Genomic DNA, 57,671 nt, shown 5'->3' on the forward strand with positions numbered 1-57,671 from the left:
TTGCGGTAGGCATTCAGCGCCATGCCTGGAATACCCAGGGCGCCAGGGGAGTTCACCACGACCGCCGGCGGGGGAGCAGATGCTGTCATCGCGGCGATGTGAAACTTCGACGGTGGCTTGGCGGCTGCGACCACGGCAGGACCGGTCCGGTCGGGTGCGGGTTCGACGGCGGCCAGGGGCGTCACTGCGGTGTCGGTGGCACCGATGTGCGGCGACGGGGGAGAGGCCCCGACTGCCCCGGCGAGGATGACGGGGGAGAGCACCGCCACCCCGAACACGGCGCGCAGTGGCGGAGCGGACAAGCCAGGGGACAGCGTTCGGCGGACGTGCGGCTCCGGCAGGAAACCGCGGAAGTCGGGAGTGCCGACAGGGGAGGCGCCCGTCAGCGGCCCCACCCGGCGTCGAGCGGCCAGGAAAGCCGCCCCTCCCCCTATGCGCACCTGACCGTCCTTACCTACTTGTGTGGCCTACTAAATAGCGTGCTGTGAACCAAGTCACCATACCTAGTCGGTGTTCTCCTGTTTCGACAATGGTCGACTGGAGCTTCAACCACCGCGTTTCGGGCGACGCTCGACCGGGTCGGGGCTGCCGGGGCCGTCCTCATCGCCGTCTGTCACGGGTTGCTGCAATCCGCTGATCATGTCGCGGATCTCCTCCAGCTCGCGGCGCAGATAGTCGCGGGTGGCTACCTCGCCCACGGCCAGGCGCAGCGCTGCGAGCTCGCGGGCGAGATACTCGGTATCGGCCTTGGTCTGCTCGGCCCGGCGCCGATCCTCTTCGAGCGACACCCGGTCCCGGTTCTCCTGGCGGTTCTGCGCCAGCAGGATCAGGGGCGCGGCGTACGCGGCCTGGGTGGAAAAGGCCAGGTTGAGCAGGATGAACGGGTACGGGTCCCACTGGAAGGCGAAGACGCCGATGTTCAGGGCGATCCAGACGATCACCACGAACGTCTGGATGGCCAGGTAGCGCCCGGTACCGAGGAACCGTGCGATGCGCTCGCTGAACGCGCCCACCGCCTCAACGTCGAAGTGCAGCCCGAGGCCACGCGTCGAGCGGGGGGTGTCGAGCCGCTGACGTGCCGACAAATCGCTCATGAGCCCGCCACCGGCAGCTCAGGCTCGTCGTGTTCCCGCCAGTCCTCCGGCAACAGATGGTCGAGCACGTCGTCGACCGACACCGCGCCCAGCAGGTGGCTCTCCTCGTCGACCACCGGACCGCACACCAGGTTGTAGGCGGCGAAATAGCGCGTCACCGCCGCCAGTGAGTCCGCGGGGCTCAGGGAGGGCAGGTCGCTGTCGACGATGCCGCTGACCAGCGTCGCCGGTGGTTCACGCAGCAGCCGCTGCAAGTGCACGCAGCCCAGGTAATGCCCGGTCGGGGTGGCGGTGGGCGCCCGTGCGACAAACGCCATCGACGCCAGTGCGGGGGTGAGGTCGGGGTCGCGGACGCGGGCCAGCGCCTCGGCGACAGTCGTGTCGGGCGCCAGCACCACGGGCTCCGACGTCATCAGACCGCCCGCGGTGTCGGGCGAGTGGGACAGCAGCCGGCGCACGTCCTCGGAGTCTTCGGGATCCATCCGCCCCAGCAGCACCTCGGCTTCGGCCGGTGTCAGCGTGCCGAGCAGGTCGGCCGCATCATCGGGATCCATGGCCTCGAGCACGTCCGCGGCGCGTTCGGTGTTGAGCTGCTGCAGCACCTCGGCCTGCTCGTCCTCGGGCAGTTCCTGGAGCACATCGGCAAGCCGCTCGTCGTCGAGCGCGCGGAACAGTTCGTAGCGACGTTTGGCAGGCAGCTCGCGCAGTGCCTCGGCCACCTCGACGGCGCGTTGCCCCTCGAACTGGTCCAGCAGTGAGGCCACGCCCTGATCGGGCATCGCCAGCCCCGACGGCGTGAGGCCGTGCACGTTCTGCCAGTCGACGGCATAGATGTTGCTGCGCCTACCCAGCCGTCGCTGCGGGCGTACCGCAACACGGGTGACCATCCAGTCCCTGGTCCGGGTCTGTTCGATACCCAGATCGACCACCACGACGTCGATTCCGGCGAGCTGGGGCAGGTCCGTATCGTCGACGCGGACGCGGGTTTCCAGCACCTGGCCCAGGGCCAGCACCTCTCCGGGGCGTTGGGCGAACCGGCGCAACGACACACTGCCGGTAGCCAGCGTCACCGAGCCGGGTTCGATTGCCGTCACCCGCAGGATCGGTACGAAAATCCTTCGCCGGGTGAGCAATTCGACGACAAGGCCCAGTACCCGCGGTTGTTGGCGGACGATACTGATGCTGATCACCACATCACGGACGCGACCGATGGACTCCCCGTCCGGACCTAGCACCACCATCCCCGCAAGACGGGCTGCATAGACCCTGTTCACCGCCGCCATGGTTCAAAGGGTAGAGACTATCTTCGTGGACAACGCGTATCGACCCCGTAGAACGTGTCTCTCGGTTCCGGGGAGCAGTGTCAAAATGATCCAGAAGGCCAAAAACCTGGCCGCAGACGAGGTGTTCCTCGACCTCGAGGATGCGGTTGCCCCGGACGCCAAGGAACAGGCACGCACCCAGGTGGCTGTCGCGCTGGCAGAGGACGGATGGTCGGGTCAGCTGCGCGGGGTGCGGGTCAACGACTGGACCACGCCGTGGACCTATGCCGACGTGATCGAGGTGGTGTCCACCGCGGGAGCCGCGGTCGAGGTGATCGTGCTGCCGAAGGTGACGGACGTCTCGCACATTCATGCGCTGGATCTGCTGCTGAGCCAGTTGGAGACCACGCACGGACTGCCCGTCGGCCGGATCGGCATCGAGGCCCAGATCGAAAATGCCCAGGGCCTCAGCAATGTCGACGCCATCGCCGCCTGCCCGCGCGTGCAGGCCCTGGTGCTGGGTCCCGCCGACATGATGGCAAGCCTGAACATGCGCACCCTGGTGGTCGGGGAACAGCCCGAGGGTTACGACGTCGGGGACGCCCACCACCACGTGCTGATGCGGATTCTGATCGCGGCGCGTACGCACGGCATCAACGCGATCGACGGGCCCTATCTGAAGGTGCGGGACACCGACGCATTCCGCCGGGTGGCCGGCCGGTCGGCGGCGCTGGGTTATGACGGCAAATGGGTGTTGCATCCGGACCAGATCACGGCGGGCAATGAGATCTTCAGCCCCCGCCAAGCCGATTACGACCATGCCGAACTCATTCTGGACGCCTACGACTGGCACACCTCGAGGGCCGGTGGCGCTCGTGGCGCGGTGATGCTCGGCGACGAGATGATCGACGAGGCCAGCCGCAAGATGGCGCTGGTGATCGCCGGGAAAGGCCGCGCCGCCGGGATGGCGCGATTGGCGGAGCCGTTCCGTCCGCCGCGGTAGCGGGGCAACCGGCAGCCGGATAGACCAGCGGGACAATCGGATCCACGCCCGGTCGGTTGGCCTTGGCGCTAGACCGACGCGATGAACGCGAGGAAGAAGACGACGGTGATCAGGCTGACCACCGCACCGAGGGCGATGCCCGCGATCGCCAGGCCGCGGCCCGCCTGCCCGGTGTTGCCGATCTGGTTGAGCGCGACGATGCCGAGCGCGATGCCGACGAGTGCAGGCACGATTCCGGTGAAACAGAAAAAGAAGAACGGAATGCCTGCGGCCGACGCGACCAGTGAACCGATCGCCATGCCGTTGTTGGCGGCGGGCTGGCCCGGGTAACCCGGCGGGTATCCGGGCGCCGGATAACCGGGCGGCGGCGGGTACGCCTGCGGCGGATACCCCGGCGCGGCCGGGTACTGCAGCGGTGTCGACGGGTCGTAGGCCTGTGGTCCGGTGGGATAGGGCACCGGGTATCCCGGTGGCGGTGGGGGATAGTCCGACGGATAGTTCGGCGGCGGAAACGACGGGTAAGGGGCGTACGACGGGTATGGCGGTTGCGCTTCGGCCGCAGGCGGTTGATCCTGGGATTGCTCGATCGGAGGTGCTTCGTAGCCGCTCCACGACGGTTCCGACGGCCCGGCGCCGGGCCCGGATGGTGGCGTTTCGCCCGCGTTCCCGTCCGGATTTGTCATGCTGATCAACCTAGCGCACGCACCGGAAACAGGAGGTCACGACAGGGCGCGGCACCAAAACCGGTGGCCGGACGTTGGTGTTATGACAGTAGCCGCGAATATGCGGTGCACAGAGGAGAGTGAAGTTCGATGACGAGCCCATTCCAGCCCGGTCAGGCACCGGGCGCCACGCCCGCAGCGCCGACACGTGGCGCGCTGCCCACCCCGCCGCGGGGTTGGCCGATCGGCTCCTATCCCACCTATGCCGAGGCCCAGCGTGCGGTCGACTATCTGTCGGATCAACAGTTCCCGGTGCAGCAGGTGACTCTCGTCGGCGTGGATCTGATGCAGGTCGAGAGGGTCACGGGACGGTTGAGCTGGCCCAAGGTGCTTGGTGGCGGTGTGCTCACCGGTGCCTGGCTGGGCCTGTTCATCGGCCTGATTCTGGGCTTTTTCAGCCCCAATCCGTGGAGCGCGTTGCTGACCGGTCTGATCGCTGGCGTGTTCTTCGGTCTGATCACCTCGGCGATCCCGTACGCGATGGCACGCGGCACAAGAGATTTCAGTTCGACCATGCAACTGGTCGCCGGCCGCTATGACGTGCTATGTGATCCGCAGAGCGCCGAACAGGGCCGGGATCTGCTGGCGCGCTTGAAGATCTGACCTTCTCCTGGCCGCGTTTCGGGCCTGTTGGCAAACAGCCGCAGGTCACGATTGTGACGCGCGCGTGCCCAAAGTGTTGCACATCACGCGTATCTGGCTCTACGGTTTGCGCGCGGGAGGTTCCCGCCGGAGCTGCTCCGGCGGCGACGTTCGACGCGGACGGGAGGCAGAGCGGTGCGCGCTCGGCGGCTATGTGCTGCGGCAGTGGCCGCACTGACGACAGCCTCGGTGGTGTCGGCTTGCGGTTCGGAGACCAGTGGGCTGGTCATCAACTACTACACGCCGGCTAATGAGATGGCGACGTTCACCGCTGTCGCCAAACGATGTAACGAGGAACTCGGCGGCCGGTTCACCATCAAGCAGATCAGTTTGCCCAAAGGCGCTGACGATCAACGGCTGCAGCTCGCCCGCCGGCTCACGGGTAACGACAAGACCCTCGACGTGATGGCGCTCGACGTGGTGTGGACCGCCGAGTTCGCCGAGGCAGGCTGGGCGCTGCCGCTGTCCGACGACCCGGCCGGTCTGGCCGAATCGGACGCTGTGGAGAACACCCTGCCTGGGCCGTTGGAGACCGCACGTTGGCAGGGCCAGCTGTACGCCTCGCCGATCACCACCAACACCCAATTGTTGTGGTATCGAGCAGATTTGATGGACGAGCCACCGAGTACCTGGGATGCGATGGTGTCCGAGGCGACGCGTCTGCATGCCGCCGGTGAGCCCAGCTGGATCGCCGTGCAGGCCAAGCAGTACGAGGGCCTGGTGGTGTGGTTCAACACGCTGCTGGCCAGCGCGGGCGGGCAGGTCCTCTCTGACGACGGCAAGTCCGTCACGCTGACCGACACCCCCGAACATCGAGCCGCCACCGTCAAGGCGCTGCAGATCATCAAATCCGTCGCCACCGCGCCCGGTGCCGATCCGTCGGTGACCCAGACCGATGAGGCGACCGCGCGGTTGGCGCTCGAACAGGGCAAAGCCGCCCTAGAGGTGAACTGGCCGTTCGTGCTGCCCTCGCTGCTGGAGAACGCCGTCAAGGGCGGGGTGAGCTTCCTGCCGCTCAACGAACGCGCCGATCTCGCCGACGCGATCAACGACCTCGGCACCTTCTCACCCACCGACGAACAGTTCCGGGCCGCGTACGACGCCAGCAAAGAAGTCTTCGGTTTCGCCAACTTTCCCGGCGTCGTCGAGGGCGAACCAGCGAAGGTGACGTTGGGCGGGCTGAATCTCGCGGTCGCGGCCACCAGCCAGCACAAGGCCGAAGCGTTCGAAGCCATCCGGTGCCTGCGCAACGTCGACAACCAGCGCTACACCTCCGTGGAGGGCGGCTTGCCCGCGGTGCGCGCCTCGCTGTACGACGATCCTGAATTCCAGGCCAAGTACCCGCAGTATGCGATCATTCGCGAGCAGCTCACCAATGCCGCGGTGCGGCCTGCGACCCCGGTGTACCAGGCGGTGTCGACGCGGATCTCGGCGACGCTGGCGCCGATCACCGAGATCGATCCCGAACGGATGGCCGACGAGTTGACCGAGCAGGTCCAGAAGGCCATCGACGGTAAGGGGCTGATCCCGTGACGGCCGACGAGCGCTTGCGCGAGGAGCCGACGAGCACTGCCACCGGAACCGACGACCGGAAATCCGAACGCAGGCTGGCGTTCGCGCTGATCGCCCCCGCGGTGGTCCTGATGCTCGCGGTCACCGCCTATCCGATCGGGTACGCGGTGTGGCTGAGCCTGCAGCGCTACAACCTGGCGGCCCCCGACGACACCGCGTTCGTCTGGTTCGCCAATTACCAGACCATCCTCACCGACCGGTACTGGTGGACGGCTTTCGTGGTGACGCTGGGTATCACGGTCGTCTCGGTGGCCATCGAGTTCGTGCTCGGCATGGCGCTCGCGCTGGTCATGCACCGCACGATCTTCGGCAAGGGCGTGGTGCGCACGGCGGTGTTGATCCCGTACGGCATCGTGACCGTGGCAGCCTCCTACAGCTGGTACTACGCCTGGACGCCGGGCACCGGATATCTGGCCAATCTGTTGCCCGACGGCAGCGCTCCGCTGACCGAACAGTTGCCCTCACTGGCGATCGTGGTCCTTGCCGAGGTCTGGAAGACGACGCCGTTCATGGCGCTGCTGTTGCTGGCCGGACTGGCGCTGGTGCCGCAGGATCTGCTCAACGCCGCCCAGGTCGACGGCGCGGGCGCGTGGCACCGGCTGATCAAAGTGATTCTGCCGCTGATCAAACCGGCGATCCTGGTTGCCCTGCTGTTCCGGACGCTGGACGCGTTCCGGATCTTCGACAACATCTATGTACTGACCGGCGGCGCGAACAACACCGGCTCGGTGTCGATCCTGGGCTATGACAACCTGTTCAAGGCGTTCAATCTCGGATTGGGTTCGGCGATCAGCGTGTTGATCTTCTTATCGGTCGCGATCATCGCGTTCATCTTCATCAAGATCTTCGGTGCGTCAGCACCTGGCGCGGACGTGGAGGGACACCGGTGAGCGAGCGGGTGGGTGCGCGGCGCGCGACGGGCTGGGGCCTGATCAACATCCTCGTGGTTCTGTATGCGTTGATCCCGGTGCTGTGGATTCTGTCGCTGTCGTTGAAGCCGACGTCAAGTGTCAAGGACGGCAAGCTGATCCCGGCGGAGATCACCTTCGAGAACTACAAGGGCATCTTCACCGGCAACATCTTCAGTTCGGCGCTGGTCAACTCGATCGGCATCGGTTTGATCACCACGGTCATCGCGGTCACCATCGGCGGCATGGCGGCCTACGCCGTGGCCAGGCTGACCTTCCCGGGTAAGCGTCTGCTGGTCGGGGTGGCACTGCTGATCGCCATGTTCCCGCAGATTTCACTGGTGACACCGCTTTTCAACATCGAACGCCGACTCGGGCTGTTCGATACCTGGCCAGGGCTGATCATTCCGTACATCACTTTCGCGCTGCCGCTGGCGATCTACACGTTGTCGGCGTTCTTCCGGGAGATCCCCTGGGATCTGGAGAAGGCCGCGAAGATGGACGGGGCCACGGCCGGCCAGGCGTTCCGCAAGGTCATCGCTCCGTTGGCCGCACCGGGCATCGTCACCGCGGCCATCCTGGTGTTCATCTTCGCGTGGAACGACCTGCTGTTGGCGCTGTCGCTGACCGCGACGCAGCGGGCGATCACCGCGCCGGTGGCGATTGCGAACTTCACCGGTAGTTCGCAATTCGAAGAGCCGACCGGCTCGATCGCGGCGGGCGCGATGGTCATCACGATCCCGATCATCATCTTTGTTCTCATTTTCCAGCGGCGGATCGTCGCTGGGCTGACGTCCGGTGCGGTAAAGGGGTAGTTGGATGGCCGAAATTGTGTTGGACCGGGTGACCAAGAGTTACCCCGACGGCGCAGGCGGTGTCAGGGAGGCCGTCAAGGAATTCTCCATGACCATCGCCGACGGCGAGTTCATCATCCTGGTGGGCCCATCGGGATGCGGTAAGTCCACCACGCTGAACATGATTGCCGGACTTGAGGACATCACCTCGGGTGAGTTGCGGATCGGCGGCGAGCGGGTCAACGAGAAGGCGCCCAAGGACCGTGACATCGCGATGGTGTTCCAGTCGTACGCGCTGTACCCGCATATGACCGTGCGGCAGAACATTGCCTTCCCGCTGACGTTGGCCAAGGTCAAGAAGGACGAGATCGCGGCCAAGGTGACCGAGACTGCGAAGACCCTCGATCTCACCGAGTTGCTCGACCGTAAGCCGGGTCAGCTGTCCGGTGGTCAGCGCCAGCGCGTCGCGATGGGGCGGGCGATTGTGCGTGACCCCAAGGCATTTCTGATGGATGAGCCGCTGTCCAACCTCGACGCCAAGCTCCGGGTGCAGATGCGCGCCGAGATCTCGCGGCTGCAGAATCGCCTGGGCACCACCACGGTCTACGTCACCCACGACCAGACCGAAGCGATGACGCTGGGGGACCGGGTGGTGGTGCTGCTGGCCGGTGCCGTCCAGCAGATCGGTACTCCCGAGGAGTTGTACAACGACCCCGCCAACCTGTTCGTGGCCGGGTTCATCGGGTCGCCCGCGATGAATTTCTTCCCGGCGACGTTCACCGATGTCGGGGTGCGCCTGCCATTCGGCGACGTCACCTTGACCCAGGGCGTGCATGACCTGCTGGCCGAACATCCCACGCCCGACAACATCATCGTCGGTATTCGCCCGGAGCACCTCGAGGATGCCTCGCTGCTCGACGGCTATGCGCGTATCCGGGCGCTGACCTTCGAGGTTCGGGCGGACATCGTCGAATCGCTTGGCGCCGACAAGTACGTGCATTTCACCACCGAGGGCGCTGGCGCCGAATCGGCGCAACTGGCCGAGCTGACGGCCGATTCGGGTGGGGGCGTAAACGAGTTCGTGGCAAGGGTTTCCGCCGAATCGAAGGTGACGGCGGGCCGGCAGGTGGAGTTGGCGTTCGACACCACCAAGCTGGTGATCTTCGACGCCGACACCGGACTGAACCTGACCCGCGCACCGGCAACCGAGGCGACGCAGGAGACACCGGAGGCGCAGCGGGCCGAACCGGAGACTGAGGTCGACGAGGCGGCCGTGGAATCGGACGAGCCGACACCACAGTGATCGACGTGCCTGCGGCAGTGCGGGCCCGGCTGGACGGATACTTCGCCGAGGCGGGGATCAGCGCCGAGCCCGTCAGTGCCAGTGTCACGTTTCTGGGCACCGAACGCATCGACGTGCTGCGCTTCGGGCCGGACCCGCGCACCGGCTTTGACGGTGTCCATCACTATGTGACGCTGGGTTGTTCGCGCCATCCGATGTTTTCTCCCACCGAACTCGTCACCGATCCGATCCACGGTCCGCGGGCGGAGGTGATGATGTCCCTGCGCGGTCCGACGCCGAGCGGGCTGGCCCGGTCACTCGCGGTGCTGGCCGCCGCGCCTGCGGTCGAGGGGCTGGTCCTGGAGCCGGGCGCCCTGGTGGACCTGGAGACACCGGTGTTCGGTTCGGCGCCGTTCACCGCATTCCTGTTGGGTGGCAGCGATATCGGCGAGGTGGCGCTGCCCGAGCCGCTGACCCCGGTGGCCGTGCTGTCGGCGACGCCCATCACCGCGACCGAGGCGGCGTGGGTGCGGCTCAAGGGGGCCGACGCGATGCGGGAGGCGTGGCGGGCCGACGGTGTCGACATTCTCGATCCGGCCAGGCGGGCGGCGTCTCCGAGCTGAGGGCCCGGTTACAGCCAGTTGTTGCGCCGGAACGCACGGCCCAGCAGGAGACACACCGTGGCCATCACCAGCAGGACTGCCGGATAGCCCCAGGCCCAGTGCAATTCGGGCATGTTGTCGAAGTTCATGCCGTAGATGCCCGCCATTGCGGTCGGCACGGCGGCGATGGCCACCCACGCCGAGATCTTGCGCATGTCCACGTTCTGCTGCATGGCGACTTTGCCGAGCGCGGCCTGCACCAGTGAACTGAGCATGTCGTCGTAGCTGCTGATCCGGTCGGAGGCCAGGACGTTGTGGTCGTGCACGTCGCGCATGTAGCGGCGGACCTCGATCGAGATCAGGTCGTTGTGGTCGGTGAGCAACCGCTGCAGCGCAAGCGTCAACGGAGCGACTGCCCGGCGCATTTCGACGACTTCCCGCTTCAGCAGGTAGATGGATTCGATGTTGGTCTGGGTGCGCGGGGAGAAGATGTCCTCCTCCATCGTGTCGATGTCGGTTTCGATGAGGTCGGTGACGTCGAGGTAGGTGTCGACGACGTGGTCGGAAATCGCATGCATGATCGCGAACGGGCCGAGCTTGAGAATCGACGGTGAGGCGTCGAGGCGTTGACGTACCCCGGCCAGGCCGCCGTGTTCTCCGTGCCGGACCGTCACCACGAAATCCCCGCCGACGAAGACCATGATCTCGCCCGTCTCGACGATCTCGCGGGCGTTGGCCACCGATTCGTGCTCGACGTAGTTGATGGTTTTGAGCACCAGGAAAAGAGTGTTGTCGTAGCGCTCCAGTTTGGGCCGTTGATGGGCGTGCACCGCATCTTCGACGGCCAGTTCGTGTAAACCGAAAACGTCGGCCACCGCCTGCATCTGGAATTGGTCCGGTTCGTGCAGACCGATCCAGACGAACGCTTTTCGGTTGGCTTGTTGGAGTTCGCGAACCTTGGCCAGCGCCGCGGCGTGGGTGTATTTGCCGGGCAGCCGGCTTCCGTCGCAGTACACGCCGCAGTCGACCATCGCCCTGGCCACCGGTACGTGGATGGACTTGGCCTCCGGGGCCGTTGACCGGGAACGGGTCGAGGGGCGCAGCGACGGCGGCAGCGCGCGAAATGACGGCATTCGCCTGGCCTCCCCTCAGCCGGAAACCCCGCCCGCACCCCAGCATGCGGTGGTACCTGGGATGGTACGCGCACGACCCATTCGAAGAATCCTCACGAAGCGGGAACCCACCCATGTGAGGATCACCGGTCAAGTACCCTTGCGCCGTGTCGGAAAGTACTGAGGTGCGCACTCCACAAGTCGTCATCGACGACGCCGAGATCTTCGCGGCGCACGAAGGCGGAAAACTCTCGATCGGGCTGAATTCACCGCTGGACACCCAGCGTGCGTTGTCGATCGCCTACACGCCCGGGGTCGCCCAGGTGAGCCGCGCGATCGCGACCGATCACACCCTGGCCGCCAAGTACACCTGGGCCAACCGCCTGGTCGCGGTCGTCAGCGACGGCAGCGCGGTGCTCGGCCTCGGCGATATCGGCCCGGCGGCCTCGCTGCCCGTCATGGAGGGCAAGAGCGCGCTGTTCAAGGCCTTCGGCGGGCTCGATTCCATCCCGATCGTGCTGGACACCAAAGACCCTGACGAGATCGTCGAGACCTTGATCCGGCTGCGCCCGACGTTCGGTGCGGTGAATCTGGAGGACATCTCGGCCCCGCGGTGTTTCGAGATCGAGCGGCGTGTCATCGAGGCGCTGGACTGCCCCGTCATGCATGACGATCAGCACGGCACCGCGATCGTGGTGCTCGCCGCACTGCTCGGTGCCACCAAGGTGCTCGAGCGCGATATGCACGAGCTGCGGGTGGTCGTCTCCGGCGCCGGGGCCGCCGGCGTGGCGTGCACCAACATCCTGCTGACCAAGGGCATCACCGACATCACGGTGCTGGATTCGCAGGGCATCGTGCATTCCGGGCGGGACAACCTCAATACGTTCAAGGCCGAGTTGGCCGGCCGCACCAATCCGCGCGGTCTCACCGGCGGTGTGGCCGAGGCGCTCGCCGGAGCCGACGTCTTCCTCGGGGTATCCGCCGGCCTGGTGCCCGAGGAGCTCATCGCGACGATGGCCCCCCGCGGCATCGTGTTCGCGCTGTCCAACCCGGATCCCGAGATCCACCCCGACGCCGCGCGCAAGTACGCGGCCGTGGTCGCCACGGGCCGCAGCGACTTCCCCAATCAGATCAACAACGTGCTGGCCTTCCCCGGGGTGTTCCGCGGCGCACTCGATGCGGGCGCGCGCCGGATCACCGAAGCGATGAAGGTCGCCGCGGCCGAAGCCATCTTCTCGGTGATCGGCGACGAGCTGGCCATCGACCACATCGTGCCCAGCGCGCTCGATCCGCGGGTCGGCCCCGCAGTGGCTGCCGCCGTCGCGGCGGCGTCCGACGTCTGACTTCGCGTATGCGCCTGAGCCTGGCGTCGGTCCTCATCGCGCTGCTGATCGCCGGCTGCGGCGGACATTCAGGGCCGGCCCCACTGGCGGTCGGTGCAGGTCCGGATCCGGAGTCCGCGCTGATCGGCCACCTGTACGCCGGCGCGCTGCGCTATTACGGTAGCGCCGCCGAGGTGACCACCACCGACGAGTCGGTCGGCGCGCTGGACTCCGCGGACGTCAGCGTGCTGCCCGGTTTCACCGGCCGACTGCTGGAGCGGTTCCGTCCCGGCGCCACGGCGCGTTCCGATGAGCAGGTGTACCGCGATTTGGTGTCGGCGCTGCCAGAAGGCGTCGCGGCCGGGGACTACACGATGTCGGCGCAGGACAAACCGACGGCGGTGGTGACCGAGGCGACGGCGTCGAAATGGGACGGATCCGATCTGTCGGCGCTGCGGCACAACTGCGCCGAGGCGCGGCCCGGATCGGTCGCCGGCGCGGCCGCGCCCACGGTGATCGGAACGTGCACTTTGCCCGCGGCCCGCGAGTTTCCGGATGATGCAAGCCTTTTCGCGGCGCTGCGGGCCGGGACGATCAACGTGGCGTGGTCCACCGCGGCTGACCCCTCGGTACCTTCCGAGCTGGTGGTGCTCGCCGATCGCACGGGGCTGATCCGCGCGGAGAATCTGGTGCCGCTGTATCGCCGCAATGTGCTCACGGAGAGCCAGATCAGGGCCGTCAACGAGATCGCCGGCGTGCTGGACACCGGCTCACTGGCCGATATGCGTCGTCAGGTCGCCGAAGGGGCGGATCCTGGTGCAGTTGCCGACGAGTTCCTGCAGGCCAACCCGCTCGGCCACTGAATCAGCGTGGCAACGCCCGGCTGACGACGTAGCCGAACAGCCGCTGATATCCCGACCCGGTGATCCGCACGATCAGGTCCAGCGCCTTGGCATCCGGGCCGACCAGCACCCTGGCCTTGTTCTTGCGCACCGCCTCGAGAATGATCGTGGCCGCCCGCTGCGGGGTGGTGTTGGCCAGCTTCTTGTCGAAAGCCGCGGCGAGTTCCTTGGGGTCGAGGCCCTCGGCGGCGGTGGCATTGCGGGCGATGGCGGTCTTGATGCCGCCGGGATGCACGGTGGTGACCTTGACCGGATGCTTGGCCAGCTTCATTTCCTGACGGAGCGCCTCGGTGAACCCGCGCACCGCGAACTTCGCCGAGTTGTAGGCCGCCTGGCCGGGCACCGAGAACAGCCCGAAGACACTGGAGACGTTGACGACGTGCCCGTCACCGGAGGCGATGAGGTGCGGTAAGAACGCCTTGGTGCCGTTCACGACGCCCCAGAAGTCGACGTCCATGACCCGCTCGATGTCCTTGAACTGGCTGACCTCGACGTCACCGGTGAACGCGATGCCCGCATTGTTGTAGATCTGGTTGACCTTGCCGTAGTGCTCTCTGACCGCGTCGGCGTATACCTGGAACGCCTCGCGTTCGGTGACGTCAAGCCGGTCGGCCTTCACCGGTGCGCCGATGGCCTTCAGCCGCTCTTCGGTGACGGCAAGACCTTCGGTGTCGACGTCGCTGATGGCCAGCTTGGCGCCCGAACGCCCCAGCTCGATGGCCAGCGCCTGGCCGATGCCCGATCCGGCACCGGTCACGACCGCGACTTTTCCGGCGAAGCCCTCCATACGCACACTCCTCGTGTCTGTTGGTTGGCAACGAGATTAGCCGGTACCCGCGGTTCCGTGTACGTGGCCCTCGGTTAGTGCCTCCGTCAGCTCGCCGCTGCGGGCGCCCCCGCGTCGCACCAGACATCGGCGAGCAGCTGCAGGTCGATCCCGAGCGCCGTGCTGAGCCCCACCACGGTGCCGAACGCGGGGGAGGGCAGTCGCCCGGTCTCGATCTTGCGCAGGGTCTCCGGTGAGATGCCCGCCTGGGCGGCGACGTCATCGAGGGTGCGTCCGGCGCGGGCTGCCCGCAGGGTGGTGCCGAGCCGGCGGCCTGCGGCGATCTGTTCGGGGGTGAGCGGGGTACGGACCACGCCACCACCGTAGCTCCGGTATTGAAATACCGCCAGGTGTACGGTATTTAAATACCAAGGAGGTTGTTGACGTGATCGAGCTGAAGACGCCCGACGAGATCGAACGTATGCGTGTCACCGGTGGTTTCGTCGCCGCGGTGCTCGCCGAACTGGGCGGAGTAGCCGATGTCGGCGTCAATCTGCTCGACCTGGAGCACCACGCCCGCGCGATGATCGCCGACCGTGGCGCGCAGTCCTGCTACTGGGACTACCACCCGTCGTTCGGCTCGGGGCCGTTCCGCAACGTGATCTGCCTGTCTGTCAACGATGCTGTGCTGCACGGTCTTCCGTTCGACTACCGGCTACGGGACGGTGACGTGCTCAGCATGGACTTCGCGGTGTCCATCGACGGGTGGGTCGCCGATGCGGCCCGTACCGTCATCGTGGGTACGCCCGCAGACGAGGATGTGCGCCTGGTCCGGGCCACCGAGGACGCCCTGGTCGCAGGTACCGCCGCCGCCCGGCCCGGCGGTCGTCTCGGTGACATCTCGGCGGCGATCGGCGCGGTCGCCGCGGACTACGGGTACCCGGTCAACCTCGAGTTCGGCGGGCACGGATTGGGCCGCACCATGCACGAGGACCCTCACGTGCCCAACCGTGGCCGTCCCGGTCGCGGGCTGCCGCTGCGTCCGGGTATGACGCTCGCGCTGGAACCCTGGCTGGCCCGCACCACGGACCGCATCGTCTACGACCGCGACGGCTGGACCATCCGGTCCGCCGACGGCTCCCGCACCGCGCACACCGAGAACACCATCGCGATCACCGAGGCCGGGCCGGTGGTGCTGACTTGCTGAATCAGTGCTCCGGCTTCAGCAACACGGTCGCGACAACGCTGATGGCCGCCGTGGTCACCAGATAGGCGCAGGCGTACCAGGGCCGGCCGCCGCCCGCGGCGATCAGCGCGGTGAGGATCAGCGGAGTCAGGCCCGAGGCGTAGACGCCGGAGAGCTGATACACCGTCGACAGCCCGGTGTAGCGGGTGCGGGTGGGAAACAACGACGCGTACAACGTGCCCTGGGCACCGTAGAACCAGGCGTGAACAACGCCGAACGCCAACACCATTCCCACCGCGTATGCCGTGATGCTGCCGGTGCCGAACAGGGCGAAGGCGGGGAACACGACCAGGCCGTAGGCGGCGATACCGCTTGCGTAGACCGGTCGAGGGCCGAACCGGTCGGCGAGCAACCCCGATACGGGTAACAACACCGCCATCAGCAAGGCCGCGGCGGTCACCACGGTGAGCACGGGGACCTTGCCGAGATGCAGCGTGGTGGTGGCGTAGGAGATGGTGAAGACGCCCCAGGTGTTGAACGCCGTGCCCTCACCCCACCGGGACAGCAGGCCGAGCAGGGTGGAGCGCAGCGCCGGCGGGGTGAAGATCTCCCGCACCGGAACCGCGGAACGGTCGTCGTCGCGGCGGATCTTCTCGAACGCCGGCGTCTCGGCCACCCGGAAGCGCACCAGCACGCCGAACACCACCAGCACGATGCTGAACAGGAAGGCGATGCGCCATCCGTAGGTGAGGAACGCCTCGGGCGGCAGCGCCAGTTGCAACAGCACAAACACGCCCGTGCCCAGGGCCAACCCCAGTGCGAGGCCGACCTGGGGGATGCTGCCGAACAGGCCGCGTCGCCGCGCGGGGCTGTGCTCGACGGCCAGCAGCACCGCACCGGCCCATTCGCCGCCGAGCGCGAAGCCCTGCACGATCCGCAACAGCAGCAACAGGATCGGCGCGAACACACCGATCTGGGCGGCGGTCGGCAGCGCGCCCATCAACGCGGTGGCACCGCCCATCAGCAGCATGGTCAACGCGAGGGTCTTCTTGCGGCCGATCCGGTCGCCGATGTGCCCGAACACGAATCCGCCGATGGGCCGGACCACGAAGCCGACCGCGAACGTCGCGAATGCCAACATCGTTCCGACAAACGAGCTTTGGTCCGGGAAGAACGCGTGGTTGAAGACCAGGCTCGCGGCCGTCGCGTACAGGAAGAAGTCGTACCACTCGATGGTCGTGCCGAGCACGCTGGCCAGCAGCGCAGTCCGCACCGTCCTCGTGGAGGCGGGCGTGGACGCAGGTGGCGCGGGTTCGGCGAGCGGAGTGAATGTCACTCCAAATGAGTAACCGTCACAGACCGTCGCGCACAGTATTGTGCGCGCGATGATCCGAAGCTCGCCGCGCCCGGCGCGATCCGGCGCTCAGCCTTGCGGAGGAGCGAAGGCCAGGTCGATGATCTCCTGCTGCTCGACGGCATGCACCTTCGACGAACCCGACGACGGCGCCGACATCGCACGGCGCGAGATGCGCTTGATCCCGGTGAAGTACTCGGGCAGCACCTCCGGCAGGGTCAGCCCGACCGACGGCCACGCGCCCTGGTTGGCCGGCTCCTCCTGCACCCAGAACTTCTCGGTCACATTCGGATACCGGTCGAGCGTCTCGGCCAGCCGGCGCCGCGGCAGCGGGGCGAGCTGTTCGATCCGCAGAATCGCCACGTCGTCGCGGTTCTCCTTGGCCTTGCGGGCGGCCAGGTCGTAGTAGATCTTGCCGCTGCACAGCAGGATTCGCCGTGCCTTGTCGCGGTCGCCGACCCCGTCGCTGTAGGTGGGCTCCTCCAGCACCGAACGGAACTTCTGCTCGGTGAAGTCGCGGATATCGCTGACCACGGCCTTGTTGCGCAGCATCGACTTCGGGGTGAACACGATCAACGGTCGCTGGATGCCGTCCATGCCGTGACGGCGCAGCAGGTGGAAGTAGTTCGCCGGAGTCGAGGGCACGGAGATGGTCATCGAACCCTCCGCCCACAGCTGCAGGAACCGCTCGATGCGCCCCGAGGTGTGGTCCGGGCCCTGGCCCTCATGGCCGTGCGGCAGCAGCAGCACCACGTCCGACAGCTGACCCCACTTGGCCTCGCCGGAGGAGATGAACTCATCGATGATCGACTGCGCACCGTTGACGAAGTCGCCGAACTGGGCCTCCCACAACACCATCGCGTCAGGGTTGCCCACCGAGTAGCCGTACTCGAAACCAACCGCCGCGAACTCCGACAGCGCCGAGTTGTACACCAGGAACTTGCCGCCGGTCGGGGTGCCGTCGGTGTTGGTGGCCAACAGCTGCAGCGGGGTGAACTCCTCGCCGGTCTTGCGGTCGACGATCACCGCGTGGCGCTGGGTGAAGGTGCCACGCTGGGTGTCCTGGCCGCTCAACCGCACCAGCTTGCCCTCGGCGACCAGCGACCCGAGTGCCAGCAGTTCGGCGAATGCCCAGTCGACCTTGCCCTCGTAGGCCATTTCGCGGCGCTTCTCCAGCACCGGCTTGACGCGCGGGTGCACGGTGAAGCCTTCCGGGGCGGCCAGGTGGGCATCGCCGATCCGGGCCAGCAGCGACTTGTCCACCGCGGTGGACAGGCGCTGCGGGATCTTCTGATCGGACTCCACCGATTCGCTGGGCTCGATCTCGTGCTTCTCGAGTTCGCGGACCTCGTTGAAGACCCGCTCGAGCTGGCCCTGATAGTCGCGCAGCGCGTCTTCGGCTTCCTTCATCGAGATGTCGCCGCGGCCGATCAACGCTTCGGTGTAGGCCTTGCGCGAGCCTCGCTTGGTGTCGATGACGTCGTACATGTAGGGCTGGGTCATCGACGGGTCATCGCCCTCGTTGTGCCCGCGGCGGCGGTAGCACAGCATGTCGATGACGACGTCCTTCTTGAACGCCTGGCGGAAGTCGACGGCCAGCCGTGCCACCCAGGCGCACGCCTCGGGATCGTCGCCGTTGACGTGGAAGATCGGTGAGCCGATCATCTTGGCCACGTCCGTGCAGTACTCGCTGGAACGGGAATCCGATGGTGCCGTGGTGAATCCGATCTGGTTGTTCACCACGATGTGGATGGTGCCGCCGGTGCGGTAACCGTGCAGCAGCGCCAGGTTCAGCGTCTCGGCCACCACGCCCTGACCGGCGAATGCGGCGTCGCCGTGCAGCATCAACGGCACCACGGAGAATCTGTTGCTCGCTTCTTCTCCGGTGTCGAGCAGGTCCTGCTTGGCGCGTACCAGCCCTTCGAGTACGGGATCGACGGCCTCCAGGTGTGACGGGTTGGCCGTCAGTGACACCTCAATGTCGTTGTCGCCGAACATCTGGATGTAGGTGCCGGTGGCGCCGAGGTGGTATTTCACATCGCCGGAGCCGTGCGCCTGCGACGGGTTCAGGTTGCCCTCGAACTCACCGAAGATCTGCGAGTACGGCTTGCCGACGATGTTGGCCAGCACGTTGAGCCGCCCGCGGTGGGGCATGCCGATGACCACTTCGTCGAGCGCGTGCTCGGCGCACTGGTCGATCACCGCGTCCATCATCGGAATGACGGTCTCCGCGCCTTCCAGCGAAAAGCGTTTCTGCCCCACGTATTTGGTCTGCAGGAACGTCTCGAACGCCTCGGCGGCATTGAGTTTGGACAGGATGTACTTCTGCTCGGCGACAGTCGGCTTGTCGTGCTTGCCCTCGACCCGGTCCTGGATCCAGCGCTGCTGCTCGGGCTCCAGGATGTGGGTGTACTCCACGCCGACGTGGCGGCAGTACGCATCGCGCAGCACCGACAGCACATCGCGCAGTTTCTTGTACTCGGCGCCCGCGAATCCGTCGACCTTGAATTCGCGGTCCAGGTCCCACAGCGTCAGGCCGTGGGTCAGCACGTCGAGGTCGGGGTGGCTGCGGAAGCGCGAACTGTCCAGCCGCAGCGGGTCGATGTCGGCCATCAGGTGACCGCGGTTGCGGTAGGCCGCGATCAACTCGATGATGCGGGCGTTCTTGTCCGTGATGGAATCGGGGTTGTCGGTACGCCAGCGCACGGGCTCGTACGGGATGCCCAGCTCACGGAAGATCTCGTCGAAGAACTCGTCGTCCAACAACAGCTGGTGCACGGTGCGCAGAAAGTCGCCGGACTCGGCACCCTGGATGATCCGGTGGTCGTAGGTCGAGGTGAGCGTGATGAGCTTGCCGATACCCAGGTCGGCGATGCGCTCCTCGCTGGCGCCCTGGAATTCTGCCGGGTACTCCATCGCACCCACGCCGACGATGGCGCCCTGGCCGGCCATCAGCCGCGGCACCGAATGCACGGTGCCGATGGTGCCGGGGTTGGTCAGCGAGATCGTCACACCGCCGAAATCCTCGGCGGTCAGCTTGCCGTCGCGGGCCCGGCGCACGATATCTTCGTAGGCGGCGATGAACTGACCGAAACGCATTGTCTCGCAACGCTTGATACCGGCCACGACGAGTTGGCGGTTGCCGTCCTTGCCCGGCAGGTCGATCGCCAGGCCCAGGTTCGTGTGGGCCGGGGTGACCGCGTTGGGCTTGCCGTCGATCTCGGCGAAATGGCGGTTCATGTTCGGGAACTTCTTGACCGCCTGCACGATCGCGTAGCCGAGCAGGTGGGTGAAGCTGATCTTGCCGCCGCGGGTGCGCTTGAGGTGGTTGTTGATGACCACGCGGTTGTCGATCATCAGTTTGGCCGGGATCGCGCGGACGCTGGTGGCTGTCGGCACCTGCAGCGACGAGTTCATGTTCTTGACCACGGCGGCGGCGGCGCCACGCAGCACCTGGGTCTGATCGTCGTCAGCAGGCGGCTGCTTGGCCGCAGCCGGCTTGGCGGGCTTGGCGGGCGCCGGGGCCGCGGCCTGCGCCGGTTTCGCGGCAGGCTTGGCGGCCGGTTTCGCGGCCGGAGCGGGCTCGGGTGCGGGAGGGGCCGGCGCGGCAGGCGCCGGTTGGCCGTTGGTCGCGGTGGTGTCGGCGGCTGGTTCGGGGGAGTAGTCGACCAGGAACTCGTGCCAACTCGGATCCACCGACGAGGGATCCTCGCGGAATTTGCGATACATCTCCTCGACCAACCACTCGTTCTGTCCGAATGGTGAAGGTGAACTGGTCACGGCAGCTGCTCGCCTCGATTCTTGTGTCCGGCAAGCCCCGGCAAGGAAGCTCGCCGCTCGTGTCTTCTGTTAGGCGGTAGTCCCCGCTCAACCGCCGTCTAAAGGCTAGCGCCTTTGACCGCGCGCCGACGGACGCACCGCCCATCTGGGGTTGCCGGAGCTGTGGTTAAGCTCTCAGGGCTGGGCAGAGGGCAGCACGTGCAGCGTGGCGGGCCATCGCGGCGGCGGCGTGCCGAATGCTTTGCGGGAGTTCCCGACGATCTTCTTGCCCATCAACCGGTTGCCCACACCGCCCACGACCGCGCCGATGCCCACCGGCAACAATTTGCCGAACGCGAGGGCACCCCGCTTGATCGTGTAGCGCTTCACGAAGTACTTCAGCAGCCGGGAGTTGAGCTGCGAGACCGCAGGCAGCGGCAGCGTCGCCGCACCGTCGGACAGCCAGGCGCCGCTGGTGCGCCCCGCCCCAAGCAGATCGGAGATCGCGCGCTTGCTGTCCTCGCCGACCAACACCGACAGCACCAGCGCGCGGCGGCGTTCGCGGTGCTCGGCGGGGATGCCGTGGACCTCGGCGACCGCGAGCACGAACACCGAGGTGGCCTCGAGGAACACCACGGTCTCGCCGGCCACCGCAGACAGCGCGGTCAGGGTCCCGATACCGGGGAACGCGGCGGCCGAGCCGACCGCAGCGCCGCTGGCCATCACGGCGGCCAGATAGTGCTTTTCCAGCCTGGTGATGATGTCCGCGGGCGTGGCATCGGCATTGTGGTTGCGCAACCGCTCCACGTAGGCCTTGACCGCGGGTGCCTGCACACGTGAGCTGCGTTCGATGATCTGCGACAGCACCTTGGCGGCGGTGCTGGGATCCTCGGCTGCGCCGTCGCGGACTGCGGGCACTTTGCTCTTGGTCGACCAAGCGCTCACTGTCGGGGCCTCCCCACGTGCGGACCGATACGGCATCGGTTGACTGTCCAGGCTAGCGCCTGGGGAACATTGGAGAACGAACGACGTCGTTCTGCGGGTGCCCGGTCGTGATCGCGGTCACTGTTCGGGCACTTCGGGAAGAAAATGCCGACCTGCGTGGCTACACAACGTCATGGCATCATCGCCCGACGTGAACGAGACGAAAGTTGCAGGCGCGCCGGGACGTATTCGGATGATTCTGGTGTTGGGTGCCCTCGTCGCTCTCGGCCCGCTCACCATCGACATGTATCTGCCCGCGCTGCCGAAGATCGCAGACGAGTTGTCGGTCACCTCGTCGGTCGCACAGCTGACCCTGACCGGGACGCTGGCGGGGCTTGCGCTCGGCCAACTGATCGTCGGCCCGCTCTCGGATTCGCTGGGTCGCAGGCGGCCACTGATGGCCGGGATCCTGCTGCACATGGTGGCCTCGGTGCTGTGCGTGCTGTCCCCGGACGTCACCACCCTCGGCCTGGCGCGCGCACTGCAGGGTATGGGCGCCGCCGCCGCCGCGGTGGTGGCGATCGCCGTAGTCGGTGACCTGTTCGCGGGCTCGGCCGCTGCGACGGTGATGTCGCGGCTGATGCTGGTGCTCGGGGTGGCGCCGGTGCTGGCGCCGTCGCTGGGTGCAGCAGTCTTGCTGAAGGGCTCCTGGCACTGGATTTTCGTCGCGCTTGTGGTGCTGGCCGGTGCCTTGCTTCTGATGGCCGCGCTGGCGCTGCCCGAGACGCTGCCGGTGTCACATCGTCGCCCGCTGCGGGTGCGCGGAATCATCGGAACATACGCCGAACTGCTGCGCGACGCCCGGTTTGTGATTCTCGTGCTGGTGGCCGCGCTGGGTATGTCCGGTCTCTTCGCCTACATCTCGGCAGCGCCGTTCGTCCTGCAGGGCCGGTACGGCCTCGACCAACAGTCGTTCGCGCTGGTGTTCGCCGCGGGTGCGGTCGCGCTGATCGGGTCGACGCAGTTCAACGTGGTCCTGTTGCGGCGGTTCACCCCACAGGCGATCACCATGGCGGCGCTGGCCGCGGCCACGGTGGCCGGGGCGGTCTTCATCGGCTTGACCGTCGCGCAGGTCGGTGGGTTGGCCGGCTTCCTGCTGCCGGTGCTGGCGATCCTGGCCACGATGGGGCTGGTCATTCCCAACGCACCCGCGCTCGCGTTGACGCGGCATCCGGACGCCGCCGGTACCGCGGCTGCCCTGCTTGGCGCCGCCCAGTTCGGGATCGGGGCCGCGGTGGCACCGCTCGTCGGGGCGCTGGGCAACGGTGCCCTGGCGCTGGCCGGGATCATGACCGCGGGCATGGTGATCGCATTGGTCGCATTGGTGCTCGTCGGTGGTCGCCGCGATGTCGACGACGCCGCCGCCGAGCTGATCGACGAGGCGGTCGCCGAAGCGGCGTGATCCCCTTCGCCGAGGGGCCCGGACTTGTCCGGATCGTGGCGGGTCCGTAGCGTTCGGCGCAACGTCGCCGACCTGATTCCCCCACTGATTCGTGATGCTCCAGACCCTGATCGCCCGGATTGCGGGCAACCCTGCCGACAACCCGTGGAACGCGTTGTGGGCGATGCTGGTCGGCTTCTTCATGATCCTGCTCGACGCCACCATCGTGGCCGTCGCGAATCCGACGATCATGGAAGAGCTGGGCGCCGACTACGACGGCGTGATCTGGGTGACCAGTGCCTACCTGTTGGCCTATGCCGTCCCGTTGCTGGTGGCCGGACGGCTGGGGGATGTGTTCGGGCCGAAGAACATGTACCTGGCCGGTCTGGCGGTGTTCACCGCGGCCTCGCTGTGGTGCGGCCTGGCCGGCAGCATCGAGGCGTTGATCGCCGCCCGGGTGGTGCAGGGCATCGGGGCGGCGGTGCTGACGCCGCAGACGTTGTCGACGATCACCCGGATCTTCCCGCCCGAACGGCGCGGGGTGGCGATGAGTGTGTGGGGCGCCACCGCCGGGGTCGCGACGCTGGTCGGCCCGCTGGCCGGCGGGGTCCTGGTCGGCGGGCTGGGCTGGCAGTGGATCTTCTTCGTCAACGTGCCGATCGGGATCGCCGGGTTGGCACTGGCCGTCTGGTTGGTGCCGGTGCTGCCCACCCAGCGGCACCGGTTCGACATGATCGGCGTGCTGCTGTCCGGTGTCGGGATGTTCCTGATCGTGTTCGCATTGCAAGAAGGTCAGTCACACGAGTGGGCGCCCTGGGTGTGGGGGACCGCGACGATCGGTGTGGGGGTGATGGCCGCGTTCGTGTGCTGGCAGGCCGTCAACACCCGCGAGCCGCTGATTCCGTTGCGCATCTTCGCCGACCGCGATTTCAGTCTGGCCAATGTCGGCGTCGCCACGATCGGGTTCTCGGTGACGGCGATGATCCTGCCGCTGATGTTCTACGCCCAGTCGGTGTGCGGCCTGTCGCCCACCCGGGCGGCACTGTTCACCGCGCCGACGGCGATCGCCAGCGGGGTGCTGGCCCCGGTGGTCGGGCGAATCGTGGACCGCACGCATCCGCGGCCGGTGATCGGTTTCGGGTTCTCCGCCATGGCGATCGGGCTGACCTGGCTGTCCATCGAGATGTTGCCCACCACACCGATCTGGCGGCTGCTGCTGCCGCAGGTGCTGATGGGCATCGGGATGGCGTTCATCTGGTCGCCCTTGGCGGCCACGGCGACCCGCAACCTGCCCTCGGATCTGGCGGGTGCCGGTTCGGGTGTCTACAACGCCACCCGCCAGGTCGGTTCGGTGCTGGGCAGCGCAGGTATCGCCGCGTTCATGACCTCGCGGATCGCCGCGGAGATGCCGGGTTCGCCGGCCGCACCCCCGCCCGGCGAGGCGATGGCACTGGAGTTGCCGGGGTTTCTGCACGGCCCGTTCTCGGCGGCGATGTCGCAATCGATGCTGCTGCCGGCGTTCGTCGCGCTGTTCGGTGTCGTGGCCGCGCTGTTCCTTCTCGGCTTCGGCGACGGGTCTGCCGCGCCCCCCGATGAGACTCCGGACGACGAGAGGCCGGACGAGTTCGATGCGGCCTATCCCGACGATGACGAATACGTCGAGTACATCCTCGATCGGCATGAGGACGACAGCATCACCGAGCCACTGCGCACCGCGCCGGCCCGCCCACCCGAACCCGAAGGCGAGTGGCAGGCGATCCTGGCCCAACTCACCGCTGAACTGCCGCCGAAGCACGACTGAGCCGCGCGCGGCCTCGCGCCCGGAAATCAGCTGAACAGCACTGCCCGGTTGAGGTAGCCCGCGGGATCGAATGCCGCCTTGACGGTGCGCATCGCGGCGATGTCGGCGTCGGTCCGCGACATTGCGACGTACTCCCGTTTGCGGGTGCCGACGCCGTGCTCCGAGCTGACATTGCCGCCGCTGGCCGCGATCAACGCCATCATCGCCGCGTACAGCTGGTGTTCGGCGTCGCCGCTCAAGGCGCAGCGCAGCACGTTCAAATGCAGGTTGCCCTCGCCGAGGTGGCCGAACAGCACCGGAATGGCGTCGGGAGCGTGCTCTGCCACCAGATCGGCAGCGGCCGCCGCGAATCCCCCGATCGCGGCGAGCGGCAGCGATACGTCGAATTTCAGCGGCGGGCCGTAGAGGCCGAGCACCTCGGCCACCGATTCGCGCACCTGCCACAGCCGTTGCTGGGCGTTGACGTCGACCCCGACCGCGGGCTCCCCGCACAATCGGGCGTGCTCGAGGGCATCGGCCAGCCGTTCGGTCTGGTCGGTGTCGCCTGCCAGTTCGATGAGCAGTTGCCAGGCGCCCTCGACCGGGGCGGCGACACCCAGCTGCTCGGCGGTCAGCGCGCTGGCGCTCGCGTCGATCAACTCCAGCGCCGCGATGCCGTCCATGTCGCGGAACTGCCTTCCGGTCTCGACGAGGGCTTCCAGATCGGTGAACCCGCACACCGCGGTCACCCGGTGGCTGGGCGCGGGATGCAGCCGCAGGTCCAGCGCGGTGATCACGCCCAGGGTGCCCTCGGCACCGACGAACAGCGATGCGAGGTCGTAGCCCGTGTTGTCGCGCCGCACCTGACTGTGCCGGTGCACCACCGACCCGTCGGGCAGCGCGACGTCGAGCCCGATCACCTGCTCGCCCATGTTTCCGTAACGCACCGTGCGCAAACCGCCTGCGTTCGTCGAGGCCATACCGCCGACGGTGGCCGAATCCCGTGCGCCCAGGTCGACGCCGAGCACCAGACCCGCGGACGCGGCGGCCCGCTGCACCGCGGCCGCCGTGACCCCCGCGCCGACCCGCACCCTGCGCTCGGTCGTGTCGACCGGGCCGATCTCGGTGAGCCGTTCGGTGGACAGCAGCACGTCATCGTTTTCGGGGACCGTTCCGGCGACCAGCGAGGTCCGCCCGCCCTGCACCGTGACGCAGGCGCCTGCGGCGTGGCAGGCCCGCAGCACGGCGGCGATCTCCTCATCGTTGCGGGGGCGGACCAGCATGCTGGCGTGGCCGCGATAGCGCCCCGTGTGATCGACCGACCGGCCGGCCAGCACATCGGGATCGGTGCTGACATGGCCGGCGCCGACGATCGCGGCGAGCTGATCGGTGAGGGGTTCAGTCACCCCGTGGGTGTATCACACGGGGGCAAGCCCAGGAATGCGCCCAACTCCACCACCCCGGCCGGGGTGGTCGGCAGATACTCCGTCAACGCGCTCGACCGGACGATCACTGCCGCGTACTTGGCCCGGCTCACCGCCACATTGAGGCGATTACGGTTGAGCAGGAACGAGATTCCGCGTGGCACGTCGTCGATCGAGGACGCCACCATCGAGATGAACACCACCGCGGCCTGTTGGCCCTGGAACTTGTCCACCGTCCCGGCCCGCACATCGGTGAACCCGGCGGCATCCAGCCGGTGACGCAGCTCGACCACCTGAGCGTTGTACGGGGTCACCACCAGGATGTGCTGCTGGGCCAGCGGCACCGTGCCGGACTCGTCGGTCCACGACGATCCGAGTAGCCGGCCGATCTCGGCGACGATGGCCTCGGCCTCCTCCGGGCTCTCGGTCGCGTTGCCGTCATGGTCGACCGTCAGCAGCGCTACCCCCGGCGGGTACCCGTCGAGGCGTCGCGCCGCGGTCACCGCATCGACCGAACGCAGCCGCCCGTCATAGGACAACGCCGACACCGCCGAACAGACCGCGGGGTGCATGCGGTAGGAGCGGTCAAGGAAGTAGCCGAGTTCGGCGGGCAGCGTGTGGCTGCCGTCGACCAGCCAGCCCAGCGCCGAGGTGTCCACCGGCTCGGGGTGGGTGCCCGCGCTGACCTGTGGCAGCTGTTGCGGATCGCCGAGGAGCAGCAGGTTGGTGGCGGCCGGTGCCACCGCGATGGTGTTGGCCAGGCTGTACTGGCCGGCCTCTTCGACCACCAGCAGGTCGAGGCTGCCCGGCGGCACCCTGGCCGGGTTGGCGAAATCCCATGCGGTGCCGCCGATGACGCAGCCGTGCCGGTCGGCAGTGTGCCGCGACACGAACTCCGGATAATCCGATTCGGTGATCTCGGTCCAGGTGGGGCTGTCGGCGTGGCCTTTCTTGGCGACCCGGTCCGCGTCCACTCCGGCCGAGACCACATCACGGAACAGGTTCTCCACCACCGCATGTGCCTGCGCCACCACGCCGATGCGCCAGCGATGCTCGTTGACCAGCCGGGCGATCACCGCCGCGGCGGTGAAGGTCTTACCGGTGCCGGGTGGGCCGTGCACGGCCAGGTAGGAGGAATCCAGATCCAGCAGCGCCGCGGTGATGGTGTCCGCGACCTGTTCACCGTCCTGGGGGAGCGGCCCGGCGGTTCGGGTCCGTGGCGGACGGCGCAGCAGGATGTCGACGACTGCGGTGGCAGGTAACTGCGGTAGGCCCGTGGCGATCTCGGTGGCCGTGGTCTCGATCGATTCCCGCAACGCGGTGGTGCGGATCGGTGGTCCCGGGGTCAGGGCGAACGGTAGTTGGTCGAATACCGTGCCCCCTTTGGGTTCCCGTTCGATGATCAACACCTCGGTGGGTGCGGCCGGATAATCGCATGCCAGGACCTGCACCGATCCGAACGCGCGGCGGTCGGGATCCTCGGTGAGGCCGTCCGGTGCCGGTGGCTCGTAGAGCGCGTACATGTCCCTCGTCAGCTCACCGGTGGCCAGCGTCCCGTTGAGCCGCACCCGGCGTTGAGGTTTACGTGCCCTTGGCGGGGTGTGCCAGTCGGTGTCCACGGTTGCGGTGTCAGCAACGAAAACGCCTGTGCCGTCCGACCATTCGTCAACCGGATGGTTCAGCCGGTCGAAGTGTCCCCACCAGAACGGTTTGTCTTCCCGACGGTGGTAGCCGCGGGCGGCCGCGATCATCGCCACCGCCCGCTGCTCCGGGCCGCGGCCCGGCTCGCCGGGCTCGCCGGCGAAGCGGTGCAACCGGCGCGCCAGCTGGTCCTGCGGTTCGACGGGCTCGAGGCGATCGACCGGCTGGGTGCCCAGTGGCGGGACGCTGGACTCGATCGCACGGTTGATCAGCCAGTCCCGCAGCCGGCGGGTGGACGTGCAGTCGTAGTGGTTGTAGTCCTCGATCTCCTTGAGCACGACCGCGGCGTCGTCGTGACGGCCCTCGGCACGCAGTGCGCAGTACTTGGCGTACTGCGTGATGGAATCTGTCGCGGTGGTGACGTCGCCACTGCGCAGCGCGGCGCCCATGTACAGCGGTTCAAGCGATTTCAAGCTGTAGTTCTCGGTGCCGACCCGGATGCTCTTGCGCACCAACGGATACAGGTCTACCAGCACGCCGTTGCGCAGCAGCTCGTCGACGGCATCCTCACCCTCGCCGTAGCGCCCGGCCAGCCGCAGCAGCGCCGTCTTCTCATAAGCGGCGTAGTGGTAGACGTGCATGTGCGGGTAGCGCTTGCGGCGTTTGTGCACCAGGCTCAGGAAGTCGCGCAGCGCCTGGCGTTCCTCGCGGCGGTCGTGTGCCCACAGCGGGCGGAAGTCGTCCTGGGATTTCGTGCCGGTGCCGAGCACGCCGAACATGTACTCCAGCCCCCATTGCACGCCGTCATCGGTCCACAGTGGGTCGCCTTCGAAGTCGAAGAACAGATCGCCGCGGTCCGGGTTGGGCAGTTGCATCAACGGTTGCGCGTCGACGACCTCGTAGGGCGGCTTGCCGTCGACCCGCGGCGCGCGCTGCAGCCGCGCCTGCGCGGTCAGGCTCGCCAGGATGCGCGGATGCACCCCGTCGACGGCGCCGTCGTGAGCGGTGAGGGCGCCCACGGTGGTGATGCCCGCGTCGATCATCCGGGCCCGCTGGCTGACCCGCATGCCCGCGACCAGCAGCAGATCGTCATGCGCCCGCACTTCGACGGCGCATTCCGGGCAGCGGAAGCAGGCCCGTACGTCCGTGTCCTCCCAGCTGACCGGTTCACCGCTCGCGAGGTGCGTGTCGAGCAGCCGCTGCAGTGCCGCGCGCCGGGGCCGGTAGACCGGAAGCAACTCGGCAACGGGGTAACTGGCGGTGGCGCCGTCACCCAGCACCAGCTCCACCTCGGCTGCCACCGGGACACCGGCGGCAGCCAGCGTTTCGGTGTAGGCGGCCAGCTGCAGCAGGGCCTCGACCTTGACCGAGCGGGCCAGTTTGGTGTCGCGCAGCCGGTAGATCTCGCCGTCCGGCGAATCCGACAGCACCAGGAAGTCGGCGAACCCGACGAAGCGACCGTCGAACATCGCCGCCTGATGTATGACCGGCTCCCGACGCCGTACCGCCGCCAGCGTCTGCTCGGCCGCGGCGGACAGGCCGTCGATCGTGTAGGCCGGGCGGCCGATGATCGTCACCTCGGAGTCGGTGCGCAGCTCCTGAAGGTGGCGCGCTTCGTGCTCACCGCCCAGTTGGGCAGTGCGGGCGAGTAATTCGTCCTCGGCCGCCACCGCGGGGCCCCGGCCGAGCCGAGCATCGAATGAACGCAGCAGCGCATACTCGCAGCGCGCGGCCGCGGCGAGATCGGAAGCGCTGTAGATGACGGTTGGTCCGGCACAGCCGTCGTCGGTGACGAACACGCTGTCACTGTAGGGCAGTCACCCGACACCCCGAGCGTCACGGGAAGGCCGGGGACTAATCAGCCGACGTTGCCCAGCAGCTCGACGCCATTGCCGTTCCAGCGGAACTTCACGGTGCTGGCCAGTCCGTTGAGTGAACTGGAGTACTTGAGTGCCACGGTGTCGCCGGTCGTGGTGGATTTCTCGATGCCGTTGAAGCCGTAGGTGTCGGGGACGCCGGTCGGGATGAACTTGCCCAGGTGGAACATCACGGCCCGGGTGTTGGGATGCTCGGAGTTCGTGTTGGCCCGCACGATCACCGCAGACAGCTGCGCGCACTCGTTGTAGTTGCCCGCCAGCGGCTCAGGACTCCAGGCCTGATTGCTGCGCGGATCGCGAGGCAGGCTCGACACCGCCTTGGCGATTTCGGGCGCGGCGAGGTTGACCGAGCAGGGGTCGGTGGGCGAGGCGGTCGACGGCGGCGCCGCGACCTTCGCTGTCGGGTTGGGCGCGGCCGTCGTCGCCGGGTTCGCGGTGGCTTCCGGTGTCTTGGAGACGGTGGAATCACCCGATCCGCATCCGGCGAGAGTGACCAGAGCCGCCGAAATTGCTACGACCTGTTTCACAACTGGGCACCGTAGCGTGATTGGCGGGGTGCGTCCGGCAGGCACGCGGCGGCGGGGGTGCATATGTGCATTGCGCGACTGCCTGCGGATTGGCACTAGACTTCCTTCACGATGACGTCTATAGAGCCGGGCGCGGGCCCCGATCCCAGCCCGGATTCGGGTACCCCCGAAACGACCTTTGCCGACCTGCAGATTCACCCGGCGGTGCTGCAGGCCGTGAGTGATGTCGGCTACGAATCTCCTTCGGCCATTCAGGCCGCCACCATTCCGCCGATGCTGGCCGGGTCCGACGTCGTCGGGCTGGCCCAGACCGGTACCGGCAAGACCGCGGCTTTCGCGATCCCGATCCTGTCCAAGATCGACACCGCGAGCAAGGCCACCCAGGCGCTGGTGCTCGCGCCGACGCGGGAGTTGGCCCTGCAGGTCGCCGAGGCATTCGGCCGGTATGGCGCGCATCTTCCCGGCATCAATGTGCTGGCGATCTACGGTGGCTCGTCCTACGGTCCGCAGTTGGCCGGGCTCAAGCGTGGCGCCCAGGTGGTGGTCGGAACGCCCGGCCGTGTCATCGACCACCTGGAAAAGGGCAGGTTGGACCTGTCGCACCTGGACTACCTGGTGCTCGACGAGGCCGACGAGATGCTGCAGATGGGTTTCGCCGAGGATGTCGAACGCATCCTGGCCGACACCCCGGAATACAAGCAGGTGGCCCTGTTTTCGGCGACCATGCCGCCGGCGATCCGCAAGATCACCTCCAAATATCTGCACAACCCGGTGGAAGTCACCGTCAAGGCGAAGACCGCCACGGCGGAGAACATCTCGCAGCGTTTCATCCAGGTGGCGGGGCCGCGCAAGCTGGACGCCCTGGCCAGGGTGCTCGAGGTGGAGCCGTTCGACGCGATGATCGTGTTCGTCCGCACCAAGCAGGCCACCGAGGAAGTCGCCGAACGGCTCAAGGCCCGCGGTTTTTCCGCGGCGGCCATCAACGGTGACATCGCCCAGGCCCAACGGGAACGCACGATCGCCTCGCTCAAGGACGGCAAGCTCGACATCCTGATCGCCACCGACGTGGCCGCGCGCGGCCTGGACGTCGAGCGCATCAGCCATGTGGTCAACTACGACATCCCGCACGACACCGAGTCGTACGTGCACCGCATCGGCCGGACCGGGCGGGCGGGACGCTCGGGGGCGGCCCTGTTGTTCGTCACCCCGCGCGAGCGGCATCTGCTCAAGTCGATCGAGAAGCACACCCGGTCGAAGTTGATCGAGTCCGAGCTGCCCAGTGTCGATGATGTCAATGCGCAGCGGGTGGCGAAGTTCCGTGACTCCATCACCGACGGGCTCAGCGCGCCGGGGATCGAATTGTTCCGCCGTCTGATTGCCGATTACGAACGCGACAACGATGTGCCGATGGCCGATATCGCTGCGGCGCTCGCGCTGCAGAGCCGTGACGGCGATGCGTTCCTGATGGTCGAGCCGCCGCCGGAGAAGCGGCGGCCTCGTGAGGAGCGGGATGACCGGGGGGAGCGGTCGCGCAGGGAGCGGCCACCGCGCGAAGGTCTGGCCACCTACCGGATCGATGTCGGCAAACGGCACAAGGTGGGGCCGGGCCACATCGTGGGTGCGATCGCCAACGAAGGCGGGCTGCATCGCAACGAGTTCGGCCACATCACCATCCGGCCGGACCATTCGCTCGTCGAGTTGCCGGCCAAGTTGCCTGCCAAGACACTCAAAGCACTTGAAAACACCCGCATCTCCGGCGTTCTGATCAATCTGCAGCCGGACCGTGCGCCACGGCGTGAGTGGTCCGAGCACCGGGACCGCAAGGGCGGCGGTGGAAAGCCTTACCGGAAAGTGAAGTGACGCTGTCCAGAAGCGTCAGCGGGTCGCCGGCCCAGGGCGGTCTGGAATCGGTTTCGACCCCAGATCGGGTGGCCTCGCTCACGGGAATCCGTGCGGTGGCGGCGCTACTGGTGGTGCTCACCCACGCGGCGTACACCACCGGGAAATATCCGCAGGGCTATGTGGGGCTGGTCTATTCGCGGGCTGAGATCGGGGTGCCGATCTTCTTCGTGCTGAGTGGATTCCTATTGTTCCGGCCCTGGGTGAAGGCCACGGCCCAAGCCGATGCACCGTGGCCGTCGGTCAGTCGGTACGCGTGGCATCGGGTGCGACGCATCATGCCCGCCTATGCCGTCACGGTGCTGATCGCCTATCTCCTCTACCACTTCCGCACGGCGGGGCCCAATCCCGGGCACACCTGGGAGGGGTTGTTCCGCAACCTCACGCTGACGCAGATCTACACCGACAACTACCTGTTCTCGTATCTGCACCAGGGCTTGACCCAGATGTGGAGCCTGGCCGTGGAGGCCGCGTTCTACGTGGTGCTGCCGCTGCTGGCCTATCTGCTGTTGGTGGTGCTGTGCCGGCGGCGCTGGCGGCCGTGGCTGCTGCTGGGCGGGCTGGCGGTGGCGGCAGGTGTGTCGCCGGTGTGGCTGACGATCGTGCACGACAGCGCGTGGATGCCCGACGGCGCGCGGCTGTGGTTGCCGACGTACCTGGCCTGGTTCGTCGCGGGCATGGCGCTGGCGGTGCTGCAGCAGATGCGGGTCCGGGCGTATGCGCTGATGTGCTTGCCGTTGGCCCTGGTGAGCTACTTCATCGTGGCGACGCCGATCGGCGGGGAGCCGACGACCTCACCGGCAAAGCTGAGCGAGGCTCTGGTGAAGACCGCGTTCTACGCGGTGATCGCGGCGCTGCTGGTGGCGCCGCCTGCGCTCGGCGACCGCGGTTGGTACACACGTTTTCTGGCCAGCAGGCCGATGGTGGCCCTCGGTGAGATTTCGTATGAGATCTTCCTGATCCACCTGATCATCATGGAACTGGTGATGGTGGAGGTATTGCGTCATCCCGTCTACACCGGTTCGATGCTCAACCTGTTCGTCGTCACCCTGGTGTTCACCATTCCGGCCTCCTGGTTGCTGCACCGCTTCACCCGCGTTAGTTAGGTTATGCTTACCTAAAGAACGCAAGTGAAAGGGGCGTGCCGTGGTCGAGGCATCGCGCGGGCTGGAAGGTGCACTGGTCAAGCTGTGCGGCGGCGGTGATTACGAGCTGACCGTCACCGGCCGGACGGAAGTCACGTCCCATTACCTTCGCCTGCACTTCACCGCGGGCCGGCTGCTCGCCGAGCAGCGGCTGCATCCCACGATGTGGGTGCGGGGCTGGTTTCCCAACGAAACGAAGGCCCATCAGCGCGGTTACACCCTGGTCAATCCCGACGCGGACGCAGGCACCGTGGACATCGACTTCGCGATGCACGACGGAGTCGCGACCCGCTGGGCCGCCGCGGCCGAGCCCGGCGATGTGCTGGAGGTGACGGTGTTGGGCAGCAACTTCTCACTGCCCGAGCCGCGGCCCGCCGGCTACGTCATCGTCGGTGACACGGCGTCGCTGCCCGCCGTCAACTCACTGCTCGACGCCATCGGTGATGCCCCGGCCCGGGTATTCCTGGAGGCCGGACACGACGACGACCGCGAGCTGCCGGTGACCGGCGACGCCGAGATCAGCTGGGTGGACCGCGACGACGAGCGGTTGCTGGAGGCCGTCAGCTCCTCGGCGTTCGACGCGGCCGACCATTTCGGCTGGGTGGCATGCAACAACCGGACCACCCGCTCAGTGGCCCGGGTATTGCGTGAGAAGTACAACATCCCGCGCAGATCCATTAAGGCGCAGGCATATTGGGCGTGAAACGGCTGCGGCGACGATTCGCACCACATAGGCTGTCGGTCTCGGGACCGTCCGTGTCCCGAGACCGTTACTCCGCCGGGAGGCACTTATGCCCAGCCGCGACATCCTGCCGATCCCGGATTCTCAGCACGTCGGTCTGACCACCTACGACGCAAAGGACCCGAATACCGCTTACCCACCGATCACGATGTTGCGGCCGCCCGCAGGGGCACCGAATGTGCTGATCGTGCTGATCGACGACGTCGGATTCGGCGCCTCCTCGGCGTTCGGTGGTCCGTGTCACACGCCGACCGCGGAGCGGTTGGCGGCCAACGGCCTCAAGCTCAACCGGTTTCACACCACGGCGCTGTGCTCGCCGACGCGCCAGGCGCTGTTGACCGGCCGTAATCACCACTCGGTCGGGATGGGCGGTATCACCGAGATCGCCACCTCAGCCCCCGGCTACAGCAGCATCCGACCGAAAGATAAGGCGCCGATAGCGGAAACTCTTCGGCTCAACGGCTATTCGACGAGCCAGTTCGGCAAGTGCCACGAGGTGCCGGTCTGGGAGGTGTCGCCGGTCGGGCCCTTCGGTCAGTGGCCGACCGGCTCGGGTTTCGAGCACTTCTACGGGTTTATCGGCGGCGAAGCCAACCAGTACTACCCCGGCCTGTTCGAGGGCACCAAGCCGGTCGAGCCGGAGAAGACACCGGAGGAGGGCTACACCCTGACCGAAGACCTTGCCGACCGTGCCATCACCTGGGTGCGCCAACAGCAGGCGCTCACGCCGGACAAGCCGTTCTTCATGTACTTCGCGCCGGGGGCCACCCACGCGCCGCACCATGTCCCCAAGGAGTGGTCGGAGAAATATCGCGGCAAGTTCGACGAGGGTTGGGATGTGTTGCGCGAGCAGATGCTGCCGAAACAGCAGGCGCTCGGTGTAGTGCCCGAGAATGCCGAACTGACCGCACGGCACGACGAGATTCCCGGGTGGGACGATATGCCCGCGGAGCTCAAGCCCGTGCTGGCCCGTCAAATGGAGATCTATGCCGGCTTCCTTGAACAGACCGACCACGAGGTCGGTCGGTTGGTCGAGGCGATCGACAATCTGGGAGCACTGGAGAACACGCTCATCTACTACATCCTCGGCGACAACGGCGCGTCGGCAGAGGGCACGCGCAACGGCTGCTTCAACGAAATGTGCACGCTCAACGGGCTGGCAGGCATCGAGACGCCGGAGTTTCTGCTGTCGAAGATCGATGACTTCGGTACACCCGATGCCTACAACCACTACGCGGTGGGCTGGGCCCACGCACTGTGCGGCCCGTACCAGTGGACCAAGCAGGTGGCCTCGCACTGGGGCGGAACCCGCAACGGCACCATCGTGCACTGGCCCGAAGGCATTGCGGGCAAGGGCCAGACGAGGGACCAGTTTCATCATGTGATCGATGTGGCGCCGACGATTCTGGAAGCGGCGCGAATCCCGGCACCACTGATCGTCAACAGCATCGCCCAGGCGCCGCTGGAAGGCGTCAGCATGCTGTCCACGCTGCGCGATGCCGAGGCCTCCGAGACGCACACGGTCCAGTACTTCGAAATGTTCGGCAACCGGGGCATTTATCACAACGGCTGGACCGCGGTGACCAAACACCGCACCCCGTGGCTGAACGATCAGCCCGCACTCGACGACGATGTCTGGGAGCTGTACGGCCCCGACGACTGGACCCAGGCGCATGACCTTGCCGCCGAGAATCCATCGAAATTAGCTGAGCTGCAGCGCCTCTGGCTGATCGAGGCGGTCAAGTACAACGTGGTGCCACTCGATGACCGGTCCTTCGAGCGCTTCAATCCCGATATCGCCGGCCGGCCGCAGCTGATCACCGGCGACACTCAGACCCTCTTCTCGGGGATGCGGCTACTGGAGAACTGCGTGCTCAACATCAAGAACAAGTCGCACTCGGTCACCGCGAAGATCACGGTGTCCGACGGCGGCGCCTCGGGTGTCATCATCAGTCAGGGTGGCGGTGTGGGCGGCTGGTGTCTGTACGTCCACGAAGGCCGGCTCAAATACTGCTACAACTTCTTCGGCATCAAGTACTACTACGCCACCGCCGATGAGGCGATCCCGGCCGGCGATCATCAGTTGCGGATGGAGTTCACCTACGACGGCGGCGGTTTGGGTAAGGGCGGGGGAGTAACGCTGCTGTGCGACGGTAAGACGATCGGCAGCGGGCGGGTGGACCAGACCGAGCCGATGGCGTTCTCCGCCGATGAGGCCTGCGACGTCGGTTGCGACACCGGTTCGCCGACATCGCCCGATTACGGTCCGCATGCGAACGCGTTCACCGGGCGGATCGACTGGGTGAAGATTGACGTCGGTGCCGACGGCCACGACCACCTGGTCACCGCGGAGGACAAGCTCAATATTTCGATGTCGAGGCAGTAGCCAGCACCGGCACGACGAACTCCTCGATCATCGCGCGTTCGTCGGCCTCGTCGGGGCCGGGGAAAACCAGCAGGGACACGATCACCCGCACCAGCCACCGCGCCTGTCGTTGCACATCGGGCCCGTCGCCGCTGCCCAGTGATCGGACGAAAGCCTCGACCATTCCGTGGATCACCTCGGACCGCTCGGCGATTTCACCGCCGATGGGGCGCTGCGCGGTAGCGAACCACGACGACAACGCCGGGCTTTCTCGAACCAGATGCAAGGCCGAGGTGATGCCCTCGGCCAGTCGCTGCCGGGGGTCGGTCACGCCGGAGATCCGCTCGATCATGATGTGGTGGAGCCGGCGTGCCTCACGGTGCACGTAGGCGGTGTAGAGCGCTTCGCGGTTTTCGAAGTACCGGTACAGCGTCGCCCGGGAACACCCGGCAGCAGCCGCGATGTCGTGCATGCCGACACTTGCGGCGTCCTGGCGGGTGAACAGCGAGTCGGCGGCGTCCAGGATCCGGTCTGCCGCCACCTCGGTGCGGCGCGCCGACAGCCAGTCCCGGGCCATCAATTGCCCGCCAGGAACGGCACCGACAGGGGCCTGCGCACATAACTGCCGCCTGCCCACACCACATTGTCGAGATCCACCGCGAAATCCGGGTAGCGCGACAGCAGTTCGGTCAACGCCACCCTGGACTGCATACGGGCCGCGGCCGCGCCAAGGCAGAAATGTGCGCCATGGCTGAAGGTGAGGATGTTGCGTGGCTTGCGACGTATGTCGAGTTCTGCTGCGTCGGGCCCGAATTCGCGCTCGTCACGGTTGCCGGACCCGTACAGCAGCAGGGTTTTGCGCCCCGCCGGGACCGTGGTGTCGTCGATCGTGACCTCGCGCGTGGTGGTGCGGGCCAGGCCCTGCACCGGCGAGGTGAGCCGCAGGAATTCGTCGATCGAGTCCGGAATCAGCTCGGGATTCTCGACGAGCAGCTTCCGTTGGTCGGGTCGTTGGTGCAGGAGTTGCACTGCGCCACCGAGCATTCCGGTGGTGGTGTCGTTTCCTCCGGTCACCATGGTGAAGGTGAACGCCAGGATCGACAGGGTGCCCGCGATATCGCCGTCGGCGCCGACACCGGCCGCCACGAGATGCGAGATGGTGTCGTCGGCAGGGTCACGGCGGCGCCGTTGGATCAGCTCGGCGAAGTAGCCTGCCATCGCGGTGACGGCTTCGGTGGCGGAGCCCAGCGCGGCAGCGATGCCGCCGGAGGCGGTGTTGGCGGCGACGATGGCCTCGGTCCAGCCGTCGAATTGGGCACGGTCCTCCTCGGGTACGCCGAGGTAGTGCGCGACCACCATCGAGGGCAGCGGTTTGAACAGCTCGGTGACGATGTCGCCGCCCCCGTCGGCGCGCAACTGCTCCAACCGCGTCACCACGAACTCGCGTACCTTCGGCTCGACTGACTCGACCTGACGCGGGGTGAAGCCGCGCGACACCAGCTTGCGGAATTCGGTGTGCACGGGCGGGTCCTGCATGACGAACGGCGGGTTGTCGGCGAGGCCGATCAGTTCCATGTCGCCGTAGTTCACCGTCAATCCCTGGGCCGACGAAAACGTCTCATGGTCGCGCGCCGCGGCCCAGATGTCGGCGTGCCGGGACAGCACGTAGTAGTCATCCTCCGGTTTGTCGACCGGGATCACATGATGCACGGGGTCGTGCTCGCGCAGGGCCGCATACATGGGGAACGGATCGGGCCAGGTGTCGGCGTCGGCGAGTTCGAAGCGGGCCTGCGTGCCGACCGAAGTGTGAGACAAATCAGCTGTCATGTCTTATTGCTACGACACATGCCGGGTAGGTGTCAATAGTCGCTCCGGCGCGCAGCGCGTCGCCACGCTAGGCTGCAGCGCGATGAGCACTCCCAACACGCCGCCCTCACCTGCCCAGACACCGACGTGTTACCGGCATCCTGACCGCCCGACCTACGTGCGTTGCACCCGTTGCGGTCGCTACATCTGTCCTGACTGCATGCGTGCGGCCGCGGTCGGCCATCAGTGCGTCGAGTGTGTGAACGAGGGCGCCAGGACGGTGCAGGCGCCGCGCACCCAGTTCGGCGGGGTGCAGCGTCCGGGAGCACCGATCCTGACCTACACGCTCATCGGCGTGAACGTGCTGATGTTCGTGCTGCAGATGGCGTCGGGGAACCTGGAGCGCGAGCTCGCCTTGCGGCCTGGAGACATCGCGATGTACGACCAGTACTACCGCCTGGTGACGTCGATGTTCCTGCATTACGGCGCCATGCATCTGCTGTTCAACATGTGGGCGCTCTACGTGGTCGGTCCGCCCTTGGAAGCCTGGCTGGGCCGCTTGCGGTTCGGTGCGCTGTACGCGTTGGCCGGGCTGGGTGGCTCGGTGCTGGTGTATCTACTGTCGCACCCGCTTTCCGCGACCGCAGGTGCGTCCGGCGCGATCTTCGGACTGTTCGGCGCCGTCTTCGTGGTGGCCCGAAGGCTCAACCTCGACGTCCGCGCGATCGGCGCCGTCGTCATCATCAACCTGGTGTTCACATTCGTCGGCCCGCTGTTGGGCGCCGGCGCGATCAGCTGGCAGGGCCACGTCGGCGGTCTGGTCACCGGCGCGGCGATCGGCGCGGCATACGTCTATGCACCGCGGGAACACCGCAACGCGATACAGGCGGGTGTTTCGGTCGCCGCCGCACTGTTGTTCGCCGGGTTGATCGGGTGGCGGACCAAGGATCTGCTGGTCCTCTTCGGGGTGATCGGAGGCTAGATCCCGGCACCCGGATTGAGGATGCCGTCCGGGTCGAGCGCGCGCTTGATGCGCTGATTGAGTTCCATCGCGTCGGGCCCGATCTGGCCCGCCAGCCACGGCCGCTTCAACCTGCCCACACCATGCTCACCCGTGATCGTGCCGCCCAGTCCCACGGCAAGATCCATGATTTCGCCGAACGCGAGCCCGGCCCGGCGCGCCATATCGGCATCCGACGGGTCGAACACGATCAGCGGATGGGTGTTGCCGTCGCCGGCGTGCGCGATCACCGAGATCAGCAGGTCCCGCTGCTCAGCGATCTTGGCCACGCCGGCGACCAGATCGGCCAGCGCGGGTAGCGGCACCCCGACGTCTTCGAGCAACAGCGAGCCCTTGGCTTCGACGGCCGGGATGGCGAAGCGCCGTGCCGCCACGAACGCCTCACCCTCATCCGGATCCGAAGTCGAGAACACCTCGGTCGCACCGCATTCGGTGAACACCGCGGCCATGAACTCGGCGTCCTCGGAGCCGGCAGCACCACGGTCGTCTGAGGCAGCCACCATCATCGCAGCCGCGTTGCGGTCCAACCCCATCTTGAGCTTGTCCTCGACGGCGTTGATCGCGACGGAGTCCATGAACTCCAGCATCGACGGCCGGATCTTGCCGGTGATCTTCACGACGGCACCCGCCGCGGCCTGCACCGAGTCGAAGCTGGCCACCACCGTGCACGGGGACTGCTGCGGGGGCAGCAGCCGCAACGTCACCTCCGTGACCACGCCGAGGGTGCCTTCGCTGCCGACGAACAGTTTGGTCAGGGGCAGTCCGGCGACGTCTTTGAGACGCGGCCCGCCGAGCCGCATTGCGGTGCCGTCGGCCAGCACCACCTGCAGCCCCAGCACGTAGTCGGTGGTGACCCCGTACTTGACGCAGCACAGGCCGCCTGCGTTGGTGGCGATGTTGCCGCCGATACTGCAGATCTCGTAGGACGACGGATCAGGCGGGTACCACAGCCCGTGCGCGGCGACGGCCTTCTTCACCTCCGCGTTGAGCAGGCCCGGTTGCACGACGGCGGTGCGGGTGACGGTGTCGACGGTGATGTCGCGCATCTTCTCGGTGGACAGCACGATGCCCCCGTCGAGCGCGGTCGCCCCGCCCGACAGTCCCGTGCCCGCACCGCGGGGAACCACCGGCACCCGGTGCCGGCTGGCCCAGCGCAGCACCGCCTGCACCTCCTCGGTGCGATGCGGGCGCACCACCGCCAGCGGCGTGCCTGCGGCCGGGTCGGCTGCCCGGTCCTGGCGGTAGGAACCGAGGATGTCCGGGTCGGTGACGACGACGCCGTCGGGAAGTTCGGCGATCAGCTCTGACAACACACCTAGATCCTATGGGGCGTCCAAATCGTGCAGCGCAGACAGGAAGACGGCGACGATACCGAGGCCCAGCATGGGCAGCGACAACGCGAGGAATGTCGCATGCAGACCGGCGGCGTCGGCCAGCGGGCCTGCCAGCACCAAACCCAGGGGACCGGCGGCGTAGGCCAGTGAACCCATCACGCCCACCACGCGGCCACGCAGGTGTTTCGGCGCCTTGGTCTGCATGACGTAGTTGTAGATCGGCGCGATCGGTCCGTAGACGAGGCCGACGATGGCGCACAACACCAGGATCAGCGGCAACGGTGGTAGGAACGCGACGACCGTCATCGCCGCACCGAGCGTGAGCACCGCGATCAGCATCGTGGCGCGTCGGCTCAGATACTTCGAGACCACGGCGTACCCGAGCGCGCCGACCAGCCCGCCGATGCTCAGCGCCATCAGCACCCAGCCGAGGTGGGCCGGCTCGTTGCGGTCGGTGAAGTACTTCGGGAACAGCACGCTCTCCATCGGCATGTACAGACCGGTGGCCACCAGGTCGACGATCGCCAGCGTGCGCAACACGGGAGTACGCCACACAAATTGGAGGCCCTCCACGATTCCTGCCCACGCCCCTTCCGGCAGTGCGCTGCGGTCCGGTGCGCCCGCCCCTTCGAGGCGCAGCAGCGCGATTGCGACGATCGAGCAGCCGAACGCCGCGGCCGTCGCCCACATGGTGTTGATGCCACCGAGGGTCGCGATGAGCAGGCCGCCGATACCGGGCCCGACGATGTAGGCGAGGTTGAACACCGCTTCGTACACGCTGTTGGCCCGGTCCAGCGTCCAGCCGGCGCCCGCGGCCGCCTCCGGCAGCATGGTCTCGCGGGCCGTCATGCCTGCCGGGTCGAAAAAGGCGCCGAACGCGGCGAGGGTGGCCAGCACTGCGACGTTGATCGCCTGCACGCCGAACACCAGGGCCAGCACCGGCACCGCCGCGACGGACAGCGCCGAGAGCAGGTCCGAGAGCATCGACACCCGCCTGCGGCCCAGGTAATCCACCGCGGCGCCGGCGATCAGGGTGGCCACCAGCAGCGGCAGCGTGCCTGCCATCGCGACGATCGAGGCATCCACGGCCGAGCCGTTGCGCTGCAGCACCAACCATGGGAACGCCACGATTGAAATGCCGTTGCCTGCGCCGGCCATCAACGCGGCGAACAGGATCAACAGCAGCGGGCCGCGTTTGGTATCGGTCATGGGCTAACGCGGAATCTAACAGCGCAGCGCGGCACGCCGCCATGCATTTCTGCAGCTCCGTGCGGCACAGTGGGTTTGTGCAGTTGCCACATCCGACGACCGGGGACATGTTCGATTCCCCGGTGCCACCCGGCTCCGGCTGGCCCGGCGATCCGGCGACAGCGGCCACCGCGGTGGCCGGTTCCGCCGCGCAGGTGCGGCGACTGGCCTCCGACGCAACCACGCTCGAGCAACTCGACGCCGAGGTATCGGTCTGCCGGGCCTGCCCGCGGCTGGTCACCTGGCGTGAGGAAGTTGCGGTGACCAAACGCAAATCTTTTGCTGATCAACCCTATTGGGGTAGACCCGCGCCAGGGTGGGGTGCCACGAGGCCCCGCGTGATGATCGTGGGGTTGGCGCCCGCCGCGCAGGGCGCCAACCGGACGGGCAGGATCTTCACCGGTGACCGGTCAGGGGACTTCCTGTTCGCCGCGCTGCACCGCACCGGCCTGGCCAACCAGGCCACCTCGGTCGATTCCGCTGACGGCTTGCAGTTGTTCGACACCCGCATGGCCGCGGCGGTCCGCTGCGCACCGCCCGGCAACGCGCCCACCCCAGCCGAACGGGCAACGTGCGCCCCGTGGTTGGAGGCCGAGTGGCGAATGATCGTCGACGACGTGCGGGTGGTTGTCGCGCTCGGTGGGTTCGCCTGGCGGGCGGCGATGGACATGGTGGGCACCCGGCCGAAACCGGCGCCGAAGTTCGGCCACGGCGCGACGGCGACGTTGACCACGCCCCACGGTGAGGTCACGCTGCTCGGTTGTTATCACCCGAGTCAGCAGAACACCTTCACCGGCAGGCTCACCGAGGCGATGCTCGACGATCTCTTCCACACCGCCAAGCGACTGGCCGCCGGGAACGAACGCACCGGGTGATGACGTTGACCCTGTCATGCGGCTTTCTGTCCTTGACCTCGTACCGGTACGCACCGACCAGTCCACCGCGGATGCGCTGACCGCGTCGACGCACCTCGCGCAGACCGCTGACCGGCTCGGATACACGCGCTACTGGATCGCCGAACACCACAACATGCCCGCGGTGGCGGCTACCAGCCCGCCGGTGGTGATCGCGCACCTCGCCGCGCACACCACGCAGCTGCGACTGGGTTCGGGCGGCGTGATGTTGCCCAACCACGCCCCGCTGGCGGTCGCCGAACAGTTCGCGCTGCTGGAAGCGGCGCATCCGGGCCGCATCGACCTCGGCATCGGTCGTGCGCCCGGCTCTGACCCCGTCACCTCGCTGGCGTTGCGCGGGGCAGCCGGACGCGACGATCGCGATATCGAAGCCTTTCCGCAGTACCTCGACGATGTGGTGACCCTGATGGGCGCCCGTGGCGTGCGGGTGCCGCTACCGCGGGATCTCCTGCGGGAGAACTATGTGCTCAAGGCGACACCGTCCGCAGTGACCGAACCGCGGTTGTGGCTGCTCGGATCGTCGATGTATTCGGCGCACCTCGCCGCCGCGAAGGGGCTGCCCTACGTGTTCGCCCACCACTTCTCAGGGCACGGCACCGCGGAGGCACTGGCGGTCTACCGCGACGAGTTCCAACCCAGCGATCTGGCCGCCGAGCCCGTGACGTTCCTCACCGTCAACGCGGTGGTGGCCGAAACCACCGACGAGGCACAGGCTCTGCTGTTGCCTCAGCTGCAGATGATGGGGCGGCTGCGCACCGGCCAGCCCCTCGGCCCGCTGGATCTGGTCGAGGACGCCGGAGCCACGACCATGACCCCGCAGGCCGAGGCCGTGGTGGCGTCCGGGCGGCAGCGTGCGGTGGTCGGCTCTCCCGTGGAGGCCGCACAGCAAATCCGGGCGCTGGCAGAGGAATTCGACGTCGACGAGGTCATGGTCAACCCGGTCGCCTCGGCGCGCCGCGGTGCTGATCCAGCCACCGCCACCGCCCGTGACACCACGCTGGAACTGCTGGCCAAAGAACTGTTCTGACCGAACCACGCCCCGGCCCGCCGCTGCCGAGATCTAGGCTGGGCGCGTGACCGATCGCGGACAGAATGCCGGCCGTCCACTGCCTCCCCGCACCTACGTTGGCCCTCCAGATCGAAAGCGGGCCCGGCTGACGGGGTTCGGTGTGTTGCTGGCACTCGTGCTCGCGGTGGCTGCGCTGGTGATCGCCCTCATCTCACTGGGACAGGAGCCGGCACCCAGCGAGCAGGCCAGTGCGCCCGCGGCGCCCCAGACCCCGGCGGCCGACGCGGACCGGGCGTTGTGCCAGGCCATTGCGCCTCTGATGAAGGAAAACGACGACCGCAGCAACGCATTTCTCGGCAGCGGCGAACCGGGTTCACCCGAACAGACTGCGGCGCTGCCGAATTTTGTTACCGAGACCCAGGATTGGGCGCGTCGGACGCAGGAGGTACTCGACACGCACGCCAACCCGCCCCGGTTCATGACGCGCACGTTGCAGCGCTACCTCGACGACATGCAACTCTTCGCGGCGAGCGTCCGTCCCGGTCCCGGCACCCAGTACGACGAGGCCGCCTGGACCGACAGCATCGTGGCCTACGGCGGTCCGCTGTCCGTGTGCCAAGCCTTGGGCGTGCAGTGGTAGCTCCCGCCTAGGGCGTCAACGGAATCCAGAGGCCGAACAGCCAGAAGCCCCACTGCCCGAAACCGGGATCCCACACCGGCACCGCGGTGTATCCCCAGTACCTGAACGGCGGTGGCGCAGGCCCGTAGCGTGGCGGCAAGTGTCCGGACCACGCCGGCGGCGGAGGCGGGCCCCAACCCCACGGAGCAGGTCCGCGCCCCCACGGTGGTGGACCGCCGCGCCATGGTGGCGGGCCGAGATGCACGCGAAGCCCGCGCAGGTCCAGACGGAAATCCAGCGGTGCGATCAGTCGTAGCGCCAATCGGATATCCGCCGCAGGGCGTCCCGGTGCCCGGAATCGAACTCGGAAATCTCGCCGGAAGTCTGCCGGCGGGCGCCCCGGCCAGCGGAAGTCCAGCCGGATGTCGGCCTTGGGTCGGCGGGGGTCGATGCGCAGGCCCGCCCGGAAATCCGCAGCAGGCTTTCCGGGCCAGCGGAAGTCGACCCGGAAGGCGTCGCGAGCCTTCTTCGGCGGATGCAGGTTCAAGTGGAAGCCGCCGCGCGCGTCGGCGGCGATCCGGCGCGGAACGCGCACATCGAGCCGACCGTCGGGTTTGGGCAGGCCGGGCACGCGGAAATCGCCGCGGACTTTGCCCGGGATGCGCTCGACTTTCGGCAGGTCCCGTGGCTTCGGGACCTTCGGGACGTCGACCTTCGGCAGGTCCCGTGGCTTCGGGACCTTCGGGACGTCGACCTTCGGCAGGTCCCGTGGCTTGGGGGACGGCACATCGAGCTTCGGCCCACCAGTGTCCACTTTCGGGGCCTTCGGGGCTTTTGGGGCCTTCGGCCCCTGATGGCCGCCGCCACCTTTGTCAGGCTTGGGCCCGCCGCCACCACCACCACAATCGGCGCCGGGTGGGCAGGCCGGCTTCGCATTGGCCACAACCGGTCCGGCGAGATAGGCGCCGCCGTCGGCGGGCACGCTCACGACAAAGCCCAGCGCCGCGATCACCGCGCCTGCGAAGAGCTGTTTGGAGAACATTCCCACCCGTTCGGTGATCTCGGCCCGACATCACCCCGACCTGTCCATGCTACCGCTTGGGCGTCAGCACCACGATCGGTATGGGCCGCGACGTCTTCTTCTGGTACGCCTCATAGCGGTGAGAGTTGTTATCGTTGACCAACTTCCACAGCCGCGCATAGTCGGGGTCATCAGGCAGCACAGGCCGCGCCGTCACTGCCAACCGCCTCGGGCCGACATTGATCTCAATATTCGGATCGGCCTTGAGATTGTGATACCAGCCAGGCGATTTTGGCGCTCCACCCATGGACGCCACGACCAGAAAGTTCTCGCCGTCGCGGGCATAGGACAGCGTGTTGATGCGGGCCTGTCCGGTCTTGGCGCCGGTGGTGCGCAACAGCAGGCTCGGCGGGATGCCGGGGATCTGATGGCCGATGCGGCCGCCGCTCTTCTGATAGATGACATCGTGGAGGTGCAGCAGCCGGAGGCCGACCAGTTCTACCTGCGATTGAAGACTCATGAATCAATCCTGCTCGGCATCGTCGAGTTCTGCCAGCGCTGTGCGAAGCAGCCGTCCGGCCTCCTCGCGGTCGGGGTCGCGGCGCAGCAGCATGCCCTTGGCGAACGCCAGCTTGTCGCCGTTGTGTCGCGGCACCACGTGCAGGTGGATGTGAAACACGCTCTGAAATGCGGCTTTGCCGTCATTGATGGCGATGTTGTTGCCATCTGCATGCAGACCCGATTCCCGGGCTGCCCGTGCGATGCGCTGACCGATCCTGGCCATTCCGGCAACGATCTCGGGTGGGGTGTCCGTCAGATCGATCGTGTGATTCTTGGGGATCACCAGGGTGTGGCCGCGCGTGAACGGGCGGATATCCAGGATTCCCAGATATCCGTCGTCCTCGTAGATGCGGATGGCAGGAGCGTCGCCGGCAACGATCGCACAGAACACGCATGGCATTCCGCCACGTTAACGGTCGGTGGCTACGCGTTCGCCGCAGCCCATTCGGCCAACCGCCGCTCCTGTTCGGCCGGCGACACGTCCTCGACACGCGTCATCACGCTCCATCGTTGGCCGAACGGGTCGATGATCGAGGCGAACCGGTCTCCGGTGACGAAGGTTTGGATCGGTTCACGGATCGTCGCGCCCGCGGCCACCGCGCGTTCGACCACCGAGTCGGCGTCGACGCAGTACAGGCCCATCGAACCGGTGGCGAACGCGTTCCGGTCGGGTGCGGCCAGCTGGTAGGCGTCCTGAGGGTCGCCGAGCTGCAACCGCCCGTGGCCGAAGTCCACCTCAGCATGGGAGACGGTGCCGTCGGGGCCGTCCATCCGGCTGACCAGCGTGGCGCCGAACACCGACAGGTAGAAGTCGATCGCGTCAGCGGCGCCGTCAATGCACAGGAATGGGGTCAGGCTGGTGTAGCCCTCGGGAATCGGTTTGACGCTCATGCCGACCAGTTTCGTAGCCTGTACCCCGTGGCCGCTTGGAAAAATGCGCCAGTGCGGGCCGTCGTGGGCCGTGCCGGCAGTGTGTCGGCGTTTGATCTGCAACGTTGGGCGCCGTCAGAGGAAGCCGGGCGGTTCGTCGAACACTTTTGGTCGGTCAGCTGGGACCGGCGAAACGAGGACCCTTTCGAGAGCAGCGTCATCACCTATCCGGCCGTTCACCTCACTCGGGAGTGGGGCGATGACGTTGTGCGGCACGGCCATCGGTTGCCGGTCACGCTGCTGCACGGTGTGGTGCCCCGGGTTTTCCGCACGACGATCAGCGAACGCGGCGTGGTGGTCGGGGCGCGTTTCCTGCCGGGTGGCTTCGCTGCTCGCTTCGGCCGGGATGCCTCGGCGATCACGGGCCGGGTCGACCCGGTCGATGACGAGTTGTTCGGTGCCCCAATCGATCTTGAGGACGACGTGACGACGGCCCGCGCTCGGCTGGACGCTGCGATCGGTGCATATCGCGGCGAGCCAGATCCGACCTATCAGGGGCTCACCACGCTGATCCACCGAGTGCGGGAAGATGCCGCACTACATCGGGTGGAACAGGTGATGGAGCTTTCCCCGTGGAGTGTCCGTACCACGCAACGGGTGTTCCGGCGTTATGTCGGTGTTCCCGTGAAGTGGGTACTGTGCCGGTACCGGTTACAGCAGGCCGCGTTGGAGATCGAGAGTGAACCCGGCGTCGACTTCGCTGCTCTGGCAGTAGGTCTGGGGTGGTATGACCAGGCGCATTTCATCAACGACTTCCGTTCCATGCTGGGGTGCACACCGGGCGAGTACGCCAGCAGGCACGGTGTGTGAGGCAGCAAAACCGGGTCAGAACGGTGGTGGTTCGTAGTTGGCGGCGAGCCAGGCCCGGTGTTGGCGTTGTTGTTCGGCGATGATTTCGGCGCGTTCACGTCGTTCGGCGGCGATGCGGTCGCGACGGTCTTGTTCGCGGGTCTGTTTGCGGGTGGGCATCATCACGGCGCGGTGGGCGCTGGGCTCCTCGGGCTGCGGGACGCTCAGTTCGCCGGTCGGTTGTGCCAACGCCGGAAACAGCGCGGCGCCATGGGGTTCCGTGGTGTAGGTGTGCCCGGTGGGGGAGGTGAATACCACGGTGCCGTCAGGCAATTGGCGGTCGGTCCAACCGGACGGGCCGTTGTGGAAAGTCTTGATCAGGTGATGTGTACGGCAGTACAACTTGTTGTTCGACGGGTGCGTCGGCCCCGAGGGGTACGGGGCAGTGTGGTCGATATCGGCGACCTCGGCCCGAGCGTCGCACCCCGGGAAGCGGCAGGTCAGGTCGCGCCACCGGACGAACTCGGCCAACGCGGTCGAAGGCCGGTATCCGGTCTCGGACTCGTCGTCGGGCACGGCCAGGGGCTTGAGCTTGGCGTTGCGGGCCAGATCCCGCACGGTCTCTGCGGGCTGGATACCGAACCCGGGCAGATACCCGGGCTCATCACTGGTTCCGTCGATGGTGGCTTGATCGGCCAGCACGTGGATGACCGCATCCGCGGCGGCGCTGCGTTTCTCGGCAGCCGGGCAATCAGGCGAACCGCACAGGCAGTCGAGTCGATCCTGCAACCGCCCCAACGCGCCACACGCGTCGGTTCGGCGTTGCTGGTGGGTGCGCGGATCTGCGTCGCACACAGTCGCGGCCATCGCATCGAGGCGTTGCTCGAAGGCGGCTGCGTCGCAGGCGTGCAAGGTGCCCCAGACAGCTGCCATCCCCGGGCTCGTCGGCTCGATGTGGATGGAGCGGCTTTCGTCGACCTCGGGTGGCACCCGCACCGCTTCGGGATCCAACTTGGCCACCCAATGGTCGATGCGGTCCAACAGCTTGGGTCCCGACAGCCTCATCCACTTCACCGCGCGGCGGGCCAGGGCCTCATCCACGGCGGGCATGACAGCGGCCTCGACGTTCTCGGTGCGGGAGATGATCATCAACACCACCCGGAAATCGATGGCGCCGGTGGCGAATACCGCCGCGACCTTGGGCAGCCGGTCGCGCAGCGCCCTGGCGTTGCGGATCTGGCCGGACGCTCGTCCCCGGCTGACGTTCTGGGCTGCTGAGATCTCGGCGGCCACCGCCTCGAACGGATCGGTGGTCCAGAAGATCGTCTCGGCCAGCTCCTGTTCCCGGCGCGTGTCCAACTCCCCGATCAGCGCGAGGCGCCGCGCAATTGCGGTCGACTCGGCACGCGTGGCGATGCCCATATCGTCGATCAGCGCGGCATCGGAAAAGTCTTCGAACATATGTGCTATTTTGTCACGTCGGACGACGTCAAGTGTGGTGAAAGCGCCCGCCTGTGGATGAAAGTGCGGTTGTGGATAACTCGGGCGTTCACAGGGCTCACACTGACACGATGGGACTCTTTGGAAGCTCCGACGACGATCTGCAGCGACGGATCGAGGAATTGGAGCGTCGGGTCGCCGCACTGGAGCGCGCGGCGTGGGCGGCCGGTCATTCGGTGGCGCCGCGGCCTGCAGGCCACCCCAGCGAGATGATGGCCAGTCAGATGGTCCGTCAGTTGGCGCTGCAGGGAAACAAGATCGCCGCGATCAAGCTCCTCCGCGATGAGACCGGGCTGAAGCTCAAGGAAGCCAAGGACATCGTCGACCGGCTCGCCTAGTCCATTACGGCGGCAAGCGCCATGTGCCCCTCGTAGCCGAGCGCGTTCGACTTCTCTCGGTAGCGGTCCCGGAGATGCCGGTAGGAATCCTCGTCACCGTTCGCACGGCAGAGCAGTGCGCGCAGGCGCAGCAGGGTGACTTCGCGGGTAACCCAGTCGTCAAGGATCGACACCGCAGCCAATCGGTCGACAACGTCAGCCGCTTCGCGAAGATCGCCGTCGGCGCCCCGTGCGATCAGCATCTCCGCCAGGAACTGACTCGTGACAATGCAATGCGCGAACTGACCCTCGCTGAACAGCTCCTCGTATGCGTCGCGTAGCAGTGGCAGCGTACTGAAGTGACCGTCAGCCATTGCCGACCCATGCGCAATCCAGACTTCGAGAACCGGGCGGTGCGCAAGGTAGAACCGGTTGGTGACGCACATTTCGTGTACCTGCTGTAGCAGGTCCAAGGCCTCGGCGCGATGTTCGGGACCGCGATAGAGCAATGCGATGCCCTTCGTCATCCGGGCGAAGCCCAGTGCGATGTCATCAGCCGACCGCTCGGCGATCGACAGCGCCTCGTCGATGTTGAGCAGCGTGTTGTTATCGGGCAGAAGGACTTCATTGCCGATCGCCATGCAGTAGCCATAGGTGAGCGCCACCCCGAGCGACATCGGGTCAGAACCCCGAACCATCGTTACCGCGCGCTCAATGTCTTCGTGCCAACCGGGGCGTCCCAGTGCCCACCGGCCGACGCTGCGAGAGGCGTACGCAGCCGCCAACGGTGCCCCGAGAATGATGCCGCCTTTGGCGAGGTCGCCGTCGGCCAAGTCGATGACCAGCTGTGACCAACGGGCAACGTCGGCAATATCGCCCACGGTGAGCCTGGCAGCGATCGGTGACACCGACAGTCCCACAAACAACGTCGGATCACCGAGCGACTCGATGAGCGCAGTGTGCTCCGAGGCCAGCAGCACACCGTCGCGTATGTTGCCATGAACGAAATGCTCGCCGATCAGCCCTGCCATGGCGACAGCCAGCGAGGCCTTGTCGCCCGCCTGGTCGCACAGCTCTCGCAGCTCGTCGAAGCGGGCGCCGGTGACGTCGATGTGGGCTCGGAAGGCGTTTGCACACGAGAGCGTGCGCGGAGCGATGCGCATGGTGAGCCGGTCTGCGTCATCGTCCGGTAATGCGTCGGCGATCTTGCCTGCCCGCTCCCAACTGACCTGCGCCGCAGCAACATCGCGGTTGGTCGACCACGTTGCTGCACGCATGTGCCAGGAGTACGCGTCTCGCAGATCACCGGCGGCCTCGAGATGTTGGGCGATCAACGCCGCATTCTCGTCTGCCGATGCAGGGTGGGCGGATTCGATGGCCGCTGCGAGCCGCCGGTGCAGGACGGCCCGATCGGACCGAAGTTGCGACTCGTAGGCCACGGTGCGAACCAGCGGATGGTGGAAGGCGAACTCTGCCTGCGGGGTGAACCGAACCTGAGCGATCAGTGCAGACTCGATCAGTTCGTCGATCGCGGGTTCGATACCCACGCAGCTCAACAGGTCAGCGGTAAATCGGGATCCGATGACCGCGGCGGCGGTCAGCGTGCGTTTGGCATTCGGAGCGAGGCGGTCGATGCGGGCGGCTATTGCCGACTGGAGGGTGGCAGGCACGCTGATCGCCCCGGGCTCACCGCGCAGCACATATGCACCGCGCTCACCGTCCAGCAACCCACGTTCGGCAAGATCGCGCGTGATCTCCATTGCAAAGAACGGATTTCCAGCGGCGCGTGAGGTGATCGTCTCCGACAGTTCGCGTACCTCGGAGTTTGTCCCGAGTGATGCGGAGACCAGCATCGAGATCTCCAGATCATCAAGCGGTGCAAGCGCAATGGTCTGCGAGCTGGGCAATGCGGTAAGCGCGCCGCGATAGTCGGGCCGATAGGTGATGAGCATCAGCGACGGAGTCTGCGGGGTCACCGCCAGGAAGTCGGCAAGCATCGATTCGCTGACCGTGTCGATCCAGTGTGCGTCCTCGATGACGTAGACCGCCGCGGTGGTGCGTGCCAGCGAGGCGGCATTCACCAACTTGGTGAGTCTCCGCCGCCGCGCATCGGGGTCGATCTGCGGCAGTTGACTATCCGGCTCTGCTATGCCGAGCAGGTCGTCGAGCAACTTCAGATCCTCTGGATCCGCCTCGGGCACTTGTGCTCTCACCTTTGTACGAGCCGCGCTTCGACCAAGCTCGGCCACGCCGAAACCTGCTCGCAGTAGGCGTGCAATCGCGTAGAACGGCACCCCGCTGGTGTGCGACTCGCAAAAGCTGGAGTACACCTCCACACCACGCGTTGCGGCCAGCGTAATGACCTCCTGGACAAGTCGGCTCTTTCCGATGCCAGGCGGCCCCGTCACCGCGACTACGCACCCGTGACCGTGGATGGACCGCTCCAGCATGGCTTCCAGGGCAGTGAGTTCCCATTGACGGCCGACCAGCGGCGACTCGTCGGTGTCGGCGACGCTGCGGTTCGGTTTCGGTTGTCTCAGGAGCCGAGCCGAGATGGGTTCGTCGAAGCCTTTGATGTGGACCCGCTGCGGCTCACCCAAGATGACGTGGTCCTGGGTCAGTCGCGCGGTGGAATCACTCAGCATCACACCACCGGCGGGCGCAATGGACTCCATCCGTTGTGCCATACCTACGTGCTCGCCGATAGCGGTGTAACTCACCGCGCTCGAACCGAATTCACCCGCGATCACCTGGCCGGAATCGAGCCCGATCCGCAACTGCAGCGTGACACCGTCACGTACCTGTACCTGGGCCGCCAACAGGCCGGCTTGCGTTTGGATCTCCAGCGCTGTCAGACAGGCGCGGAAAGCGTGGTCTTCCAGTGCGACCGGAGCCCCGAACAGCGCCATGATGCCGTCGCCGGTGAACTTGTCCACGGTCCCTCCGTAGCGTTGCACCACCGCGGCCGACAGGTTGAACAGTTCGGTCATGATTTCGCGCAGTCGCTCGGCGCCGAGCGCGGAAGCTATGCCCATCGATCGCACCACATCGGCGAACAGCACGGTCACTTGTTTGTACTCGGCGGGCGTAGGTTCGGCCACCGAAGCGCCGCAGGCGTCACAGAATCGGGCGCCTGCTCGCGGCTCGGCGCCGCACGTCCGGCAAGTGAGTCGTGCCGTCATCTGACCCCCAGCGGGCCGATTCTGCCCCTATTGAGGATAGGTCTCGGTGCTGGTACCGGGAGGTTATTGGCGCAGGTTCAGCGCGGCCCGCCAGGCGATGAGCTTGTCTTCGTATCGCAACGTCTGGGCCGGGCTCGTGGAGGGAGCCCGGACGTTGGGCCCCGGGGTTGCGGTAACCAGGCGGCGGTAGTTCGTCTCCGCGGCGGCACCGTTGAACACCAGGTGCCCGATGTCGGGGTAGTGCTTGAAGAAGCAAGCAAAATCGTTGGGCACCATGCTGTTCCGTTCCACGGCGGAATCGAGACTGCCCGCCCGGCGGCAGGACCGCAGTACGTCCCACACCGCGACTCCGTTGGCGCGTAGGGCGGCCGTACGTTCCGCATAGGGTGCATCGGCATCAAAACTGTAGATCGCTCCGGTGATGCGCCAGAACGCGTTGCGTGGGTTGCCGTAGTACTGCTGCGACGCGAGTGACATCGCGCTGGGCATGTTCCCGAGGATCAGGACGCGGGCGTCGTCGCCGACAATCGGTGCCAACCCGTGCAGCAGCTCGGTCACGGCACCACCATAACCGCGGCCCTGCCTGGACGTCAGCTCAGGTGATGGACCTCCTGCAGCCCGTAAACCGGGGTGTCCAACCCTTCGAAGCGTGCCTTCAGTTGGAGCGCGAGGTACAGCGAATAATGCCGGGACTGATGGAGATTGCCGCCGTGGAACCACAGGTTCTCCTGTTGGGTGGGCTTCCACATGTTGCGTTGTTCGCCTTCCCACGGCCCGGGATCCTTGGCGGTGTCCGAACCCAGGCCCCAGACCTTGCCGACCTTGTCGGCGACGTCCTGGCCGATCAGGTCAGCGGCCCAGCCGTTCATGGAGCCGAATCCGGTCGCGTAGATCACCACGTCGGCGGGCAGTTCGGTGCCATCGGCCAGGATCACCGAGTTCTCGGTGAGTCGGTCCACCTGACCGTGGGCCAGCTTGACGCTGCCGTCGGCGATCAATTCTGATGCACCGACGTCGATGTAATAGCCCGAGCCGCGGCGCAGGTACTTCATGAACAGCCCGGAGTCGTCGTCACCGAAGTCCAGCTGGAACCCGGCAGCCTCAAGTCGATTGTAGAAGTCCTTGTCGCGCCTGCGGATTGCATCGTAGATGGGCCGCTGAAAGTCGGCCATGATGGAGTAGGGCAGAGATGCGAAGGTCAGGTCGGCTTTCTCGGTGGTCATGCCCGCGGCCACCGCCCGTTCGGAGTACAGGTCGCCCAGCCCGAGATCCATCAGCGAATCTGACTTGACGATGTGAGTGGAGGACCGCTGCACCATGGTGACGTCAACATCGTTCTCGTACAGGGCTTTACAAATATCGTGTGCGGAGTTGTTGGAGCCGATCACCACAGCCCGCTTGCCGACGTAGCGATCTGGGCCGGGGTGGTGGCTGGAGTGATGCTGATCCCCGCGGAACACCGCCTGGCCGGGCAGCGTCGGGATACTCGGCTTGCCCGACATCCCGGTCGCGAGCACAAGGTGCGTCGGGCGCAGCGTGACCTGGCTACCGGCGCGGTCCACCTCGACGGTCCAGCGCTGTTCGGCCTCGTCGTAGGACGCCGAGAGGCACGTCGTCGAGCTCCAGTACGGCACCTCCATGACCCGGGTGTAGAACTCCAGCCAATCGCCGATCTTGTCCTTCGGCGCGAACACCGGCCAGTTCGGTGGGAATTGCAGGTATGGCAGGTGGTCGTACCACACCGGGTCGTGCAGGCACAGCGACTTGTAGCGCTTGCGCCACTGGTCGCCCGGCCGTTCATGCTTGTCGACGACGATCGCAGGCACACCGAGCTGACGTAGCCGGGCTCCCAACGCGATGCCGCCCTGGCCGCCGCCGATCACCAGCGTGTAGGGCTGCTCGGCGTAGCCGAGGGTCAACTCCTCGTCGAGTCGCTTCTCGGCCCACGACCGGGTGTCGACGTCGGATCCGTGCACAGCGCCGAGCGTCCGCGTGGCGCCCTTGCGCTCCTCATGGCCCTTCAGTTCCTGCAGCGTGGTGAGAAACGTCCAACCGAGGTCATCGCGCAACCGGAGGTGACCGTTGCCGCGGCCGGTGGCGGTCTCGAACTCGATGAATGCCGAGGTGATCACGCAATCGCCGTCGAAGTCCTCGGTCGGGGTCTCGCTGGTGCGAAATCCGGACGGGTCGGTATCGGCCAGCCTGGACGTCAGCATGTCGGCGATGCCGTCACGGCCCTCGACGGTCTTGATGTTCCAGGTGAACGCCACCAGGTCGCGCCAGAAGCTGTCGACGGCGAACTTCCCGACGACTGCTGCGACATCCCGGGATGCCAGGGCTGACTCGAAGTCGGCCAGCCAGGCGTCGACCCGTTCCTGAGGTGACAGTGTGCTCAGCGGTGCATGGGTGGTCTGCGTCATGTGAGTCAGCACACACCGTCGCGCCGGTTGCGACAAGGGTTGCACGGGGTTGCAACCCTTCCGCGTTCGTCGTAGGTCGCCTAGAACTGCCACATGAAAGCAGCCGTCTACTACGGACCGAACAAGGTCGAGATCGCCGACGTTCCCGAGCCCCAACCCACTGCGGGCACCGTAAAAATCAAGGTCGGATTCAACGGTATTTGCGGCACTGACCTGCATGAATACTATGCCGGGCCCATCTTCGTGCCGACCACACCGCACCCGCTGACCGGTCAGCAGCTCCCGCTGACGATGGGGCACGAATTCGCAGGCACCATCACCGAGGTCGGGCCGGGTGTCACCGATTACGCGCCGGGTGAGCGGGTGGCGATCGAGCCGATCTACCGCTGCGGGCATTGTGTGCCGTGCCGGGCCGGCACGTACAACATCTGCACGCAGATCGGATTTCACGGCCTGATGTCCGACGGCGGCATGGCGGAGTACACCGTGGTGCCGACGAACATGCTGCACCGGCTGCCCGACTCGGTGTCGCTGGAACTGGGCGCGCTGGTGGAACCGATGTCGGTGGCCTACCACGCCGCCACCCTCGGCGAGGTCGGCCCGCTGCACACCGCGGTGATCTTCGGGGCGGGACCGATCGGCATCGGCTTGTGGTTCGCGCTGCACGGCAAGGGTCTGGAATCGGTGTTCGTCTCCGAACCTTCGCCCACCCGGCGCGCGGCCATCGAAGCACTGGGGGCGAAAACCCTGGACCCGACCCAGGTCGATGTCCCGGCGTTCATCGCCGATCACACGAACGGTCGCGGTGCCGACGCCGCGTTCGATGCCGCCGGGGTTGCCCCAGCGATCGAGGCGGCGACGGCATGTGTGGGCGCCCGCAAGCCGACGATCAGTGTCGCCATCTACGAGAAGCCGCTGGCCACACCGCTGCTCAACCTGGTGATGAACGAATCCCGAATCCAGGGGTCGTTGTGTTACACCTCGGCGGATTTCGAGGCGGTCATCGACCTCATGGCACACGGCGGGTATGACACCACCGGCTGGGTGACCCGGATCGGGATCGACGGTGTGGTGGACGAGGGCTTCGAAGCACTGCATGCGGGAACCAAGATGAAGGTTCTGGTCGATCCGAGCGGAGAAGCAAAATGACACTTGCAGGCAAGGTCGCGCTGGTCACCGGCGCGGGCCGCGGTATCGGGCGGGGCATCGCGTTACGGCTGGCACGTGAGGGTGCCGACGTGGCGCTGGTCGACGTCGCGGCGGACGGAATCAGCTCTGTGGCCGCCGAGGTTGTCGAGGCCGGAACCCGTGCAACGACGTTCGTCGCCGACGTCAGTGACCGCGATTCGGTGTTCGCCGCAGTGAGGCACGCGGCTGAGGCGTTCGGCGGGTTCGATGTCATGGTGAACAACGCCGGCGTCGCACCGGTCGGCCCGCTCGCCGATGTCACACCGGCCGACATCGCCAGGGTGTGGTCGATCAACGTCGACGGTGTGCTGTGGGGAATCCAGGCCGCGGCGGCCAAGTTCATCGAGCTGGGCCGGCCCGGGAAGATCATCAACGCCTCTTCGATCGCTGGTCACGATGGTTTCGCGATGCTCGGCGCATACAGCGCTACCAAGTTCGCCGTGCGAGGCCTGACCCAGGCCGCGGCCAAGGAATACGCGTCGGCGGGCATCACCGTCAACGCCTACTGCCCGGGCATAGTAGGCACGGACATGTGGGTCGAGATCGACAAGCGGTTCGCCGAACTCACCGGTGCGGCCGTCGGCGAGACTTTCCAGAAGTATGCTGGCGGCATCGCGCTGGGACGCCCGGAAACCCCCGATGACGTGGCCGGTTTCGTGGCCTACCTGGCCGGCCCGGACTCCGACTACATGACCGGGCAGGCCGGGCTGATCGACGGCGGGCTGGTGTACCGGTAGGGCCGTGGTGCCTCGTGATGTGATGTGGAGCACAATCAAGGGTGATGTCCGGTTCGTCGGTACCCGAACCTGCGGTCGCCCCCGGTGACGACCCGCAGCGCTACGCCATGCTGCTGTCCGAGGTGTACGACGCCACCATGGCCGGGGGTCGCGCCCCCGCCCGTCCACGGTCATTGATTGCGGATTCGTGGAATCGGCTGCTTGGCAGAGGGATTGACCCTGAACACCACTCGCCGCCCACTGTCGACACCAGTGGACTGGACATGCTGCGGCAGTCGTCGGGATTGCTCGCGGTCCTCGATGACGTGACACGCGGTCTGGATTCGGTGATCGACGAGGGCGACAACATTCTGGTGATGGCCGACGCCAGGGGCCGGGTGCTGTGGCGGTCGGGTTCACCGCGGGTACTCAGCTTCGCCGACCGCCTTGGGTTCGTCGAGGGTGCCTGCTGGGCAGAGAATGCGGTGGGCACCAACGGGATCGGTACGGCCCTGGCTTCGCGTCGCGCGGTCCAGATCTTTTCCGCCGAGCACTTCCTGCGCAGTCATCACCCGTGGACGTGCGCCGGTGCGCCGATCAAGGATCCCCGCACCGGGCACGTGATCGGCATCGTCGACGTGTCGGGGCCGGCGCCGACCGTGCATCCCACCACGGTCGCACTGGTCGACCTGGTTGCCCGGCTGGCCGAATCGCAGTTGCGTGAAGAGCACGATCGCACGCTGAACCGGTTGCGGACCGTTTCGGCGCCGATCCTGGCCCGGATGGGCAGACCGGCGCTCGCCGTCGACCCGGATGGCTGGGTGGCGGCCGTCGATTCGTTACCACTGCACAATCGGGTGCTCTTGCCGGAGAACGGGTTACCCGGACGGGTGTGGATGCCGCCGCTGGGAATGTGTGACGTCGAGTTGCTACCCGGTGGCTGGTTGATCCGGGTGGCCGACGATGCCGAATCGAGCCCAGCGTTGTCACAGGTCACACTCGACCTGCGCGACGCGACCGAGCCGTCGCTGGAGATGGTGGGCCAGTTC

Annotated in this window: 50 protein-coding genes (2 of these 50 only partly in view); 25 read left to right on the forward strand and 25 right to left on the reverse strand. The window is 66.8% G+C overall.

The features are described 5' to 3' along the window. The 3 genes from M1247_RS05660 to M1247_RS05670 form a co-directional block, all read right to left on the reverse strand. A protein-coding gene (locus tag M1247_RS05660) for a lytic transglycosylase domain-containing protein (RefSeq protein ID WP_317155611.1) crosses the window boundary here: on the reverse strand, positions 1–287 show its beginning. Its footprint begins 949 nt before the window's first position; 287 of the gene's 1,236 nt are visible here — the first part of the coding sequence; its start codon is at positions 285–287; its stop codon lies beyond the left edge, outside the window. Positions 288–545: 258 nt separating this feature from the next. Next, a complete protein-coding gene (locus tag M1247_RS05665) occupies positions 546–1,094 on the reverse strand; it encodes a DUF1003 domain-containing protein (protein WP_317155296.1) in 549 nt (182 codons plus the stop codon). After that, the gene (locus tag M1247_RS05670; protein ID WP_317155297.1) at positions 1,091–2,377 is read right to left on the reverse strand and encodes a magnesium transporter MgtE N-terminal domain-containing protein; all 1,287 of its coding nucleotides are present in this window, start codon (positions 2,375–2,377) and stop codon (positions 1,091–1,093) included. Before M1247_RS05670 ends, M1247_RS05665 begins: the two co-directional genes overlap by 4 nt. Positions 2,378–2,402: 25 nt before the next feature. Between M1247_RS05670 and M1247_RS05675 the strand changes: the two genes are divergently transcribed. Further along, positions 2,403–3,359, forward strand: coding sequence for an HpcH/HpaI aldolase/citrate lyase family protein (locus M1247_RS05675; protein WP_317155298.1), 957 nt, complete (start codon positions 2,403–2,405; stop codon positions 3,357–3,359). A gap of 68 nt (positions 3,360–3,427) precedes the next feature. Here M1247_RS05675 and M1247_RS05680 read toward each other — a convergent pair whose 3' ends face one another. Then, positions 3,428–4,042 (reverse strand): DUF4190 domain-containing protein, encoded by a 615-nt coding sequence (locus M1247_RS05680; protein ID WP_317155299.1) that lies wholly within the window; start codon positions 4,040–4,042, stop codon positions 3,428–3,430. A gap of 129 nt (positions 4,043–4,171) precedes the next feature. Here M1247_RS05680 and M1247_RS05685 point away from each other — a divergent pair, with 129 nt between their 5' ends. The 6 genes from M1247_RS05685 (at position 4,172) to M1247_RS05710 (ending at position 9,902) form a co-directional block, all read left to right on the forward strand. After that, positions 4,172–4,684, forward strand: a complete 513-nt coding sequence (locus M1247_RS05685; RefSeq protein ID WP_317155300.1) for a YflT domain-containing protein — start codon at positions 4,172–4,174, stop codon at positions 4,682–4,684. A gap of 174 nt (positions 4,685–4,858) precedes the next feature. Next, complete coding sequence (locus M1247_RS05690) at positions 4,859–6,256, forward strand: ABC transporter substrate-binding protein (RefSeq protein WP_317155301.1); 1,398 nt, start codon at positions 4,859–4,861, stop codon at positions 6,254–6,256. Positions 6,257–6,270: 14 nt separating this feature from the next. Beyond that, a complete protein-coding gene (locus M1247_RS05695) occupies positions 6,271–7,185 on the forward strand; it encodes a carbohydrate ABC transporter permease (RefSeq protein ID WP_317155612.1) in 915 nt (304 codons plus the stop codon). A gap of 8 nt (positions 7,186–7,193) precedes the next feature. Next, entirely contained in the window at positions 7,194–8,018 is an 825-nt protein-coding gene (locus M1247_RS05700; RefSeq protein WP_317155613.1) for a carbohydrate ABC transporter permease, read from the forward strand. Positions 8,019–8,022: 4 nt separating this feature from the next. Continuing rightward, complete coding sequence (locus tag M1247_RS05705) at positions 8,023–9,300, forward strand: ABC transporter ATP-binding protein (RefSeq protein WP_317155302.1); 1,278 nt, start codon at positions 8,023–8,025, stop codon at positions 9,298–9,300. Then, a complete protein-coding gene (locus M1247_RS05710) occupies positions 9,297–9,902 on the forward strand; it encodes a suppressor of fused domain protein (protein WP_317155303.1) in 606 nt (201 codons plus the stop codon). The genes M1247_RS05705 and M1247_RS05710 overlap by 4 nt, the downstream gene beginning before the upstream one ends. Positions 9,903–9,910: 8 nt before the next feature. Here the strand turns inward: M1247_RS05710 and corA are convergent, their stop codons facing one another. After that, entirely contained in the window at positions 9,911–11,014 is a 1,104-nt protein-coding gene (corA, locus tag M1247_RS05715) for a magnesium/cobalt transporter CorA (RefSeq protein WP_317155304.1), read from the reverse strand. 146 nt (positions 11,015–11,160) lie between these two features. Between corA and M1247_RS05720 the strand changes: the two genes are divergently transcribed. Beyond that, positions 11,161–12,336, forward strand: coding sequence for an NAD(P)-dependent malic enzyme (locus tag M1247_RS05720; protein ID WP_410506814.1), 1,176 nt, complete (start codon positions 11,161–11,163; stop codon positions 12,334–12,336). An 8-nt stretch (positions 12,337–12,344) separates the two neighbouring features. After that, complete coding sequence (locus tag M1247_RS05725; RefSeq protein ID WP_317155305.1) at positions 12,345–13,178, forward strand: glycine betaine ABC transporter substrate-binding protein; 834 nt, start codon at positions 12,345–12,347, stop codon at positions 13,176–13,178. A 1-nt stretch (position 13,179) separates the two neighbouring features. Here the strand turns inward: M1247_RS05725 and M1247_RS05730 are convergent, their stop codons facing one another. After that, a complete protein-coding gene (locus M1247_RS05730; protein ID WP_317155306.1) occupies positions 13,180–14,004 on the reverse strand; it encodes an SDR family NAD(P)-dependent oxidoreductase in 825 nt (274 codons plus the stop codon). An 86-nt stretch (positions 14,005–14,090) separates the two neighbouring features. Continuing rightward, positions 14,091–14,357, reverse strand: a complete 267-nt coding sequence (locus M1247_RS05735; protein WP_317155307.1) for a helix-turn-helix domain-containing protein — start codon at positions 14,355–14,357, stop codon at positions 14,091–14,093. Between the two features lie 71 nt (positions 14,358–14,428). On the opposite strand from M1247_RS05735, the gene map reads away from it, so the two are divergent. Then, positions 14,429–15,190 carry a type I methionyl aminopeptidase gene (map, locus tag M1247_RS05740; RefSeq protein WP_317155308.1) on the forward strand — a complete coding sequence of 254 codons (762 nt, stop codon included), beginning with the start codon at positions 14,429–14,431 and terminating at the stop codon, positions 15,188–15,190. A gap of 1 nt (position 15,191) precedes the next feature. Here the strand turns inward: map and M1247_RS05745 are convergent, their stop codons facing one another. The 3 genes from M1247_RS05745 to M1247_RS05755 form a co-directional block, all read right to left on the reverse strand. Further along, a complete protein-coding gene (locus tag M1247_RS05745) occupies positions 15,192–16,505 on the reverse strand; it encodes an MFS transporter (RefSeq protein WP_410506815.1) in 1,314 nt (437 codons plus the stop codon). Positions 16,506–16,592: 87 nt separating this feature from the next. Next, entirely contained in the window at positions 16,593–20,303 is a 3,711-nt protein-coding gene (locus M1247_RS05750; RefSeq protein WP_317155309.1) for a multifunctional oxoglutarate decarboxylase/oxoglutarate dehydrogenase thiamine pyrophosphate-binding subunit/dihydrolipoyllysine-residue succinyltransferase subunit, read from the reverse strand. A gap of 174 nt (positions 20,304–20,477) precedes the next feature. Continuing rightward, the gene (locus tag M1247_RS05755) at positions 20,478–21,227 is read right to left on the reverse strand and encodes a hypothetical protein (protein ID WP_317155310.1); all 750 of its coding nucleotides are present in this window, start codon (positions 21,225–21,227) and stop codon (positions 20,478–20,480) included. 172 nt (positions 21,228–21,399) lie between these two features. Between M1247_RS05755 and M1247_RS05760 the strand changes: the two genes are divergently transcribed. Both M1247_RS05760 and M1247_RS05765 read left to right on the forward strand, forming a co-directional pair. Beyond that, the gene (locus M1247_RS05760; RefSeq protein ID WP_317155311.1) at positions 21,400–22,668 is read left to right on the forward strand and encodes a multidrug effflux MFS transporter; all 1,269 of its coding nucleotides are present in this window, start codon (positions 21,400–21,402) and stop codon (positions 22,666–22,668) included. 94 nt (positions 22,669–22,762) lie between these two features. Continuing rightward, a complete protein-coding gene (locus tag M1247_RS05765; protein ID WP_317155312.1) occupies positions 22,763–24,448 on the forward strand; it encodes an MFS transporter in 1,686 nt (561 codons plus the stop codon). Positions 24,449–24,474: 26 nt separating this feature from the next. Here M1247_RS05765 and M1247_RS05770 read toward each other — a convergent pair whose 3' ends face one another. Genes M1247_RS05770 through M1247_RS05780 form a run of 3 tightly spaced genes read right to left on the reverse strand, consistent with a single transcriptional unit; the run spans position 24,475 to position 29,959 of the window. Further along, positions 24,475–25,833, reverse strand: a complete 1,359-nt coding sequence (locus M1247_RS05770) for an FAD-binding oxidoreductase (RefSeq protein ID WP_317155313.1) — start codon at positions 25,831–25,833, stop codon at positions 24,475–24,477. Continuing rightward, positions 25,830–29,291 carry a TM0106 family RecB-like putative nuclease gene (locus M1247_RS05775; RefSeq protein ID WP_317155314.1) on the reverse strand — a complete coding sequence of 1,154 codons (3,462 nt, stop codon included), beginning with the start codon at positions 29,289–29,291 and terminating at the stop codon, positions 25,830–25,832. The genes M1247_RS05770 and M1247_RS05775 overlap by 4 nt, the downstream gene beginning before the upstream one ends. 59 nt (positions 29,292–29,350) lie before the next feature. Further along, positions 29,351–29,959 (reverse strand): LppP/LprE family lipoprotein, encoded by a 609-nt coding sequence (locus M1247_RS05780; protein ID WP_410506824.1) that lies wholly within the window; start codon positions 29,957–29,959, stop codon positions 29,351–29,353. 48 nt (positions 29,960–30,007) lie between these two features. On the opposite strand from M1247_RS05780, the gene M1247_RS05785 reads away from it, so the two are divergent. The 4 genes from M1247_RS05785 (at position 30,008) to M1247_RS05800 (ending at position 36,068) form a co-directional block, all read left to right on the forward strand. Further along, complete coding sequence (locus tag M1247_RS05785) at positions 30,008–31,756, forward strand: DEAD/DEAH box helicase (protein WP_317155316.1); 1,749 nt, start codon at positions 30,008–30,010, stop codon at positions 31,754–31,756. After that, positions 31,753–32,901 (forward strand): acyltransferase family protein, encoded by a 1,149-nt coding sequence (locus M1247_RS05790; RefSeq protein WP_317155317.1) that lies wholly within the window; start codon positions 31,753–31,755, stop codon positions 32,899–32,901. The genes M1247_RS05785 and M1247_RS05790 overlap by 4 nt, the downstream gene beginning before the upstream one ends. 40 nt (positions 32,902–32,941) lie before the next feature. Further along, positions 32,942–33,643 carry a siderophore-interacting protein gene (locus M1247_RS05795; RefSeq protein ID WP_317155318.1) on the forward strand — a complete coding sequence of 234 codons (702 nt, stop codon included), beginning with the start codon at positions 32,942–32,944 and terminating at the stop codon, positions 33,641–33,643. Between the two features lie 88 nt (positions 33,644–33,731). After that, the gene (locus tag M1247_RS05800; protein WP_317155319.1) at positions 33,732–36,068 is read left to right on the forward strand and encodes an arylsulfatase; all 2,337 of its coding nucleotides are present in this window, start codon (positions 33,732–33,734) and stop codon (positions 36,066–36,068) included. On the opposite strand, the gene M1247_RS05805 is transcribed toward M1247_RS05800, so the two are convergent. Both M1247_RS05805 and M1247_RS05810 read right to left on the reverse strand, forming a co-directional pair. After that, positions 36,043–36,624 (reverse strand): TetR/AcrR family transcriptional regulator, encoded by a 582-nt coding sequence (locus M1247_RS05805; protein ID WP_317155320.1) that lies wholly within the window; start codon positions 36,622–36,624, stop codon positions 36,043–36,045. The genes M1247_RS05800 and M1247_RS05805 overlap by 26 nt on opposite strands. Then, positions 36,624–37,874 (reverse strand): cytochrome P450, encoded by a 1,251-nt coding sequence (locus tag M1247_RS05810; protein WP_317155321.1) that lies wholly within the window; start codon positions 37,872–37,874, stop codon positions 36,624–36,626. The genes M1247_RS05805 and M1247_RS05810 overlap by 1 nt, the downstream gene beginning before the upstream one ends. 82 nt (positions 37,875–37,956) lie before the next feature. Between M1247_RS05810 and M1247_RS05815 the strand changes: the two genes are divergently transcribed. Next, positions 37,957–38,835 carry a rhomboid family intramembrane serine protease gene (locus tag M1247_RS05815; protein WP_317155322.1) on the forward strand — a complete coding sequence of 293 codons (879 nt, stop codon included), beginning with the start codon at positions 37,957–37,959 and terminating at the stop codon, positions 38,833–38,835. Here M1247_RS05815 and M1247_RS05820 read toward each other — a convergent pair. Both M1247_RS05820 and tap read right to left on the reverse strand, forming a co-directional pair. Then, entirely contained in the window at positions 38,832–40,187 is a 1,356-nt protein-coding gene (locus M1247_RS05820) for an FAD-binding oxidoreductase (protein WP_317155323.1), read from the reverse strand. The two genes, M1247_RS05815 and M1247_RS05820, sit on opposite strands and share 4 nt — an antisense overlap. A 9-nt stretch (positions 40,188–40,196) precedes the next feature. Next, a complete protein-coding gene (gene tap, locus M1247_RS05825) occupies positions 40,197–41,417 on the reverse strand; it encodes a multidrug efflux MFS transporter Tap (protein WP_317155324.1) in 1,221 nt (406 codons plus the stop codon). A 41-nt stretch (positions 41,418–41,458) separates the two neighbouring features. On the opposite strand from tap, the gene M1247_RS05830 reads away from it, so the two are divergent. The 3 genes from M1247_RS05830 to M1247_RS05840 are packed head-to-tail and all read left to right on the forward strand — an operon-like array spanning position 41,459 to position 44,019. After that, positions 41,459–42,331 (forward strand): uracil-DNA glycosylase, encoded by an 873-nt coding sequence (locus tag M1247_RS05830; protein WP_317155325.1) that lies wholly within the window; start codon positions 41,459–41,461, stop codon positions 42,329–42,331. A 16-nt stretch (positions 42,332–42,347) separates the two neighbouring features. Further along, the gene (locus tag M1247_RS05835; RefSeq protein WP_317155326.1) at positions 42,348–43,397 is read left to right on the forward strand and encodes an LLM class flavin-dependent oxidoreductase; all 1,050 of its coding nucleotides are present in this window, start codon (positions 42,348–42,350) and stop codon (positions 43,395–43,397) included. A 46-nt stretch (positions 43,398–43,443) separates the two neighbouring features. Beyond that, the gene (locus M1247_RS05840) at positions 43,444–44,019 is read left to right on the forward strand and encodes a hypothetical protein (protein ID WP_317155327.1); all 576 of its coding nucleotides are present in this window, start codon (positions 43,444–43,446) and stop codon (positions 44,017–44,019) included. Between the two features lie 7 nt (positions 44,020–44,026). On the opposite strand, the gene M1247_RS36400 is transcribed toward M1247_RS05840, so the two are convergent. Genes M1247_RS36400 through M1247_RS05860 form a run of 4 tightly spaced genes read right to left on the reverse strand, consistent with a single transcriptional unit; the run spans position 44,027 to position 46,471 of the window. Continuing rightward, a complete protein-coding gene (locus tag M1247_RS36400) occupies positions 44,027–45,040 on the reverse strand; it encodes a hypothetical protein (RefSeq protein ID WP_410506816.1) in 1,014 nt (337 codons plus the stop codon). A 49-nt stretch (positions 45,041–45,089) separates the two neighbouring features. After that, complete coding sequence (locus tag M1247_RS05850) at positions 45,090–45,539, reverse strand: nitroreductase family deazaflavin-dependent oxidoreductase (RefSeq protein WP_317155328.1); 450 nt, start codon at positions 45,537–45,539, stop codon at positions 45,090–45,092. A gap of 3 nt (positions 45,540–45,542) precedes the next feature. Continuing rightward, complete coding sequence (locus M1247_RS05855) at positions 45,543–45,980, reverse strand: HIT family protein (protein ID WP_317155329.1); 438 nt, start codon at positions 45,978–45,980, stop codon at positions 45,543–45,545. Between the two features lie 23 nt (positions 45,981–46,003). Next, on the reverse strand, positions 46,004–46,471 hold the full coding sequence (locus M1247_RS05860; RefSeq protein ID WP_317155330.1) for a VOC family protein: 468 nt from the start codon (positions 46,469–46,471) through the stop codon (positions 46,004–46,006). 27 nt (positions 46,472–46,498) lie between these two features. Here M1247_RS05860 and M1247_RS05865 point away from each other — a divergent pair, with 27 nt between their 5' ends. Further along, positions 46,499–47,320, forward strand: a complete 822-nt coding sequence (locus M1247_RS05865; protein ID WP_317155331.1) for a DUF6597 domain-containing transcriptional factor — start codon at positions 46,499–46,501, stop codon at positions 47,318–47,320. 15 nt (positions 47,321–47,335) lie between these two features. On the opposite strand, the gene M1247_RS05870 is transcribed toward M1247_RS05865, so the two are convergent. Beyond that, positions 47,336–48,760 carry an HNH endonuclease signature motif containing protein gene (locus M1247_RS05870; protein WP_317155332.1) on the reverse strand — a complete coding sequence of 475 codons (1,425 nt, stop codon included), beginning with the start codon at positions 48,758–48,760 and terminating at the stop codon, positions 47,336–47,338. 110 nt (positions 48,761–48,870) lie between these two features. Here M1247_RS05870 and M1247_RS05875 point away from each other — a divergent pair, with 110 nt between their 5' ends. After that, positions 48,871–49,137 (forward strand): ribosomal protein L7/L12, encoded by a 267-nt coding sequence (locus tag M1247_RS05875; RefSeq protein WP_317155333.1) that lies wholly within the window; start codon positions 48,871–48,873, stop codon positions 49,135–49,137. Here the strand turns inward: M1247_RS05875 and M1247_RS05880 are convergent. From M1247_RS05880 to M1247_RS05890, 3 genes are all read right to left on the reverse strand, one after another. Next, complete coding sequence (locus M1247_RS05880) at positions 49,134–52,217, reverse strand: ATP-binding protein (protein ID WP_317155334.1); 3,084 nt, start codon at positions 52,215–52,217, stop codon at positions 49,134–49,136. The genes M1247_RS05875 and M1247_RS05880 overlap by 4 nt on opposite strands. A 144-nt stretch (positions 52,218–52,361) precedes the next feature. After that, complete coding sequence (locus M1247_RS05885; protein WP_317155335.1) at positions 52,362–52,856, reverse strand: DNA-deoxyinosine glycosylase; 495 nt, start codon at positions 52,854–52,856, stop codon at positions 52,362–52,364. A gap of 32 nt (positions 52,857–52,888) precedes the next feature. After that, complete coding sequence (locus tag M1247_RS05890) at positions 52,889–54,718, reverse strand: flavin-containing monooxygenase (protein WP_317155336.1); 1,830 nt, start codon at positions 54,716–54,718, stop codon at positions 52,889–52,891. A 93-nt stretch (positions 54,719–54,811) separates the two neighbouring features. Here M1247_RS05890 and M1247_RS05895 point away from each other — a divergent pair, with 93 nt between their 5' ends. The 3 genes in view from M1247_RS05895 to M1247_RS05905 are tightly spaced (at most 44 nt apart) and all read left to right on the forward strand, a layout consistent with a single transcriptional unit that may run on beyond the window. After that, entirely contained in the window at positions 54,812–55,867 is a 1,056-nt protein-coding gene (locus M1247_RS05895; RefSeq protein ID WP_317155337.1) for a 2,3-butanediol dehydrogenase, read from the forward strand. Then, complete coding sequence (locus M1247_RS05900; protein WP_317155338.1) at positions 55,864–56,643, forward strand: acetoin reductase; 780 nt, start codon at positions 55,864–55,866, stop codon at positions 56,641–56,643. Before M1247_RS05895 ends, M1247_RS05900 begins: the two co-directional genes overlap by 4 nt. A 44-nt stretch (positions 56,644–56,687) precedes the next feature. Next, on the forward strand, positions 56,688–57,671 hold the 5' portion of the coding sequence (locus tag M1247_RS05905; RefSeq protein ID WP_317155339.1) for a GAF domain-containing protein. It continues 300 nt past the right edge of the window; only the first 984 of its 1,284 coding nucleotides appear in the window; its start codon is at positions 56,688–56,690; the stop codon falls past the right edge of the window.

The sequence above is a fragment of the Mycobacterium appelbergii genome, from assembly GCF_032883035.1.
GTDB lineage: Bacteria > Actinomycetota > Actinomycetes > Mycobacteriales > Mycobacteriaceae > Mycobacterium > Mycobacterium appelbergii.

Excerpts from the sequence above, each read along its gene's own strand:
- M1247_RS05830 (WP_317155325.1), top strand. The coding sequence starts at position 41,459 with ATGCATTTCTGCAGCTCCGTGCGGCACAGTGGGTTTGTGCAGTTGCCA.
- M1247_RS05730 (WP_317155306.1), bottom strand. The coding sequence starts at position 14,004 with ATGGAGGGCTTCGCCGGAAAAGTCGCGGTCGTGACCGGTGCCGGATCG.
- M1247_RS05800 (WP_317155319.1), top strand. The coding sequence starts at position 33,732 with ATGCCCAGCCGCGACATCCTGCCGATCCCGGATTCTCAGCACGTCGGT.
- M1247_RS05725 (WP_317155305.1), top strand. The coding sequence starts at position 12,345 with ATGCGCCTGAGCCTGGCGTCGGTCCTCATCGCGCTGCTGATCGCCGGC.
- M1247_RS05850 (WP_317155328.1), bottom strand. The coding sequence starts at position 45,539 with ATGAGTCTTCAATCGCAGGTAGAACTGGTCGGCCTCCGGCTGCTGCAC.
- M1247_RS05895 (WP_317155337.1), top strand. The coding sequence starts at position 54,812 with ATGAAAGCAGCCGTCTACTACGGACCGAACAAGGTCGAGATCGCCGAC.
- M1247_RS05705 (WP_317155302.1), top strand. The coding sequence starts at position 8,023 with ATGGCCGAAATTGTGTTGGACCGGGTGACCAAGAGTTACCCCGACGGC.
- M1247_RS05785 (WP_317155316.1), top strand. The coding sequence starts at position 30,008 with ATGACGTCTATAGAGCCGGGCGCGGGCCCCGATCCCAGCCCGGATTCG.
- M1247_RS05860 (WP_317155330.1), bottom strand. The coding sequence starts at position 46,471 with ATGAGCGTCAAACCGATTCCCGAGGGCTACACCAGCCTGACCCCATTC.
- M1247_RS05805 (WP_317155320.1), bottom strand. The coding sequence starts at position 36,624 with ATGGCCCGGGACTGGCTGTCGGCGCGCCGCACCGAGGTGGCGGCAGAC.
- M1247_RS05685 (WP_317155300.1), top strand. The coding sequence starts at position 4,172 with ATGACGAGCCCATTCCAGCCCGGTCAGGCACCGGGCGCCACGCCCGCA.
- M1247_RS05890 (WP_317155336.1), bottom strand. The coding sequence starts at position 54,718 with ATGACGCAGACCACCCATGCACCGCTGAGCACACTGTCACCTCAGGAA.
- M1247_RS05765 (WP_317155312.1), top strand. The coding sequence starts at position 22,763 with ATGCTCCAGACCCTGATCGCCCGGATTGCGGGCAACCCTGCCGACAAC.
- M1247_RS05810 (WP_317155321.1), bottom strand. The coding sequence starts at position 37,874 with ATGACAGCTGATTTGTCTCACACTTCGGTCGGCACGCAGGCCCGCTTC.
- M1247_RS05780 (WP_410506824.1), bottom strand. The coding sequence starts at position 29,959 with ATGCACCCCCGCCGCCGCGTGCCTGCCGGACGCACCCCGCCAATCACG.
- corA (WP_317155304.1), bottom strand. The coding sequence starts at position 11,014 with ATGCCGTCATTTCGCGCGCTGCCGCCGTCGCTGCGCCCCTCGACCCGT.
- M1247_RS05670 (WP_317155297.1), bottom strand. The coding sequence starts at position 2,377 with ATGGCGGCGGTGAACAGGGTCTATGCAGCCCGTCTTGCGGGGATGGTG.
- M1247_RS05875 (WP_317155333.1), top strand. The coding sequence starts at position 48,871 with ATGGGACTCTTTGGAAGCTCCGACGACGATCTGCAGCGACGGATCGAG.
- M1247_RS05870 (WP_317155332.1), bottom strand. The coding sequence starts at position 48,760 with ATGTTCGAAGACTTTTCCGATGCCGCGCTGATCGACGATATGGGCATC.
- M1247_RS05855 (WP_317155329.1), bottom strand. The coding sequence starts at position 45,980 with ATGCCATGCGTGTTCTGTGCGATCGTTGCCGGCGACGCTCCTGCCATC.
- M1247_RS05680 (WP_317155299.1), bottom strand. The coding sequence starts at position 4,042 with ATGACAAATCCGGACGGGAACGCGGGCGAAACGCCACCATCCGGGCCC.
- tap (WP_317155324.1), bottom strand. The coding sequence starts at position 41,417 with ATGACCGATACCAAACGCGGCCCGCTGCTGTTGATCCTGTTCGCCGCG.
- M1247_RS05815 (WP_317155322.1), top strand. The coding sequence starts at position 37,957 with ATGAGCACTCCCAACACGCCGCCCTCACCTGCCCAGACACCGACGTGT.
- M1247_RS05900 (WP_317155338.1), top strand. The coding sequence starts at position 55,864 with ATGACACTTGCAGGCAAGGTCGCGCTGGTCACCGGCGCGGGCCGCGGT.
- M1247_RS05835 (WP_317155326.1), top strand. The coding sequence starts at position 42,348 with ATGCGGCTTTCTGTCCTTGACCTCGTACCGGTACGCACCGACCAGTCC.
- M1247_RS05665 (WP_317155296.1), bottom strand. The coding sequence starts at position 1,094 with ATGAGCGATTTGTCGGCACGTCAGCGGCTCGACACCCCCCGCTCGACG.
- M1247_RS36400 (WP_410506816.1), bottom strand. The coding sequence starts at position 45,040 with ATGTTCTCCAAACAGCTCTTCGCAGGCGCGGTGATCGCGGCGCTGGGC.
- M1247_RS05760 (WP_317155311.1), top strand. The coding sequence starts at position 21,400 with ATGGCATCATCGCCCGACGTGAACGAGACGAAAGTTGCAGGCGCGCCG.